Annotated in this window: 46 protein-coding genes, 1 tRNA gene, 1 pseudogene and 1 riboswitch (2 of these 49 cut by a window edge); of the genes and pseudogenes, 16 read left to right on the top strand and 32 right to left on the bottom strand. The window is 39.3% G+C overall.

Translation table 11 applies throughout. The features are described from left to right. A protein-coding gene (locus AC1DVB_RS02895) for a DUF6044 family protein (protein WP_328129778.1) crosses the window boundary here: on the bottom strand, positions 1 to 1,026 show its 5' portion. It extends 639 nt beyond the left edge of the window; the window shows 1,026 of its 1,665 coding nt (coding positions 1–1,026); the start codon lies at positions 1,024 to 1,026; its stop codon lies off the left edge, out of view. Positions 1,027 to 1,194: 168 nt separating this feature from the next. Here AC1DVB_RS02895 and galU point away from each other — a divergent pair, with 168 nt between their 5' ends. The 7 genes from galU (at position 1,195) to AC1DVB_RS02860 (ending at position 8,679) form a co-directional block, all read left to right on the top strand. Beyond that, entirely contained in the window at positions 1,195 to 2,055 is an 861-nt protein-coding gene (galU, locus tag AC1DVB_RS02890; RefSeq protein WP_034315138.1) for a UTP--glucose-1-phosphate uridylyltransferase GalU, read from the top strand. A gap of 210 nt (positions 2,056 to 2,265) precedes the next feature. After that, positions 2,266 to 2,454: a hypothetical protein gene (locus AC1DVB_RS02885; RefSeq protein ID WP_477588104.1), complete on the top strand. Its 189-nt coding sequence runs from the start codon at positions 2,266 to 2,268 to the stop codon at positions 2,452 to 2,454. A gap of 191 nt (positions 2,455 to 2,645) precedes the next feature. Beyond that, on the top strand, positions 2,646 to 4,040 hold the full coding sequence (locus AC1DVB_RS02880; RefSeq protein WP_477588102.1) for a cytochrome P450: 1,395 nt from the start codon (positions 2,646 to 2,648) through the stop codon (positions 4,038 to 4,040). A gap of 72 nt (positions 4,041 to 4,112) precedes the next feature. Further along, the gene (locus AC1DVB_RS02875; protein ID WP_454862052.1) at positions 4,113 to 4,283 is read left to right on the top strand and encodes a hypothetical protein; all 171 of its coding nucleotides are present in this window, start codon (positions 4,113 to 4,115) and stop codon (positions 4,281 to 4,283) included. A 518-nt stretch (positions 4,284 to 4,801) separates the two neighbouring features. Beyond that, on the top strand, positions 4,802 to 6,133 hold the full coding sequence (locus AC1DVB_RS02870; RefSeq protein ID WP_477588100.1) for an amino acid permease: 1,332 nt from the start codon (positions 4,802 to 4,804) through the stop codon (positions 6,131 to 6,133). A gap of 627 nt (positions 6,134 to 6,760) precedes the next feature. After that, on the top strand, positions 6,761 to 7,438 hold the full coding sequence (locus tag AC1DVB_RS02865; RefSeq protein WP_057275629.1) for a FadR/GntR family transcriptional regulator: 678 nt from the start codon (positions 6,761 to 6,763) through the stop codon (positions 7,436 to 7,438). A gap of 14 nt (positions 7,439 to 7,452) precedes the next feature. Further along, a complete protein-coding gene (locus tag AC1DVB_RS02860) occupies positions 7,453 to 8,679 on the top strand; it encodes a CynX/NimT family MFS transporter (protein WP_057275628.1) in 1,227 nt (408 codons plus the stop codon). A gap of 564 nt (positions 8,680 to 9,243) precedes the next feature. On the opposite strand, the gene yhbH is transcribed toward AC1DVB_RS02860, so the two are convergent. Next, complete coding sequence (gene yhbH, locus AC1DVB_RS02855) at positions 9,244 to 10,413, bottom strand: sporulation protein YhbH (RefSeq protein WP_057275627.1); 1,170 nt, start codon at positions 10,411 to 10,413, stop codon at positions 9,244 to 9,246. Between the two features lie 468 nt (positions 10,414 to 10,881). Next, entirely contained in the window at positions 10,882 to 11,061 is a 180-nt protein-coding gene (locus AC1DVB_RS02850; protein WP_034315155.1) for a hypothetical protein, read from the bottom strand. Between the two features lie 118 nt (positions 11,062 to 11,179). On the opposite strand from AC1DVB_RS02850, the gene AC1DVB_RS02845 reads away from it, so the two are divergent. After that, positions 11,180 to 11,389 (top strand): metal ABC transporter ATPase, encoded by a 210-nt coding sequence (locus AC1DVB_RS02845; RefSeq protein ID WP_034315156.1) that lies wholly within the window; start codon positions 11,180 to 11,182, stop codon positions 11,387 to 11,389. Between the two features lie 212 nt (positions 11,390 to 11,601). Here AC1DVB_RS02845 and AC1DVB_RS02840 read toward each other — a convergent pair whose 3' ends face one another. From AC1DVB_RS02840 to AC1DVB_RS02830, 3 genes are all read right to left on the bottom strand, one after another. Continuing rightward, positions 11,602 to 13,497 carry a PrkA family serine protein kinase gene (locus AC1DVB_RS02840; RefSeq protein WP_034315159.1) on the bottom strand — a complete coding sequence of 632 codons (1,896 nt, stop codon included), beginning with the start codon at positions 13,495 to 13,497 and terminating at the stop codon, positions 11,602 to 11,604. Between the two features lie 499 nt (positions 13,498 to 13,996). Further along, positions 13,997 to 15,631, bottom strand: a complete 1,635-nt coding sequence (locus AC1DVB_RS02835) for an APC family permease (RefSeq protein WP_057275626.1) — start codon at positions 15,629 to 15,631, stop codon at positions 13,997 to 13,999. A 204-nt stretch (positions 15,632 to 15,835) separates the two neighbouring features. Then, on the bottom strand, positions 15,836 to 16,825 hold the full coding sequence (locus AC1DVB_RS02830; RefSeq protein WP_223255834.1) for a glutaminase: 990 nt from the start codon (positions 16,823 to 16,825) through the stop codon (positions 15,836 to 15,838). Between the two features lie 422 nt (positions 16,826 to 17,247). On the opposite strand from AC1DVB_RS02830, the gene AC1DVB_RS02825 reads away from it, so the two are divergent. Further along, complete coding sequence (locus tag AC1DVB_RS02825; protein ID WP_230134623.1) at positions 17,248 to 18,510, top strand: sensor histidine kinase; 1,263 nt, start codon at positions 17,248 to 17,250, stop codon at positions 18,508 to 18,510. A 4-nt stretch (positions 18,511 to 18,514) separates the two neighbouring features. Next, a complete protein-coding gene (locus tag AC1DVB_RS02820; RefSeq protein ID WP_034315164.1) occupies positions 18,515 to 19,462 on the top strand; it encodes a response regulator in 948 nt (315 codons plus the stop codon). An 82-nt stretch (positions 19,463 to 19,544) separates the two neighbouring features. On the opposite strand, the gene AC1DVB_RS02815 is transcribed toward AC1DVB_RS02820, so the two are convergent. The 8 genes from AC1DVB_RS02815 to queG form a co-directional block, all read right to left on the bottom strand. Then, positions 19,545 to 20,552, bottom strand: coding sequence for a FecCD family ABC transporter permease (locus tag AC1DVB_RS02815; RefSeq protein WP_477588097.1), 1,008 nt, complete (start codon positions 20,550 to 20,552; stop codon positions 19,545 to 19,547). Then, complete coding sequence (locus AC1DVB_RS02810; protein WP_095678260.1) at positions 20,549 to 21,559, bottom strand: FecCD family ABC transporter permease; 1,011 nt, start codon at positions 21,557 to 21,559, stop codon at positions 20,549 to 20,551. Before AC1DVB_RS02810 ends, AC1DVB_RS02815 begins: the two co-directional genes overlap by 4 nt. Before the next feature lie 67 nt (positions 21,560 to 21,626). Continuing rightward, positions 21,627 to 22,547, bottom strand: a complete 921-nt coding sequence (locus tag AC1DVB_RS02805) for an iron-hydroxamate ABC transporter substrate-binding protein (RefSeq protein ID WP_057275623.1) — start codon at positions 22,545 to 22,547, stop codon at positions 21,627 to 21,629. Next, the gene (locus tag AC1DVB_RS02800) at positions 22,498 to 23,346 is read right to left on the bottom strand and encodes an ABC transporter ATP-binding protein (RefSeq protein WP_057275622.1); all 849 of its coding nucleotides are present in this window, start codon (positions 23,344 to 23,346) and stop codon (positions 22,498 to 22,500) included. The genes AC1DVB_RS02805 and AC1DVB_RS02800 overlap by 50 nt, the downstream gene beginning before the upstream one ends. Before the next feature lie 281 nt (positions 23,347 to 23,627). Then, entirely contained in the window at positions 23,628 to 24,377 is a 750-nt protein-coding gene (nfsA, locus tag AC1DVB_RS02795) for an oxygen-insensitive NADPH nitroreductase (RefSeq protein WP_095678261.1), read from the bottom strand. A gap of 76 nt (positions 24,378 to 24,453) precedes the next feature. Next, positions 24,454 to 24,942, bottom strand: coding sequence for a tRNA (uridine(34)/cytosine(34)/5-carboxymethylaminomethyluridine(34)-2'-O)-methyltransferase TrmL (trmL, locus tag AC1DVB_RS02790; protein WP_034315177.1), 489 nt, complete (start codon positions 24,940 to 24,942; stop codon positions 24,454 to 24,456). Positions 24,943 to 25,009: 67 nt separating this feature from the next. Then, positions 25,010 to 25,867: an amidase domain-containing protein gene (locus tag AC1DVB_RS02785; protein WP_057275620.1), complete on the bottom strand. Its 858-nt coding sequence runs from the start codon at positions 25,865 to 25,867 to the stop codon at positions 25,010 to 25,012. Between the two features lie 192 nt (positions 25,868 to 26,059). Continuing rightward, on the bottom strand, positions 26,060 to 27,199 hold the full coding sequence (gene queG / locus AC1DVB_RS02780; RefSeq protein ID WP_477588093.1) for a tRNA epoxyqueuosine(34) reductase QueG: 1,140 nt from the start codon (positions 27,197 to 27,199) through the stop codon (positions 26,060 to 26,062). 105 nt (positions 27,200 to 27,304) lie between these two features. Between queG and AC1DVB_RS02775 the strand changes: the two genes are divergently transcribed. Next, positions 27,305 to 27,973, top strand: a complete 669-nt coding sequence (locus tag AC1DVB_RS02775) for a B3/B4 domain-containing protein (protein WP_430755592.1) — start codon at positions 27,305 to 27,307, stop codon at positions 27,971 to 27,973. 94 nt (positions 27,974 to 28,067) lie between these two features. On the opposite strand, the gene AC1DVB_RS02770 is transcribed toward AC1DVB_RS02775, so the two are convergent. The 6 genes from AC1DVB_RS02770 to mgtE form a co-directional block, all read right to left on the bottom strand. Next, entirely contained in the window at positions 28,068 to 28,217 is a 150-nt protein-coding gene (locus AC1DVB_RS02770; protein WP_170946861.1) for a hypothetical protein, read from the bottom strand. Positions 28,218 to 28,484: 267 nt separating this feature from the next. Beyond that, positions 28,485 to 28,646: a hypothetical protein gene (locus AC1DVB_RS02765; RefSeq protein ID WP_454862050.1), complete on the bottom strand. Its 162-nt coding sequence runs from the start codon at positions 28,644 to 28,646 to the stop codon at positions 28,485 to 28,487. Between the two features lie 655 nt (positions 28,647 to 29,301). Beyond that, a tRNA-Gly gene (locus AC1DVB_RS02760) sits at positions 29,302 to 29,375 on the bottom strand. A gap of 190 nt (positions 29,376 to 29,565) precedes the next feature. Beyond that, positions 29,566 to 29,979: a YbjN domain-containing protein gene (locus AC1DVB_RS02755; protein ID WP_057275616.1), complete on the bottom strand. Its 414-nt coding sequence runs from the start codon at positions 29,977 to 29,979 to the stop codon at positions 29,566 to 29,568. A 435-nt stretch (positions 29,980 to 30,414) separates the two neighbouring features. Beyond that, entirely contained in the window at positions 30,415 to 31,443 is a 1,029-nt protein-coding gene (locus AC1DVB_RS02750) for an NADP-dependent oxidoreductase (protein WP_477588090.1), read from the bottom strand. A gap of 312 nt (positions 31,444 to 31,755) precedes the next feature. Beyond that, positions 31,756 to 33,087 carry a magnesium transporter gene (mgtE, locus tag AC1DVB_RS02745; RefSeq protein WP_187050510.1) on the bottom strand — a complete coding sequence of 444 codons (1,332 nt, stop codon included), beginning with the start codon at positions 33,085 to 33,087 and terminating at the stop codon, positions 31,756 to 31,758. Between the two features lie 267 nt (positions 33,088 to 33,354). Beyond that, positions 33,355 to 33,520, bottom strand: a riboswitch (M-box (ykoK) riboswitch). Between the two features lie 333 nt (positions 33,521 to 33,853). On the opposite strand from mgtE, the gene AC1DVB_RS02740 reads away from it, so the two are divergent. Both AC1DVB_RS02740 and AC1DVB_RS02735 read left to right on the top strand, forming a co-directional pair. Continuing rightward, positions 33,854 to 35,176, top strand: a complete 1,323-nt coding sequence (locus AC1DVB_RS02740; protein WP_230134621.1) for an alpha/beta hydrolase family protein — start codon at positions 33,854 to 33,856, stop codon at positions 35,174 to 35,176. Between the two features lie 82 nt (positions 35,177 to 35,258). Beyond that, entirely contained in the window at positions 35,259 to 36,005 is a 747-nt protein-coding gene (locus AC1DVB_RS02735) for a 4'-phosphopantetheinyl transferase family protein (protein ID WP_377331914.1), read from the top strand. Positions 36,006 to 36,415: 410 nt separating this feature from the next. Here AC1DVB_RS02735 and AC1DVB_RS02730 read toward each other — a convergent pair whose 3' ends face one another. The 3 genes from AC1DVB_RS02730 to AC1DVB_RS02720 all read right to left on the bottom strand — a co-directional run bounded on the left by AC1DVB_RS02730 (position 36,416) and on the right by AC1DVB_RS02720 (position 42,949). Next, positions 36,416 to 37,666, bottom strand: coding sequence for an MFS transporter (locus tag AC1DVB_RS02730; RefSeq protein ID WP_239860378.1), 1,251 nt, complete (start codon positions 37,664 to 37,666; stop codon positions 36,416 to 36,418). Positions 37,667 to 37,690: 24 nt separating this feature from the next. Next, positions 37,691 to 41,794: a non-ribosomal peptide synthetase family protein gene (locus AC1DVB_RS02725; protein WP_377331912.1), complete on the bottom strand. Its 4,104-nt coding sequence runs from the start codon at positions 41,792 to 41,794 to the stop codon at positions 37,691 to 37,693. Between the two features lie 126 nt (positions 41,795 to 41,920). Continuing rightward, entirely contained in the window at positions 41,921 to 42,949 is a 1,029-nt protein-coding gene (locus AC1DVB_RS02720) for a hypothetical protein (RefSeq protein WP_034315208.1), read from the bottom strand. A 1,378-nt stretch (positions 42,950 to 44,327) separates the two neighbouring features. Here AC1DVB_RS02720 and AC1DVB_RS02715 point away from each other — a divergent pair. Next, positions 44,328 to 44,456 carry a hypothetical protein gene (locus AC1DVB_RS02715; protein WP_255294637.1) on the top strand — a complete coding sequence of 43 codons (129 nt, stop codon included), beginning with the start codon at positions 44,328 to 44,330 and terminating at the stop codon, positions 44,454 to 44,456. 296 nt (positions 44,457 to 44,752) lie between these two features. Here AC1DVB_RS02715 and AC1DVB_RS02710 read toward each other — a convergent pair whose 3' ends face one another. From AC1DVB_RS02710 to AC1DVB_RS02670, 9 genes are all read right to left on the bottom strand, one after another. After that, positions 44,753 to 46,252: a sodium:solute symporter family protein gene (locus AC1DVB_RS02710; RefSeq protein WP_095678267.1), complete on the bottom strand. Its 1,500-nt coding sequence runs from the start codon at positions 46,250 to 46,252 to the stop codon at positions 44,753 to 44,755. Further along, positions 46,249 to 46,449 (bottom strand): DUF3311 domain-containing protein, encoded by a 201-nt coding sequence (locus AC1DVB_RS02705; RefSeq protein ID WP_053533885.1) that lies wholly within the window; start codon positions 46,447 to 46,449, stop codon positions 46,249 to 46,251. The genes AC1DVB_RS02710 and AC1DVB_RS02705 overlap by 4 nt, the downstream gene beginning before the upstream one ends. 12 nt (positions 46,450 to 46,461) lie before the next feature. Further along, positions 46,462 to 47,649, bottom strand: a complete 1,188-nt coding sequence (locus tag AC1DVB_RS02700) for a M20 family metallopeptidase (protein ID WP_095678268.1) — start codon at positions 47,647 to 47,649, stop codon at positions 46,462 to 46,464. 176 nt (positions 47,650 to 47,825) lie between these two features. Next, positions 47,826 to 49,124 (bottom strand): hypothetical protein, encoded by a 1,299-nt coding sequence (locus AC1DVB_RS02695; protein WP_095678269.1) that lies wholly within the window; start codon positions 49,122 to 49,124, stop codon positions 47,826 to 47,828. Between the two features lie 421 nt (positions 49,125 to 49,545). Beyond that, positions 49,546 to 51,165, bottom strand: a complete 1,620-nt coding sequence (locus AC1DVB_RS02690; protein ID WP_057275606.1) for an amidohydrolase — start codon at positions 51,163 to 51,165, stop codon at positions 49,546 to 49,548. Between the two features lie 91 nt (positions 51,166 to 51,256). Beyond that, on the bottom strand, positions 51,257 to 51,538 hold the full coding sequence (locus AC1DVB_RS02685) for a cupin domain-containing protein (protein WP_230134407.1): 282 nt from the start codon (positions 51,536 to 51,538) through the stop codon (positions 51,257 to 51,259). Between the two features lie 32 nt (positions 51,539 to 51,570). Further along, positions 51,571 to 52,989, bottom strand: coding sequence for an MATE family efflux transporter (locus AC1DVB_RS02680; protein WP_230134405.1), 1,419 nt, complete (start codon positions 52,987 to 52,989; stop codon positions 51,571 to 51,573). A 45-nt stretch (positions 52,990 to 53,034) separates the two neighbouring features. Continuing rightward, positions 53,035 to 54,507 carry an aldehyde dehydrogenase family protein gene (locus tag AC1DVB_RS02675; protein WP_477588084.1) on the bottom strand — a complete coding sequence of 491 codons (1,473 nt, stop codon included), beginning with the start codon at positions 54,505 to 54,507 and terminating at the stop codon, positions 53,035 to 53,037. Positions 54,508 to 54,520: 13 nt separating this feature from the next. After that, positions 54,521 to 55,807 (bottom strand): NAD(P)/FAD-dependent oxidoreductase, encoded by a 1,287-nt coding sequence (locus AC1DVB_RS02670; RefSeq protein WP_057275602.1) that lies wholly within the window; start codon positions 55,805 to 55,807, stop codon positions 54,521 to 54,523. Positions 55,808 to 55,993: 186 nt separating this feature from the next. Between AC1DVB_RS02670 and AC1DVB_RS02665 the strand changes: the two genes are divergently transcribed. Both AC1DVB_RS02665 and AC1DVB_RS02660 read left to right on the top strand, forming a co-directional pair. Further along, positions 55,994 to 57,226 (top strand): MerR family transcriptional regulator, encoded by a 1,233-nt coding sequence (locus tag AC1DVB_RS02665; RefSeq protein ID WP_057275601.1) that lies wholly within the window; start codon positions 55,994 to 55,996, stop codon positions 57,224 to 57,226. Between the two features lie 190 nt (positions 57,227 to 57,416). Beyond that, positions 57,417 to 57,671 (top strand): annotated as a pseudogene (locus AC1DVB_RS02660) (DDE-type integrase/transposase/recombinase); its annotated part runs 161 nt beyond the window's last position; the annotation flags it as partial.

Below are 57,671 nucleotides of genomic sequence, written 5' to 3'. Positions count from 1 at the left end.
GTGAAATCTGGCAAAGTTAAAAGTATCCAGGGTGTGAAACCTTTCCGTTAAAGGAAGCCAGCCTTTATAAAACCAAAATGCGTACCACGCTGAGAGCATAAAATTCAAGCCGAATAAAAAAACATATACCTTTTCCTGTCTCCACAATTTTTTGGTCAGAATAATATAAAGGGCAAAGACTGTAATCGGCAGGATGATAAGCGCATGTACAGTCATGACATGCGTATGTCCAAGAACGAAATTTTTGAAAGTAAGCTTAATGACCCAATCGAGCGGCAGCCTTGCGTGAAAATATTCATCTCTACTGTTTGGCTCCGAATCAAAAATGAATGAAGCGACCAAACGATACTCCACCAAACCAAAAATGACGGTCATATAAACGATTGAAAGAAGAAACGTTATATTCCATCCTTTTCCCCTGATTACATCCGTTAGCCAAAGAAAGCCCATTGCAACAAGGAAAAAGAAAAAGCCAAGCACGATGCTTGAATAAAGCGGTAAAAGTGTAAGGACCAAATAATTCTTCCAAGAATGATCCTTGCTGCGGATATTCAAAAAAGCCCAAAGGGCTAAAGGCATCCCAAGTGTACTGAGCATTCCCGATGGCCAAAATGGGGTAAGGGCAAAGGCTAAGGATGTTCCAACCCTAATCCAACCTGATTGTCTTCCTGTAACCAAATGTTCCTTCAATAAGATATACATACCAAAGAATGCAATAAACCTTGTTAATGCCTGGCTTATTGCATATGCGACCATTGTCGGAAAAAGAGCATGAAGCCACACGATAATACTGAACTCACTGCCAAAAGCATTACGGGGCAGCCCATTCATAATCTGAGGAATTCTGGCGTCAATTGCACCGAATAACTCACCGCTTTCTGAAAGGACTTTATACCAGGCAAGGTTGGAATCCAAATTATCATGTACGCGAATATGCGCATTTTCTCCAAGGATGATTAAGGGCGAAAGATATAAAACAATGACGAGTAAGGCAAAAAGGATTTGTTTTCTCTCTTTATTTTCAATTGGCAAAATATCCACCTCTTGATTAAATTCATATATCCATAATATTTGGCTTCGGAGGTAAATCTATTCTTTTTAAGGGATTTATTTTAACCTATTTTGATATAGGTCAACCAATGACCACATAAAATGCAATAAGCATATAAAAGAACCTTAAAAAGGGGCTGGGCTATGATAAGGAAAGCGGTGATTCCAGCAGCCGGTTTAGGAACACGATTTTTGCCTGCTACGAAAGCTCAACCAAAGGAAATGCTGCCGATTGTCGATAAGCCGACCATTCAATATATTATCGAAGAAGCGGTACAATCAGGGATTACGGATATTATCATCGTTACGGGTAAAAACAAACGTGCCATCGAAGATCATTTCGATAAATCGATTGAGCTTGAAATGCTTCTGCAAATGAAAGGTCAAAATGATCTGCTTAAGATTGTGGAGAACATTTCCAACATGGTCGATATCCACTATGTAAGGCAAAAGGAACCTTTAGGTCTGGGTCATGCAGTTTTATGTGCCAAAACTTTTATCGGAGACGAACCTTTTGCCGTCCTGTTAGGGGATGATATCGTGGATAGCCAGGTTCCAGCCTTGAAGCAGTTAATGGAACGGTATAACAAGGTTCGAGCGAGCATTATCGGATGTAAGGAAGTATCACCAGCCGATGTCTCCAAGTATGGGATCGTAAACTTCCAAGAACGATATGAGGATTTATTTCTGGTAAGAAACTTGGTGGAAAAGCCAAAAGTGGAGGATGCACCATCAACACAGGCGATAATTGGCCGATATATTTTATCACCTGCGATTTTTGAAATCCTTGAAAACGTACAGCCTGATCGTAAGGGGGAGATCCAGCTTACTGAAGCTTTAGACCTTTTGTTAGAAAAGGAACCATTATATTCGTATATCATCGAGGGAAATCGTTATGACGTCGGCGATAAATTCGGCTTCCTTCAAGCTTCAATAGATTTCGCCATGAAACGACCTGAACTTCGTGATCAGCTAATAAAATATTTAAGGCAGTTGTTTCCTTAATGAAGTTAATATAGACCATGCCCAATTACCAAAAAGAGGTGATTGGGCCATTTCCACATCGGATTGACCCCTTTGGTTGTAAAATGATCCACTTACCATAATCCTCTAAGTAAAATATAACTGTTTATGCTTCCGTAAAATGTTACAGCAGAAAAAGTTGAACAGAGAAAGAATAGTTTTCTATAAGTGAGGTTATGTTGATAACATATCATGATTGTTCCAAACACACCATATCCAGAAAGGATTGTAGAGAAACACATGCACAATAAAGCAAATAATCCAATAATATCTGATGAATTTTTAGAAAAAGTGGTTAAGGAGATCAATGCACAATTTGGCGGGCCCATCAATGAAAAAAATGATCGTTTCCAACATAGGGGCGATGATGAAAGAAGTTGAATTGAATCCCCCTTCATTAATCTAAAGCTCTCATGAAAAACTCTGGCTATATTCATCCAGGGTTTTTTCGCTGTAACTTTTTTCTTCAATAGAATTATCAGCCCTTTCTTTAACGACTTGTCCAAACCAATTTAGCTTATCCTCATACAATGATTACATGTAAGTATTTTAAAGAAAGGGGAAAAACTTCATTGAGCCACGCTGATGATGTCTTCCGCACTTCTCAAATGGTTCCAAAAGGAAGGCTGGTTTCCGGACATACAAAAGAGTTCCAAACAGATCCCATTGGGTTCCTGACCCGATTGTCCAAGGAATATGGGGAAGTTGCTAAATTCCGTTTAGGACCATTCCAAACTGTTTATCACGTTTTAAACCCTGATTTAATCAAACAAATACTTGTAACAAAACAACAATCTTTCGTCAAATCCAGGGACTTCAATCTTTTAAAACTGCTTATCGGTGAAGGTCTGCTTACAAGCGAAAAAGACTTTCATATGCGACAGAGAAGGCTTATCCAACCCTCTTTCAAAAAGACTCATATTAGCCAATATGCCAAGGATATGATTGATACCACAATGGATTATATATCAACTTGGCAACATGATGATGAACGGAGTATAACGAAGGATATGATGAACATCACTCTCGGGATAATCAGCAAGACCATGTTCAGCATGGAATTCAAGGATGGATATGAAATCGTTGGGAAACCTCTGGAAACTGCATTGAGAATAACAGTCAAAAGGATGAGAAAGATTTTCCGTATGCCATTATGGGTACCGACTAAAATCAACCGTGAATATAAAAAGGCGATACAAAGGCTTGATAAAGTGATTTACGGCATTATTGAAAAACGGAAGAACGATACAGTAAAACATGAAGACATGCTAGGGATCTTGATGGACGCCCGTGATGCCGACGACGGGTTAGGCATGTCAAGCCATCAGGTCCGTGATGAATTAATGACTATTTTTCTTGCCGGTCATGAAACGACAGCAAATGCTCTTTCCTGGGCACTGTATGCAATTTCGAAGCATCCGGAAATTCAAGTCAAGCTTTTCAATGAAGTCAATAGCATAATCGGTCAACGGACACCCAAGCCTGAAGATTTCATGAAATTACAATACACTCAAAATATCATTCATGAAACACTTCGCTTTTACCCGCCACTGTATATCTTATCCCGTGATGTGACGGAGGATGTCACAATAGGAGGATATCGCTTTAAAAAAGGCGATATGATACTAATAAGTTCTTATGTGATGCAGCATAATCCAGAGTATTTTGATCAACCGGAATCATTTATCCCTGAGCGATTTGAAAATAACTTTATGAAAAGCCTGCCTGCGTTCGCTTACTTTCCATTTGGCGGAGGGCCGCGGGTTTGTATTGGCAATCACTTTGCCATGATGGAAGCGGTGTTTGTACTGGCCTGCATTGCAAAGCGATATAGGATAAAGCTTGCACCTGACCATCATGATGTAACTCCCCTTCCCTCCCTTACACTCAGACCCAAGAATGGACTGCGCATGGTGTTAGAAGAAAGAGCTGCAGAAGCCTTTGAACCTGGTGCATCCAATTTTTAGTAATAGGGGTTTTTTCCCTAATAAATATCGTTGTACTAACTGGCCTACCCTTATAAAAGGAGGGATGAAAAAATGTATTTGCTCCATTCACCACGAAAGGGAATCATCCACACTGAATTGCACTATTTAGGAATGGCCTCACAGGTATATACCGGTTATCTGCAATTTTTAAGCGAAATTGAACCGAAACAAGAAACCGAGTACCTACAGGCGCCGCTCCCCTTTTCAAATGAGAACGGATAGTTTCCCGCTTCGTACCTATTATTAAAGAAAAACCGACCTTGAAAGGTCGGTTTTTTGTAATTCTGCAGTATGTTCCATAACCCTGGCCCCCGCAGCCCCCAAATGCTGGCTGCGACAAACCTGATAGGAAAACTAAGCGACTTCGACTATTAAGGACAGAAACTGGTTCCATCAACTTATTTACTACGAAACAAATGACAGTAATATTGCAATTAAACAGGATTATATTTCTCTCTTTTCAATATGTATTTTAAAGAATGAAGAATTGTTAATTCATCCCTAAAAAATCACCTAGCAGTTTTTTGCTTTGATTCATTTCATAAAATCCAATATTTTCAGATAACCTTTTTCGCCGGTTGGAAATCCATTCCCCTTCACCGGCCTAAATTGACTTTTTTCCCATTCATGATATATTAATATAGTACTTTAGTACGTGAAAGCGTTCAATAGTAGAAGAAACTTTTATGTTTTACTGATAGGCTATTTTATTAAAATTGTGAAAGAAAGGCATGAATATAATGGAGAAGACTCATCAAGATCTAAAAAAGGGCCTATTGCCGAGGCATGTCCAGTTCATTGCTTTAGCCGGAATGATAGGAACGGGGATTTTTAAGGGGAGTTCCGATACATTAAATATGGCAGGCCCAAGTGTTGTAATAGCCTATTTAATAGGGGGGCTATTGTTATTCATTGTAATGGCCGCACTAGGGGAGATGGCAACCGCTTTTCCTAATATGAACGTCCAACATCTCATTAATAAAGCTTTTGGGTTTCAACTATCCTTCATTGTCGGATGGCTCTATTGTTTCAATTGGATTATCGTAATCATTGTAGAAATAGTTGCAGCCGGCAGTTTTCTACAATATTGGTTTCCTACAGTACCATTATGGCTGTTAAGCATACTTTGCGCTTCAGTAATAATAGGAATTAATTTGTTTCAAGTAAAATACTATGGAGAACTCGAATTTTGGTTCGCAGGAATTAAAATAATAACCTTAATTGCTTTTATCATTTTAGGAGCTTTGATCATGCTAGGACTCTTTCCTAGTTCGGCTTCATTTTCAAATTACACGGAACATGGCGGTTTTTTTCCCAAAGGAATTGACGGAATGTTAAGTGCACTTTTAGTGGTCATGTTTTCATATGGGGGTGCAGAATTAATTGGTGTAGCCGTCACGGAAACAAAAGATAGTCAGCGAGTCATACCAAAAATCATAAAAGGAACAGTATGGCGGGTGATTCTTTTCTATGTCTTGCCGATACTTATCATTTGCGGAGTAATACCTTGGAATCAAGTAAGCACCGAAGTAAGTCCTTTCGTTCAGGTTTTCGGCTTATCTGGTCTTCCCGGAGCCGCCGATATCATGAATTTCGTTCTGTTAACCGCTGTCTTATCAGCTGCAAATTCAGGTATATACGCTACCTCAAGAACACTGTTCACTCTTTCCCAGAACAGGGAAGCGCCCAAGGCATTTTTAAATACAACGAAAAAGGGTATTCCGCTTAATGGTATATTTTTAACTACATTATGCATATTGGCTGGTGTGTTTTTATCCTATTTGTATCCCGACCTGATTTTAAGCTACCTTATGGCCATTCCTGGATTCACGGTTTTATTATTGTGGATCAGTATTTGTTCCGCGCAATTGAAACTGCGTAAGCAATACACTGGCAAACCAGGATTCCGGGTAAAATGGTATCCATATACAACTATATTAGCCATCACGGCTTTAAGCATTATCTTTTTGGCATTTCTCTTTAATAAGCAAAACTTCATCGGGACTACAGTATGTCTTGTCACGTTAGTGATATTCATCCTTCTCTCATTTATTGTCAAACAAAAAAAATAGAAATATTATCCCCCTGAATTTTATTAGGGATTTCAGACTGAAAGCAAACTCGATGAAAATCGGGTTTGCCTTCAGTCTTTTTAGTGTCAGTACAGATTGGACGTCGATTTCCACTCAAGAAACTCGCTCCGCAGGCGGTCCGCCCTCGGCGCTTTTGCGCCTGTGGGGTCTCCATGGACTCGCTTTTACCGCAGGAGTCTCGAACACCCGCTCCAATCAACTTTGTTTTAAAAGAAATAACACCTTTTGTCTACAAACTAATAATAAAGGAGAATCGGAACACTCTAACACCGACGATGTAAAGGAAACGGATTTCTGAAATCAACTGCAATTTTTTCAAAGAAAAACTGAGAGTTAGTCTCATCCCGAAGCATGTTTAAGATTAATTTATCCTTCATGCTTTTTCCTGTAATCCTTATTGGATTGAAGAAATTTGCGACACTCCTKCCGAACTGGCTGGCCGAGACCCCGCAGGCGCTTGCGCCGAGGAGGCTTGGCAGACTGTCGGCGGAAAGGGAGCGGATTTCTGAAATCAACTGCAATTTTTTCTAGAATATACTCATTTTCAACATACATATGTTAAAATAACCAATGAACCAATCATCCTACAAATTTGAGGTGTGTATCTTGACCATATCTAAAACAAATCGCTTATCACTTGTAGAGCAGGTGGTTTCCCAAATCGAATCGTTAATCGAATCAGGTGAATGGAAAATAGGAAATCAAATTCCCCCTGAAATGGATTTGATCCAACAGTTCGATGTAAGCAGAAATACATTAAGGGAAGCTGTACGATCACTTGTTTATGCAGGGCTTTTAGTAACTAAACAAGGAAAGGGGACATTCGTAAGGTCATCAAGTGCCTTGGGGGCAGCATTTGAAAGAAGGATCCAGCAGTCAAGTATATTAGAAACGTTAGAGGTCCGTCATGCCCTTGAAAGAGAAGGAGCCCAGTTGGCGGCATTAAGACGTAATCAAGAAGATATAGAACAATTGCGGTTTCATATATCAGCCTGCAGTAGAGCTGCCGAAGCAAAGGATATCAAGGCCTACGAAGAAGCGGATATACAGTTACATAAATCGATTATGGTTTCATCACATAATGATTTATTGATTGATTTGTACGAACATATGGAACACTCCCTGCATGAATCCATCCATCAGATAGTGGAGATGAGTTCTGATGTGAACTTTCATTTGAACATTCATTGCAAACTTGTGGATGCCATCATCGAACAAGATGTGAACCGGGCAATCGAAACAGTGAATGAATACATTGCACAATTCAAAAAATCTTTAGAGTAAGTAAGGAGGAGATTATGGGCATTCATCAAGCGGCAAATCAACTAGAACAAAGAAAAGTGGATATTAAACCCAGATTAGGACTGCTCATCATCGGAATCATTCTTCTTGGGGCAAATCTGAGGGCTCCCTTAACATCGGTTGGACCCCTTGTCACTTCGATCCGTGATAACTTGGGGATTTCCAATACATTATCAGGTTCATTAACGACATTGCCTTTGCTTTCCTTCGCTTTATTATCACCGTTTGCACCTAGGATAGCACGGCGTTTTGGAATGGAGCTTACACTTTTCCTTTCCTTGGTATTATTAACGATCGGAATTGGGATACGCTCAGTTGGCGGAGTGCCGACATTGTTCATAGGGACCATTTTAATCGGGTTAGCCATTGCAATAGGCAATGTTTTGTTACCCAGTCTGATTAAACATAACTTTGCCAGGAACATCGGTTTGATGACAGGAACCTATGCTGTTTCCATGAATTTATGCGGCGCAATAGGTTCTGGGATCAGCATTCCCCTTGCTTCTTCATCCGGATTGGGATGGGCTGGTGCCCTTGGATGTTGGGGGATTTTATCACTTATTACAGTTTTCTTATGGATGCCGCAATTAAGACGGCCATTCAACACAGGTAAGGATGTACAAACAGCGCAAAAGGATAAAAAGATTAACTTATGGCGTTCTGGTTTAGCCTGGCAGATTACATTCTTCATGGGTTTGCAATCGTTTATTTTCTATACAGTAATTACCTGGATGCCTGAAATCCTGGAGCAAAAAGGCCTGAATGCTGATGAAGCTGGCTGGATGCTTTCCATCATGCAGCTTGCAGTCATTCCCATAACATTCCTTGTGCCAATTTTAGCTGGGCGCTTACAAAGTCAGCGTCTGTTAGTGGTCCCGCCTGTCATCTTCCTTATATCAGGGATATTCGGAATATTATCCGGAAGCACTCTCTTCATCCCGGTATGCATGATATTGATTGGGATTGGAGTCGGAACCATATTCAGTTTATCGATGATGTTCTTTAGTCTTCGAACGCAAAGCACCCATGAAGCGACGGAATTATCAGGAATGGCACAATCATTCGGGTACCTTTTAGCTGCCATTGGACCGGTATTATTCGGATTGCTTCATGACATTACACACAGCTGGACTCTTCCCTTACTGATGTTGGCCGCTATATCGGCACTTATTTTCATTGTTGGAATGCGTGCAGGAAATAATGAATATGTAACGACTCAATAAAGCCAGTAAAGGTATAAAAGGTTCTAAACGGCAATGGCCCCGGTATTGTACCGGGGCCATTTACATACCAGCCACTGATAGCGGTACGAAAGGTTCCTATTCCGTGATTTTAATTTCGAATAAGTAGAGAGTGGTCTTTGGTTTAAATAGAGAAGGAATATATGGCGTTCTCGCTTCTCGTTTCGGTCATTTCGCGGCTTCCTTATCTTTATAAAAATTATCAACCTCAAACTCTGTCAGATAAGAAAGTTTCACCTTCTCCATTTGGAGAAAAAGAAATGACCTATACTTAGAGGAGGTTGCTGCATATTATGGTTCATTATCATTGGGTTAAAGTACAAAGTGATTCCGATAACCTCATTTACATTCTTTGGATCCTCGCTCAATATCCGAATGATGTGCATGCGAAAAAGCCATTGCTTAGTGTTGAGCAATGGCCTTTGTGTATTTCCTTAATACGAAATAAAACCGAATATTCCGAAAAGGGCGTCCGATGTGAACCGCACGCCTTTTTACCTTCAACTATATTGAATTGAAAAAAAATTACTCTCCACTCTTCCTATTTTAAGCATACTTCTTACTTTCCTCATCTTTAAAAAAGCTCTTCATTGCATGGAAAACATCAGCCTTTTGCTTAAGGATATAGTACCTGAATTTTTCATTATCGATGTTCTTATAAGCTGTCATCAATGTCGAATGGCGATTGTATTGATTGACTTCCCCGTATCCGAACATATTGGAAACCTTCATGAGTTCTTCAACAAGCTTAACGCATCGGACGTTATCGGATGTTAGGTTATCACCATCGGAAAAGTGAAACGGATAGATATTAAACTTCGCAGGGTCATATTTATGATCAATAAGTTCTAATGCTTTTCGGTATACGGACGAACAAATCGTACCGCCGCTTTCCCCTTTTGAAAAGAAATCCTCTTCCGGAACGACTTTCGCTTCTGTATGATGGGCAATGAACTCGATTTCCACGGTTTCATATTTTGTCCGCAAGAAACGGTTCATCCAAAAGAAAAAGCTTCGAGCCATATATTTTTCCCATAACCCCATACTTCCGGAAGTATCCATCATTGCCAGTACAACTGCTTTGGAATCAGGTTTCTGAACCTCATTCCAGGTTTTGAATTTAAAGTCTTCCTTATAAATAGGGTGAAAACCGGGGTGCCCCCTTAAGGCGTTCCGTTTGAAAGCGGATATCATCGTTTTCTTTTTATCGATATTTCCCATTAGGCCTGTCTTGCGGATGTCGTTGAATTCAATATGTTCAAGAGTGTGCTCCGCATGTTCTTTCTTCTGAAGATTAGGGAGTTCCAGTTGACTGAACAGGGCCTCCTCCAATTCCATCATCGACACTTCGGCTTCATAATAATCCTCGCCGGCCTTGTCACCTGCACCTTGACCCTTACCGGCTCCGGCATCGGACGGTGAGCCATCCCTTGCGACTACATCCCCCACTTTACTGTCTCCATCGCCTTGCCCTACATGTTTGTTCTTATCATAGTTATAACGAATTTTGTATTCATCCAAGGAGCGAATGGGGATCTTGATGACATCCCGGCCATTGGACATTACGATGCTTTCTTCTGAAATTAGATCAGGCAAATTATTCTTGATCGCTTCCTGCACCTTTTCCTGATGACGTTGTTGATCATCATAGCCTTTCCGATGGAGGGTCCAATTTTCCTGTGAGATTACATACTGTTGATTATTCTCTTCCGACATTCTCTTCCCCCCTTAAAAATGTTTGCACGCTTTTCATCATTCCTTCATATAATAAGTTAGTGTGGGAATGCCCACATCATTCCGGTTTTCCATTGAAAAATACAGTGCGAAAAAACGGATGAAAAGAAAAGTATTACTCTATCTTATGCAGCGACGCAGGATAATTTACAACAAAATTAATAATGGATGTTTGCCCATGAACTAGACAAGTCCTGACAGGGGCGTTAAAGCCCTTTAAGGTTATTTCTAAATAAGGAATATAACAAAACGAACAGACCTGATGATTTTCAGGTCTGTTCGTTTTTTCATTCATTCGTAATAGGATCGCTTTAAGCCAGAAGTAATGGAGCAGCAAAAGACTTCCAAGGACATTTTAAAAAAGCAATGGAACACAACAAAAAGGGTGTCCCAGCAGTTTTTCTGGACACCCCTTTTACACAGATAGAATGATTCTGGTTGTGGTATTCGTCAATCCTTCTCTTCCTCTATTTCATGTTGAACTGTACCTGGGCGTTTATCCCACTCTTTCAATTCTTCATTCGTCCTTTGATTTTCCATCTGCTTTCCAAGTTCTTTCATCTCTTCATAATCCTTAGCCATGGAGCTATTTTCCGGTACATGTTCTTTTTTCAGTTCCTCTTTGCTCATTTGCCATCACCTCTACTTATTGATACCCAATATTACCAAATCCGAAACGTAACATATCTAATGGAAATATGGGGTATAGATAAAACATTATGAGCAAATGTAAGGAGGTGCAAGATCTATGCAAACAACTACCCTTTATGTAAAGGAAGCAACGTCAGAAGGCCCTATTTTAAATCTGGAGTCCATACTTTTGAAAACGGAAGGTGTGGAACGTGCGATCATCGATGTTGATGATGGGGAAATTAAAATCGACCATAGCGAAGAAAAACTATCACCGAATCAACTTATTACACTTATTGAACAGTATGGCTTGAATGTAACTAAATAGAAATCAATAGCACCGGGTTTCCTTCATTCAGAAGGGCCTGGTGCTTTGTTGAGTTATAATCTCCCATGCCTACTATAATCACCGTTTTCAAAAGATTCATGATTTCAATAGAAATTCTGGATTTCCTCTAATCCACCTTTCATCCATCCAACCTTCCGTAAACGGTAATAAACCCCTGCCCGATGAGGGGGCAGGAGCAAAAAAACTATGGATTACCGATTTAACAAGCTGCCCACATAGCGCAGCAAATCATTGGCTGAAGTCGAATTATATCCGTGCTCGTCTATAAGTCTCGTGATGACCTCGTTCACTTTCTTCAGTTGCCTTTCGTCTGGTGTCTTCGTTGAAGTGGTGATCTTAACGACATCCTTCAAATCAGCGAATAGTTTTTTCTGGATCGCTTCCCGTAAACGATCGTGGGAATTATAATCAAATCGCTTCCCTTTACGGGCATATGCTGAAATTCGAATCAATATTTCTTCGCGGAATGCTTTTTTTGCATTCTCGGAAATTCCAATTTGCTCTTCTATCGAGCGCATCAATTTTTCATCTGGGTTGATTTCTTCTCCAGTCAATGGATCGCGCAGCCTTGATTTATTGCAGTATGCTTCGACATTATCCAGATAATTATCCATGAGGATTTTCGCCGACTCTTCATATGAATATACAAAAGCTTTTTGCACTTCATTTTTTGCAATGGCATCGTATTCTTTACGTGCCAGTGATATGAAATTTAAATACCGCTCCCGGAGTTCGTTCGTAATGGACGGATGCTGGTCAAGACCTGCTTTTAATGACATAAGTACATCCAATGCATTAATGGACGGATTCTCCTTACGTATGATCGTAGAGGAAATCCGGTTAATTACGTAACGCGGGTCGATTCCGCTCATGCCTTCGTCCTGATATTCTTTTTTCAATTCATTGATGTCTGCGGAATTAAATCCTTCAACATTTTCCCCATCATAAAGCCTCATCTTTTTCACTAAATCGATATCGCCCTTTTTGGGATCTTTCAGGCGGGTCATGATGCTGAAGATTGCCGCCACCCTCAATGTATGCGGGGCTATATGAACATCCGAGACATCACTTTCACGAATCATTTTTTCATAAATCTTCTCTTCCTCGGTAACCTTCAAGTTATATGGAATAGGCATGACAATGATACGGGAATGCAATGCTTCATTTTTCTTGTTGGAAATGAACGCTTTATACTCCGTTTCATTCGTATGAGCCACAATGAGTTCATCTGCACTGATCAATGCAAAACGGCCAGCTTTAAAATTCCCCTCTTGTGTTAATGATAGCAAATGCCATAAGAATTTCTCATCACATTTCAGCATCTCCTGGAACTCCATCATCCCGCGGTTCGCCTTGTTCAGCTCGCCATCAAAGCGATAGGCACGCGGATCTGATTCAGAACCGTATTCGGCAATGGTCGAAAAATCGATGCTGCCCGTCAAATCAGCAATATCCTGTGACTTAGGATCAGAAGGACTGAATGTTCCAATTCCAACACGCTTATCCTCCGAAAGGAAAATACGTTCGACCATAACATCTTCAATCCTGCTTCCATACTCCTGTTCTAATCTCATTACATTCAGCGGCGAAAGATTTCCTTCAATCCTGATGCCATATTCCTCAAAGAAATCATCCCGTAAATACTGCGGGATGAGATGCAGTGGATCTTCATGCATCGGGCATCCTTTTATTGCATAAATCGCACCAGAGTCTTTTAACGAATAATTTTCAAGTCCACGCTTCAGTAAAGAAACGAGTGTGGACTTCCCACCTGACACCGGACCCATGAGAAGCAATATCCGCTTACGGACATCCAGCCGTTTTGCTGCCGGATGGAAATATTCCTCGATGAGCCTTTCCAGTGAATCTTCAAGGCCAAATAACTGACCGCTGAAAAAATTGTATTTCTTTGTCCCATTTACTTCTTCTATCCCTGCATCTCTGATCATGTTGTAAACACGTGAATGAGCAGATTGAGCAACTAAAGGCGTTTCTTTCAATATTTCTAAGTACTCTGCGAAGGTGCCTTCCCACTTCAGCTTCTGTTCATCTTCTCTAAATTTTTCGATTTTCTTTAAAATATCCATTAAGGAACCTCCCCCTGTCACTTTCAGAGAATACTTAAATCTATGCTCCAAGTCTGACAAACATGTCAGACTTTAAAAAGTGGACGGGCATTGTTTCGAATCCCCCTTGACTCTCCATGTATCGAAAAGGGCTTAATCATTGAGAATTGATGACAAATATGCTGGCAAGAAAATTTGTGTGCACTCCTGCTAAAAATTAGGGTATACTAAGCCTATACTTAAGTGGGACAATATGGGTAAAGGGAGGTCACAACATGGGCACAGTTATTATCGTTGGAGTTGCTTTAACATTTTTAGCCGCTATCTTCACTGCCGGGTATGACGATAAACCAGGTGTGAAATAAAAAATAACAGCCTTTTCCAAAACTCCAAAAAAAGGGACAGCAAATTAAATTTGCCGTCCCTTTTTTTATTCCTCATCTATATATAAATATAGAAGCACTTTCGAAGTCATTCACGAATGGCTTATTGAGCATGCCAAACGAATAGGCTTCATCATTTATACAGCGTTCTTTTTATCAGTTTGAGCTGAAACGTCGTTCTCCATCGATCTCAAGTCTTCATTTACTTTTTGTCCTTGTTCCAAATATTCCGTTTGGAAACCACTCTTTAATGCCCAACTATAAAACATTAGTGATAAACATGTAATGATGACCATATCCAAACCAAATGGGATTATATTTAGTCCACCAAACTTTTCACTGCCTAAGTATGAAATGGTCATCATACAGAGTAAGTAAACAACCATCCAAAGCCCTGCTGAAAAGTTTTGGCGGAATCCCTTCCATTTTATTTTTGATTGATAATAGAAATAAACGGGAAGACCAGCCATAATGATAAATAATACTTGACCTGTAAGCGGCCATCTTGCCCAATATAGAACCAAAGAAGCAAAAACAAAGCCCAGTGGTGCAATGATGCTTAATCCTTTTAAACGTAATGGTCTGTACAAGTTCTGACCTGTGCGTCTTAATGTCATTACAGTAACTGGACCTGTAATATAAGAGACTAAAGTCGCAACTGAAATAACCTCTGCCAATACGCCCCAGCCTCTAAACATGAATAAAAATAAGAAAGATACGCCTAGATTAAAAAACATGGCTTGACGCGGGATACCATAAAGAGGATGCAGTTTTCCAAACACGCTTGGTAAATATTTATTCTTTTCCATTCCATAAAGCATTCGTGACGTTGTCGCCGTGTATGTTATTCCTGTCCCCGAAGGAGAAATAAAAGCATCTACGTATAGTAAAATAACCAACCAGTTTATGCCTAAAACAATTGCTAAGTCAGCAAACGGTGAATTGAAATTCAAATGTTGCCATCCATTCACAATCATGGACGGGTCAACGGCTCCAATAAATGCAACCTGTAATAGAACGTAGATGACCGTTGCAATTAAAATGGAGCCAATTACTGCAATTGGGATCGAACGTCCAGGATTCTTTGCCTCACCTGCCATGTTAATTGGACTTTGAAAACCGTTAAATGCAAAGATGATACCAGAAGTTGCTACAGCAGTAAGTACACTTGCCCACCCATTAGGAGCGATACTTCCTGCAGATGTAAAATTGGATGCGTGAAACCCGGCAAATAAAAGTGAGCCAATCGTAAGTCCAGGAATAATAACCTTAAAGACTGTAATGAATGAATTAGCTTTCGAAAACAAACTGACTGTCCAGTAATTTAATAAAAAGTAGACGATCAGCAATACAGAGGCAATTGCCAAGCCTCCCCCAGTAAGACTTCCATTTTCTACCAAACCATGTGTCCACCGTGCCCATTCCCATGGCCATGAGCTCATATATTGAACAGAAGCAATCGCTTCAACTGGAATTACGGAAACGATTGCAATCCAGTTTGCCCAGCCTGCAATAAACCCTAAAAAAGAACCATGAGAGTACTGCGTGTATTTTACCATTCCCCCAGCTTCAGGAAACATAGACCCTAATTCACTGTAAGATAGTGCGATAAATAAAATAACAACCATCCCGATAATCCAAGAGATAATGGCAGCGGGTCCTGCAATCTGTGCCGCTCTCCAAGCTCCGAATAACCAACCTGAGCCAATAATTGACCCGAGTCCCACCATCATTAACGAAAATGTTCCCATCTTTCGCTGCATATTATTCATACATTTTTCACCATGCTTTCTAAAATTATTCTTTACGTTTAAAAGTAACTGGATTAATGATTCGTGTAGTGCGCCCAATTACATCTTAAAGTAATTGCTGCATTTACATCACCTCTTGTAAAAGTTTGAAAATTGATGAGGAAACCTTAAGGATCTCCCCTTATTGCTTCTATTAATTACACCGGAACCAAATTTTTCTGCATTTCAGAAAATGCTTAAATCCCATTCTTGTGCCATTTGTTTCAATAACAGACTACCTGCTACGCTATTCCCATATTCATCGATGGCTGGTCCATAAATACCAATGCCACATCCATCTTGAAAAGGCATTCCGCTTCTGGCACTTGGAGGAACTAGTGCCATAATCCCGCCAGATACTCCGCTTTTGGCCGGCACCCCAATAAAAGCCGCAAATTTCCCCGAAGCATTGTACATACCGCAAGTAAGCATTAATGCTTTGGCCAGCTTAGCCAATTTTTTAGGGATTACTTGTTCTTTACGAACGGGATGGTAACCATCTTGAGCAAGAATCAGTCCAAGCAGGGCTATGTCTTCTGTGGTCACTTCTATGGAACATTGCATGAGGTAAACCTCTAAAGCTTCCTCTACTTCCGATTCCAAATAATTCGTCTCTTTCAAATAGTGAGCCAAAGCTCTATTTCTATGAGAGGTTAACCACTCAGATTGATACACTTCCTCATTGATTGTCGGGCGCTTCCCTAACAAATTTTCAAATAGCTCATAGAGAAATTCCAATTTATTTTGTGAAGAATCCCCTGGGAGAAGCGAAGCTACTGTAATCGCCCCTGCATTTATCATAGGATTGAACGGCTTTCCAGGCTTATGCATTTCTAAACGAATAATTGAATTGAAAGCATCCCCAGTCGGTTCCACATCGACCCTCTCTAACACATAAGAAATGCCGCGACCCAAACATGCTGCTATAAAGCTAAGCACTTTTGAAATACTTTGCAGCGTGAAAGGAACTTCCCAATCCCCTGACTTGATCATTGTTCCACCCGGCTCCAGTATGGTAATGCCCAATTGCGATAAATGTGCATTTCTCAATGCCGGTATATAATTAGCGGTTTGTCCTTCAATAGCAAAGGATCTGTAATATGCTACCCATTCATCTAAGTCGGATTTTCTTTGACTATTAACGTGAATGTCATACTCTTTTGACAATTCTTCAATCACATTCTTCCACCTCTTCAGTTGTTGTATCATTATATTTTCAATATGAGCGTTTTACCGAATGCCATTACTAGATTCGATGAAAAAATAATGAATATTCTAAAAATTGTTAAGCGCTTTCAAAAATTTCTTTCTGCTTAATTTTAAATTGGGAACTACATAATCATACAAAAACCTACAAAATCTAAAAAATAAAAATCCACTAAAAAAACGTGATCATCTCACATGTCCCGTTACCATTTTTTGTGGATAGAAAAACAATTTGGTTTTGCCATAATTGATTATAAGCCGTTCTATTCAGGAACAAAGTAAGCGTTGTATTGAAGCCGATGAAACTGTATACTGATTTTTTAAACAAATTAGGAGGTGACGACTTGTATCTCAGTACGTTAATGAAAAAAGAGGTCTATGTCCTTGCTTTGATGTTGTTAACTGTGCCATTAGCAGGCGAATTGAGTTTTTATCCTTTCAATGAAACGTTTCGGGTAAGTTTTGGTGTGCCTGCATTTTTCTTCTTTTTACTATTATTACAAAAAACGCCTGCCATATTTTCGGGCATCTTGACAGGAACAATGGTTGTGATATTTCGCATTCTAATCGACTTTTTCATGCAGGATAATTTCTCCTGGATTTCCGCATTTCACGCTCATTATCCTAGTTTTTTCTTTTATTTTACCTATTCCGTTCTATTCTTTTTTGCGAAAATCAACCGCTTTCAAAGCCGAACTTTGATTATTGGATTTATTGGTCTCATTATCGAAATATTGTCCGACTCCGTAGAATTAATCTTTCAATATATTGTGTTGGAAACAACGATTACGTTTGGTTCACTAAATGAGATGATCGTGATCGCATTCGGCCACAGTTTTATCGTTTTGAGCTTTTTTAATATGATGAAACTTTATGAAGCACAATCAAGGGAGAGGCAAATCAGAAAACAAAATGAACATATGCTGATGCTCATTTCCAATTTATACGAGGAAACGATTCATTTAAAAAAAACATTAAAAAATGCTGAGAATATTACAAAGAAATCATATGATTTGTATCGCGAATTAAAAGCATTGGAAAAAAGGGAAAAGCAACTTCATGATCTTACAGAGCCATATAGTCAAAAAGCATTACGCATCGCGGGTGAAATGCATGAAGTCAAGAAAGATAATCAGCGGATTTTTGCTGGTCTCTCCAAATTGATCTCCAATGAGAGTTTTAAAGATTATATGAATGCTGCTGAACTTTTTTATTTAATTATCCGAATTAATGAAAAATATGCCTTATCATTAGGAAAGGACATTCAATTTGAATACTCATTGGAAGGAAAAAACGATTCACCTTATCATGTATATACCGTGTTATCTCTTTTCAATAATTTAGTCGCCAATGCAGTGGAAGCAATTAAAGAAAAGGGAATCGTCCGTTTAAGTTTGTTTGAAATTAGTGACAATGTAGAATTTAAAGTTGCTGATACCGGACCTGGAATTCCTCAAAAATATCAGACTGTCATATTCAAACCTGGTTTTACATCAAAGTATGATCAGTTCGGGACACCTTCAACAGGGATTGGACTCTCATATGTTAAAGAAGTCGTGAAAGAACTGGGAGGGGATATCCTATTTGAGAATAGTTTTAATGGCGCTGTTTTTTCAATAAAGTTACCAATCCAGAAGTTGATTCAGAAAGGGTGATTCCATGCGTTTTTTTATAACAGATGATGATTGTGCCATACGTTCAAACTTAAGCCAAATTATAGAAAACGAAGATTTAGGTGAAGTGGTGGAGGAAGCGGAAGATGGCAGTCTATTAGAAGGGCATATTTTGAATTTAAAACAAATTGATATATTATTTATTGATTTATTAATGCCCATCCGGGATGGTATTGAGACACTTCGTCATATAAAAAGTACATTTAACGGGAAAATAATAATGATTTCGCAGGTTGAATCCAAGGAGTTGATTGGCGAGGCTTACTCGCTCGGAATTGATTATTATATTACTAAACCAATCAATCGGATTGAGATATTGACAGTCATTCGAAAAGTCATGGAACGCATCCATTTAGAAAGATCGATCACTAATATCCAAGCCTCTTTAAATAGTGTATTGAACTTTGAACAGCCAAAAGTTGATAATTCCAATAGTTTTAATGAAAAAAGTATAAGGGAGGTGGGTGAATTCCTTTTATCGGAATTAGGGGTCGTTGGAGAAAATGGCGCAAAAGATTTAATGGAAATGCTTCAGTATTTATTTATGTATGAACGGACTTTTACTTTTGGAAAGCAATTCCCCACCCTTAAAGAAATCTTTGTAGAAATCACCAAAAAAAAGCTCGGAACAGCAGCTTTGCCGGTTGATATCAATCGTGAAATAAAAGCTGCCGAACAGAGAATACGCAGAACGATTAACCATTCGTTAAATCATTTCGCTTCGCTAGGTTTAACTGATTTTTCGAATCCGAAGTTTGAAAATTACGCTTCCAAATTTTTTGATTTCACAGTCGTTCGCCAAAAGATGAAAGAACTGCAAAATGATTCAAAAATCGTTCTTACACCTACCCGGGTAAATACAAAAAAGTTTATTCAAGTATTTTATTTCGAAGCGAAACGATTGAATCCTGATGAAATAAATAGATATAGATAATACATGATTAAATACGAAAAATTACGGAAGAACCAAAAAACATAAAATCCCCTGAATGATTTCAAGGGATTTTAACTATATCTTATTTTTTCAACAATAAATACATGAAATAAGGTGCACCGATCAATGCAACCATGATACCTGCGGGAATCCCCTCGGGTTCAATTATATTTCGGCCTATCGTATCGGCAAGCAGCAATAGCCATCCACCGATTAAAATGGCAACCGGAATGAATAGTTGATTTCGAGGTCCTACCAAGGATTTTGCTATATGCGGGGACATAAGTCCAATGAATGCAATTCCGCCTGTAACAGAAACGGCAGCCGCTGCCAGTGCCACAGCCGTGATCAGCAGTACGATCCGCTCCTTTTCAATCGATACACCGACCCCAATTGCGACCRGTTCACTTAAACCAAGCAGATTCAAACGATTTGCTTTATATAAGGTGAATGGAATGAGGATGACTAACCATGGAATGATTGCCCAAATGAAAGGCCAATCCGTGCCCCATATATTTCCTGCCAACCATTTTGCGATGAAATCGACCTTCGCTCGTTCCGCTGACGAAATGAGGACAATCATCAGGCCTGAAAGCGCCATTGAAAAACCTACGCCGATCAACACTAACCGGACGGGTTCAAGTCCACTCTTCCTCTTGTATGAGAGGATATATATTAAACAGGCCGTCAGTAACGCTCCGATAAAACCAACAAGCGGAACCATATAAACAAAAGAACCAGCGTCAAGCGGGAAAAACAGAAAGAATGCKGCAATGGCAACACCTGCTCCTGAGTTGATCCCGATGATTCCGGGATCGGCTAAATCATTACGCGTGATCCCTTGTAGAATGGCTCCCGACAGTGCAAGGGCCATGCCTGCTAAAAGGGTGATGATGATACGCGGTAAGCGGACGGAAAATAATATGAATTCCTCTTTAAACGTCCCTTGCCCGAAGAGCGTTGGAAACAGTCGTCCTATAGAAAGATTGGAATAGCCCGAACACGTCCCTATAATGATCGTAATGATGATGAGTGCACTCAATGCACCTATTATCCAACGCTGTTTTTTGACTAAAGCTGACTGGATCATGAAAATGCTTTACCTCCTTTACGCACGATTAGGAGGAAGAAAGGTAAACCTATCATCGCAACAACCGCTACCACAGGTGTTTCATATGGAGAATTGATCGTACGGCCGATCGTATCGGCAAGCAGCATGAAGGTGGCTCCCAAAATCGCAGACATAGGGAGGATGAATCGATAATCCGTACCCACGATAGCCCGAACGATATGTGGGACCATTAACCCGATGAAAACCATATTTCCGACAAGCGCAACGGCAGCCCCTGCCAGGAGAATGATGACCACGAAGAGAACCGCCTTTATTTGTGTTGTCTTTTGCCCTAAGCCTACGGCCACTTCTTCACTTAAGCTAAGTATGGTGAGCTGTCTGGAAAAGATAAGGGAAATCAGGATTCCTATTAGAATGAACGGAACGATTACACGAAGCTGCTCCCATGAAGTTCCGATATTCCCGCCAGCTGTCCACATCGATACATCTTTTGATACCTTGAAATATATGCCGACCCCTTGCGAAACGGCAAATAGGAATGCAGAGACTGCAGCACCAGCCAAAACGATTCGCAAAGGTGAAAATCCTCCCTTTTTCATCGTACCGATTCCGAAAACCATGGTTGCCCCGACAGCGGAACCTATAAAACACGCAATCATGATCCCTAAATTATTAGCATTTGGAATGAATGCCAAAGTGATGGCGAGACCTGCATTGGCTCCTGCCGTCAATCCAAGCAACCCGGGATCGGCAAGTGGATTTCTTGTCATTCCCTGCATGATGGCCCCAGAAACGGCAAGGGCTGCACCCACAAAGATTGCCCCCACTTCACGAGGGAAGCGGATTTCCCGAATGATTGAAATCTTTTCACCGACAGCATTTGATGTCAGTGCTTGCCAGACGTCTTTAACGGTAACATCAGCCGCACCAAATGCCATTGAAATAATGAACATGCCTATAAAGGCGACGATCGCTATGATCAGTTTACTTACAAATGGGATGAAACGTTGATTTTCATTAGTCATCTGTCTCTCTCATTTCTTTTTTTATAGAATAAAAGGAGAGGAATTGGAATCCCTCTCCCTCGCTGTATTATTTTCCAAGAAAACTTTTGGAAAAGAAGTCTAATTGGTAATCTAATGTGATTGGATCATTGAAGTAGAATTTTTTTGCATCAGCTTCATACAGTTTATTGTTTTTAACGGCAGGTATGCTTTTAAACGTGTCAGTTTGTTGGAATGAATTGTCCTGATCTTTGTTATTGCTCAAAATCACATAATCACCTGCATAGTCTTTAAGGACTTCTAATGATAAGGCAAAGTAACCATCTTTCAGCGCCACTTCTTTTACCTTTTCAGGCATACCCAATTTCATTTCTTGATAAAGGATTTCCGTTCCACGTCCCCAATTATCACCGTATACATAGAACTGTTTGTCAAACTTTTCGAAAACGGAAACGGTAGCATCTTCTCCAATCTTGGCTTTAATTTCATCACCAGTTGTTTTTGCCCGTTTTTTGAAATCATCCACCCATGCTTGAGCTTCTTTTTCTTTATTCAAAAGTTTACCGATTTCTACATGTTGTGTTAAATAGTCAACTTTTCCGTATGTATAAGTTACGGTTGGAGCAATTTCCTTTAATTTATCGACATTTTTAATCGTGGATAAACCAATGATTAAATCCGGATTCAACTCGATGATCTTTTCCAGGTTTTCGTCCGTCACTTCTTCCACATCTTTTAACTCTTTAAAATTCGGGTTCATTTTAGACCAGGAATCAACCCCTACAAGGTTAACATCCAAAGCCATTACGTTACCTGCGAAAGATGATAGTACTAAAACACGCTGAGGATCTGCGGGAACTTCAACAGGACCATTTTCAGATTGATAGGTGATGGTACCTGATTTTTCTTTTTTGGAAGCGGAGCTTTTTTCTTTTTCGGCTGATTCGTTACCACAAGCGCTAATAATTAACACTAACAGCAGTATAAACGGAAACATTATCTTTTTCATTTGTTGTCAAATCTCCTTTTAGTAAGTTGTATGTGCTGCACATTGGTTTGTTCGTTCGTTGATCTCGTCCGATTACCGCATCAATATGGAATACTTCCTTAAGAACTTCATGAGTGATGACTTCTTCACAATCTCCTGCTTTGACTATTTCCCCGTCCTTTAAGGCAATGATATAGTCGGCAAAGCGAGCAGCTTGGTTTAAATCATGAAGAACCATGACAATTGTACGTCCCTGTTCTACATTCAGCCTCTGTAATAATTCCAGAACCTCCAGCTGATGGGCCATATCCAAATAGGTGGTCGGCTCATCAAGGAAGATGATTTCCGTTTCCTGGGCAAGGGCCATCGCAATCCAAACACGCTGGCGCTGACCTCCTGAAAGAGCATCCACGGGACGGAACTTGAAGTCTTTCGTGCCGGTCACTTCAAGTGCCCAATCAATCACATCATAGTCTTTCTGGGTCAGGCGCCCAAAACCTTTTTGATAGGGAAAGCGCCCATATGATACGAGCTCCCCAACCGTCAAACCGCTTGCACTCTCGGGTGTCTGCGGAAGTATGGCCATTTTTCTTGCAAGGATCTTAGTGCTTTCTTTTGAGATATTAACCCCATCTAAAACAACCGTACCTGATTGATTTGGAATGATTCTAGTGATCGCTTTCAAAAGTGTCGATTTCCCACATCCATTTGAACCGATGATCGTTGTGATTTTTTTATCTGGTATTTCCACACTGAGATCTTTTACAATTAAACGTTCACCATAACCAATATTCAAATTCTCTGTATATAGGCGAACCATTTTTTAACCTCCATTTACTGAAAAAAATAGGTAAGTAAAAACTCAAATGAAAATGATTATCATTATCCACTACTTAATTACTATAATTCTATCTAAATATATTGTCAATGGTAATTTCATGGTCATATAAGAAGAATTTCTGACAAGATTTTTGGGGCCGGTCCGTATTACCGACTGACAATGAAAACAATAAAGATCCCGGAGACGTTCCCGGGATCTTTACTGTTTGGCTCATACTCAGGACTTTGGCAAGAATATTCCTAATAGGCCGTATTCATTAATCAATGTTTCTTAAATCCTTGCTTCTCAACATAATCCTTCATGTACAGCCTGCTTTTCTTTCCAAGCATTCCTGCCATTTGCCCGGTCCAGGTCTCTTTTCGTTTACCTTTAGTCCGAATCTCATAATAACTGGAAATCGTTTCATTATACCCTTCAAGTTGTCCGATGAACTCTTGCTTATCCCCCTGATATCCATTTTCATGATAAATGTTGGACAACGGCAAACGCGGCTTTTTATCCGAACGGTTTTTCGGATATCCGACCGCTAGAGCGAATAATGGTATAACACGATGCGGTATATTCAAAATCGCTGACACTTCCGGGAGATTATTGCGGATCCCGCCTATATAGCAAATGCCTAGATTCATCGATTCTGCCGCCAATGCTGCATTTTGGGCCGCTAGAGCCGCGTCAATACAGGCAACCATGAATTTCTCGGTACTTTCAATCGATTCGGACAGGTCCGTGTTTTCCATTTCGGAAACCATATCCTGACGATATAAATCGGCGCAAAAGACGAATAGATGTCCATTCTTCTCTACATATGACTGTGGTCCGGCAAGTTCGGCAAGCTTGGCTTTCTTTTCCGGGTCGGTTACCCCTATGATTGAATACGCTTGAATATAACTTGAAGTCGATGCAGCTTGGGCACATTCCACAATCGTATTGATTTGCTCCCCAGACAATAACTTGTCCTCAAAGGAACGAATGGAACGGTGATCTAAAATCTTCTCAATAATGTTATTCAATGCTCCCACCCCTAAAGAATATGTAAAGTATCCATCATCGGGGCTAAAATGCCCCCGATGACAGTATTGATGAAACTCAACCTTTTGTTTTTAAATCCAATTCACGGTAATTTTGCTGTCTAAGTGCTTCATAAACCAAGATGGCTGCCGTATTCGACAGATTAAGGGAACGTACTTTATCCGTCATTGGAATCCGCAGGCACCGATCCATATTTTCTTGGATCAGATCTTTCGGGAGACCCGTCGTTTCACGGCCAAAAATGAAGAATATCTCACTTTCTTGATCACTGTAATCGAAGCTGGAATGCGGCTGCTCCCCAAATTTCGTCAAGTAATAAAATTCGCCGCCGGCGTTTCTTTCAAAAAACTCTTCTAACGAATCATAATAATGGATCTTTACATTCTCCCAGTAATCGAGCCCGGCCCGTTTGAGCTGTTTGTCATCCGTCGAGAAACCGAGCGGGCGAATGAGATGTAAAGACGTATCCGTCCCTGCACATGTTCTTGCGATATTTCCTGTATTTGCTGGAATCTGTGGTTGATATAAAACTACATGTATTGACACTTCATTTTCACCTCTAGTTTGAACTTCACCTTAATTATAGCATTAAACAAAAAAGACTAAAAACCTATCACCCTCCATCCAAAATCACAAAGAATTTATAAACGATGTTCGGTGTATATCTTGTTGAATCCTCATACGTCCAATATCGGTGACGGCTGTTCATCGTATGTGCATTCACAAGCGGCATCCCGTCCTGATCCTTCGCCGTTACAATCAAGTTATGGTCAAACCGTCCGTCCCCTTCGAAATCTATGCAGAGGATATCGCCCAAATTCAATTCCTTGGCCGACTCCACCTGCTTTGTCCTGATGGCATTCCCGGCTTTAAGCAGATGATATAAAGAATGAGCTGTCGTCCATGTATAACTCCAGCTTTTCCCCCTTATCCACCAGCCCTTATTTTTATTTGGCGCCCCCCACATCGGTATTCCCCCTGCATGTAAACATTGTGAAATGTAATTCGTACAATCATCGGTGAATTTATAATAAGCCGGATTGAATTCATTCCACCAACGCTCGGCATATTGAACGGCCTTCATTCGATCATACCTATATGCGAGACGATCTGCGCCTGGATCACATTTTGGCGGTGCCTCTTCGGTTTCAAAGCTGGGAATCAACTCATTTTCATCCACTATATACCCATTTCGAAACCGTGCCTCCCTTTCTTCCATTTCTTCTTCTATATAAAATGAATCTTCCTGTTTCAATAAATATTGCAGATGGACATGATAGGTCAGGACTGTATCCCTGTCTTCCTTTCTCTTCGAATGTACCTTGCCTGCCGCATTCACCCGAACAATTTCGGCGGCGCGGTTCCTCAACATTTTCTTCTTCAAATGTAACTTCCTTTCACCCCGTTCCAGATCATCTGTAGTATAAAACTCCACTCTTTCTTGTAAAAGGCGTTGCAATTGTTCCCTCAAGTTCATGCCCTCCTTCTTACCATCTATGCTAATGTGTATGTACGAGGGCATGGACAAAAACACAACTTCATAAATGTGGGAGTTTCAATCCTCCATAATGAAACTTTTTATAAAGATTTTCCTTGAAGCTCCCGAAATATCTTAAGCAAAAAGCCGCCCCGTTATATTTACGAGGCGGCTGCATTTTAAATATTATTTTGTTTCCAAGGTAAACTGCAGTCCTTTCTCAATTTCCGCCAATACCTCTTCATCTTTTTCCTTCATTCGTGCTTCTTCCAATGCGGAAACAGCCTGCTCCCGACCAATTTTCCCAACTGCCCAGGCCGCCGTCCCCCTGATGACAGGTCGCGGATCATTCTTCATGACCTGTATCAATAGAGGCAATGCCGTTTCATCTTTGAAATGGGCCAATGCTAAAATGGCATTTCGTTGGATTGGTTTTTTACCGCGCCAAGAGCCAGATACATGGCCGTATGTCTCTTTGAAGTCCCGATTTGAAATCGTAAGCAGGGGTTTTAACAGCGGTTTCGCCAGCTCGGGATCGGGTTCCATCTCTTCATGAAAATGAAAATCCATTCCTTTGTTTTTCGGACAAACGGTCTGGCATGTATCACATCCATACAAACGATTGCCTATTTTCGTCCTGAACTCATCCGGAAGGAAACCTTTTGTCTGTGTCAAGAACGCAATGCAACGCTTGGAATTTAGCTGCCCGCCCTGAACGAGCGCTCCAGTCGGGCAAACATCGACACATTTATTGCATGTCCCACATTGATCTTCCATCGGTTGATCCGGTTCAAACGGCAGGTTGGTGATCATATCTCCCAAGTATACATAAGACCCGAACTCCGGTGTGATGATCATACTGTTTTTTGCACTCCAGCCAATACCTGCACGCTCAGCCACTGCCCTATCTGATAACTCACCCGTATCAACCATGGACTTCATCATTGCCCCGGGCACTTTATCTTTAATGAAATTCTCTAGTAACTGCAATTTATTACGAAGAACGGTATGATAATCCGTTCCCCAAGACGCCCGGCAAAAGATCCCGCGGCGTTCACTTTTTGTACTTTGCGGAGCATCCTTCAATTTCGAAGGATAAGCAAGCGCAATCGAAATGATGGATTGCGGTTTATCGAATATCAATTCAGGCCTTACCCTTTTTTCTATATCGGCTTCTTCAAACCCTGACYGGTAATTCAGTTCCTGTTGACGTATCAGCCGACCTTTCAGTTCGGTGAAAGCCGTAGCCGAAGTAAAGCCGATTTTATCGATGCCGATTTCCTTGCTATATAAAATCACTTCTTGCTTGAATGAGTTCATATCCATATTAATCACCTACGTTCATTCAGTATTCCCATTGAAGCTTGAATCCATTTCAAACCATTGCTATCTATGATAAACTAATTGCAATCATTTTTGGAGGTGAAACGGTTGGAAATTAACGTATCAGCTAATCTTAGCAGTAAAATCCCTGAATTCAAAGTCGGGGTCATTACATATGAAAACATCGAAGTCGGTCCCTCCCCGCAAATGGTGAAAGGAAGACTTCAACTATTTCAGGAAGCTCTTTTCTTCGACCTTGAAGAAAAGGAATTGACCGACTTTTCCGGCATTAAAGTGTGGCGGGAAATTTTCAAGGCTACAGGAACAAACCCGTCACGGTATCGTCCCTCCGTGGAAGCCCTATACCGCCGCGTGAAAAAACAGAATTACTTGACGCCAATCCATTCGGCCATCGATTTGAATAACTTCTTCTCACTGTTATATGAAGTTCCGATCGGCATTTATGATGCTGAAAAATTAACGGGAGACATCTCGATCAAGATTGGCGAGGGGGCAGATGGGTATGACGGTTTGAACGGCCGCTTCAATTCCATGGAAAATATGATTACCTCAGCCGATCATGCTGGCGCATTCGGAAGTCCCTACGTTGATTCAGAACGCACGAAAGTCACTGAGGAAACGAAAAAAGCCATCCAAATCATTTATTTACAACCCAATACTTCAACCACGGAAGCAAATCAGCTAACGAAATCCTTGATGGACATGTTCCTTGAAATCCACGGTGGTGAAGGGACTTACTCGATTATGGAAGGATAATTACGGATATAAACCCTTTCCACAATCGGAAGGGGTTTTTTCATTATTGTTCCACTTAATAAAACCAGTGAAAAAGGTTCTTAAAATTTTCTTTTCAGTCGATTCCAGAAATCCGCTCCCTTTCCGCCGACTGTCTGCCAAGCCTCCTCGACGTAAACGTCTCCGGGGTCTCGACTAGCCAGTTACTCGGCAGGAGTGTCGCATATTTCTTCCATCTTTTAAGGATTAATGTAAAAAACCTCAAGGATCACCTCGTCTTAAACTTGGTTCGGGATGTCCAGCCTACGGATTTTTCTTAATATTTCATTCCAGTCGATCCCAGAAATCCGCTCCCTTTCCGCCGACTGTCTGCCAAGTCTCCTCGACGTAAACGTCTCCGGGGTCTCGGCTAGCCAGTTACTCGGCAGGAGTGTCGCAAATTTTTTACATCCTTTATGGGTTACTGTAAAAAAACCTCAAGGATCACCTCGTCTTAAACTTGGTTGGGGATGTCCAGCCTGCGGTTTTTTTCTTAATATTTCATTCCAGTCGATTCCAAACCCCGCTCCCTTTCCGCCGACTGTCTGCCAAGCCTCCTCGACGTAAACGTCTCCGGGGTCTCGGCTAGCCAGTTACTCGGCAGGAGTGTCGCATATTTCTTCCATCTTTTAAGGATTAATGTAAAAAACCTCAAGGATCACCTCGTCTTAAACTTGGTTCGAGATAAGTCTAGCCTTCGGTTTTTATTTATAAGAACGTTCCAGTTGATTGGAACGTAAGGTACGAGACACCCGCGGGGAAAGCGTGGCCAAAGGGAGACACCGAAGGCGAGAGGCAAGGGCGGACCGCCCGCGGAAAGCGAGTGCCTGTAGTGGAAATCAACGATCAGATTTGCTAACCCTCAAAAACACTTTCCGTTTTACCCCAGAAACCCGCTCCCTTCCCTCCGACTGTCTGCGAAGCCTCATCAAAGCAAACGTCTCTGGGGTCCCGGCAGCCGATTTGCAATGGTTACTTTCTGCCTTTCGATTGATAATCATCGATGCTACATAAGCCTGGTACGCCTTTCTCTTCCCCTTTAACAAAAAAAGCACAAACTTATTCAAACTAATTCTACTAACGTAGTTAATCATATTGACTAAGTTTGTGCTGCATCGAAATCCCCGCACTCCCGGATGAAGGATGAATCTAAAATTTTTCGGGTATGACTACTGTATTACCGCTTCGATGAAATGCAGGGAATTTGGACAATAAAAAAATCCCACTGTAAACAGTAGAATTCTTGTAATAATATTTAAACGCAAAGCTTCGTTCTCCAGGTAACGAAACCCTACGTTATGAGTATGTATTGGAGCGGGTGAAGGGAATCGAACCCTCATCATCAGCTTGGAAGGCTGAGGTTTTACCACTAAACTACACCCGCATATTCTTGTAGAAGTTTGTCGAATTACCAATCAACAAAATTAATTATATAGTTTAATGTGAAAAAATGCAATAGGTTTTTTAAAAAAATTAATAATTAGCGTATTGTAACGTTAATATATTCATTCACTCTAGTAAGTATGTTAAAAAGTCCTCTGATTCAGAGAACTTTTTTCATCCTATATGATGATTTAAGACCAAATGACTTCCATTAAACGCGGATAAACCTCCTGTGCCGTTTCAAGCAGCATGATTAACTTCCTGAACGCCAGATCCGGTACGATATCCCCCTCAATGGAGTATGAATAACGAATCGAAATGGTCCCATTTTCTTCATACAGCTTGGAATACCTGAAATTAGCATTAAATTCATTCAACAGTGTATGTACATCCTGTTTCTTTTCGGGGTTCTTCAACTCGGCGACATTAAAGCAAAATAAGTCCGCCACATTTTCATCTTGATTGAAAGCAAATACTAAAAGGACCTTCCACCCGTCCTTTAACTTTTGCTCGGCTCTAAAAAAGGTGGTGCCATCTTCATTCAACTCATTCATATAGATTTTCTCACTAGTTAAAAAATCACGAAATTTAGCAACGTTTGACATGGTTCATCACCTTTCTGTTTATAAGTCCATTTTATAATGAAAACAAGCATTTTTACAGACTTTTCTATTATCCTGCCAATTTCCTCCTATTAACAGGGGCGACCTTAAAAGGAAGGGAGTCATATATGAACTCCCTTCCTGGATTGATTATCCAGTTGCTTCTCCGCAAAACTGAAGCGCTACTTGCAGGCCCAAAATTACCTGGCGGATTTTTGAGTATCCTTCCATGTCAGGAACTTCTTTATTCGTAAGGGGTCGACCTTTATCTGCCGCTATCGATGGCTTATCCTTCAAATGGTTTAAGAGATACCACTAATATATTTTACTTGAAAGGAAAACGGCCTTTTCCCGATTGAATATCGAAAAAGGCCGCTTTTGTTATAGCTGCTTAAAAATCACATCGAAGAACCTTCCTCAGCTTTATTTCCATAAAACTTATAGTTGAGCGAATTCGGGTTCCGCAACTTTTACAAGCTGTTTTCCGAGGTTCGTTCCTTTAAACAGACCTAAAAATGCATCCGGTGTGTTTTCGAACCCTTCAATAATCGTTTCTTCATACTTCAGCTTTCCTTCTTGAAGCCACTTACCTAATTCCGTAGCACCCTCCTGGAATCTAGCAGCATAATTTCCAACTGTGAAACCTTTCATTAGTGCACTGGTTTTGATCATTGCCGATTGCAGACGCGGTCCTAGATCTTTTCCTTCTGCGTTATATGAGGAAATCGCCCCGCATAATGGAATTCGGGCATTCGCATTCAAAAGTGTAAAAACAGCATCGGATACCTCGCCGCCCACATTATCGAAATAAACATCGACTCCATCAGGAACAGCATTGGCTAAATCTGTCGCAAAACTATCACTTTTATAATTTACGGCACCATCAAACCCGAGCTCTTTCGTTAAGTACTCAAGTTTTTCATCCGAACCAGCGATGCCAACAACCTTCGCACCTTTAATCTTAGCAATTTGTCCGACTACTGAACCAACTGCTCCAGCTGCTCCTGAAACAACCACCGTTTCACCTTCTTGAGGTTTACCAATATCAAGCAAACCAAAATAAGCAGTTAAACCGGTCATTCCAAGAATCCCCAAATGAGTTGTGACCGGAGCCACCTTGGGATCAATCACACGGATTTCCTTTTCAGTGACAACTGTGTATTCTGCCCAGTCGATATTCCCAACAACGACATCCCCTTGTTTGAAGGAATTCGATTTCGACTCAACAACTTCAGCAACAACGCCCCCCGTGATGACCTTATTCAATTCAAATGGAGCTATATATGATTTGGTATCTTGCATTCTGCCACGCATGTATGGATCGACAGATAAATATAGTGTACGTACTAAAATCTCATTATCCTTCGGTKTGGGAACTTCACTCTCAACAAAGTTAAAATCCCCTTTCGAAGGCATACCTTTCGGGCGATTTGCCAGGGTGATTATTTGTTGTTTGTTTTGTGTCATCATTGTTCCTCCTTGGTTTGAATACGTAATTTCGAAAAGAAGCGTATCACTGATGAAGTTTATAGGTCAAAGAATATGATTGGCTATTGCTTCCATAACACTATTTATGTATCCTTTCCTGAAAACCTCAAGCTGGCTACAGCCTATTATGTCCCATGTTTTTCATTTTAATAAACGTTTCGCTCACCAGAAAAATTTAACGGCCTTTCCCCGATTGGATACCGGGAAAAGGCCGCAGCTTGAAATACACTTTTTTTATTTTCCGTTACAGGGCTACTGCCCCTTCTGCTTATGAACTAATTCATGGATAGTCTACATCAACTTTGAAATGAACATCGTTGCAATTCCAAAGTAAATTAGTAACGAGAGTATATCATTCAGTGTTGTAATTAGCGGACCAGACGCAACTGCGGGATCGATGTTGAATTTATATAATATCAAAGGAATAATGGTCCCAGCTAAAGTCCCGATAATCAGGGTCATCACCAATGAACTTCCAACCACTAATCCCAAAACGGGATTTCCCTGCCAAACATAAGCTATGATGGAAATTAATATTCCGCAGGTGATGCCTATTATCAAGCCAACTTTCAGTTCCCGTATAATGAGCCTGGTCACGGCTCCTTTATCCGTATCACTAGTGATTAGGCCTCTTACAACAACAGCTAAAGATTGAGTGCCTGTATTTCCAGTCATCCCTGCGATCATCGGCATAAAGAAGGCAAGTGCAACAACTTTGGACAAGGTTTCTTCAAAACTGCTTATAATGGTTCCGGACACTAATCCGATGAATAAAAGTAAAATAAGCCAGGGCAGCCGACGATATGCGGCCACATGCGCCTTCGTGTCAAAGTCTATAGCTTTACCGGATGCCGATAATTTTTCAATATCTTCATTCGCTTCCTTAATGACAACATCAATAATATCATCGACGGTCACAATTCCTAATAACTCATTATTTTTTTCAACTACTGGAATTGCTAAAAAATCATACCGCTCGATAACACGAGCCACCTCTTCTTGGTCTTCATCTGCAGAAACGGAGATAACCCGGCTGTACATAATATCTTGAATTTTTTCAGATTCATCATTTATTATTAAATCCCGATATGAGACAACACCTACTAATTTTTTATCATTATCTATTACATAAAGATAGTTGATCGTTTCCGAAAACTCCGCAAAGATTTTCAGTTTTTCAACTGCTTCACGCACCGAATAATGTTGGGGGATCCATACAAAACGGTTTGTCATGATTCTCCCTGCCGTTTCAGGGGGATAATTCATGATATTTTGAACGATTTTTGATTCTTCTTGTTTCATGCCAGAAAGAAGTTCTTCGATTTTTCCAGGGGATAGGTCCTCTAACAATGAAGCTAGATCATCATTATCCATTAAATCCATTACATGGCCGGATTTTTCTATTCCCAATTTACTAAGGATATTTAATTGATGGACTTTCTCAACTTCTTGAATCAGTTCAGCGATTTGTTCTGAATCGAGTAACAACAAGAAGCGTGTATGATGTTTTTCTGGGAGCCCCTCAAAAATACGCGCAATGTCATATGGTTGGAGTTCATCCAATATCGCTTGAAATTCTTTCTTTTTTCCTTCTTTTAATACCTTTATGATCTGTAAAGTCATTTGATCTTCACTCCTTTTTAGGGGAGCCAAAAAATATTTCCCTTAAATATTAAAAGTAAAAAAAATATTATTATTCCCCTTCCAAAATCTTGTTTCCATTCACGAGTATGTCGTCGTGAATAGTTATCCAAATCCCTCACCTCCAGGAAAAAAATAAAAACACCTCCATTACAAATGAAGGTGTTAAATACGGTATATATGCGTACATTGTCTGGATGACAAATACAAACAGCCGTATATGACTGAATGACAAATACAAGCATAAATCCAGTTCCTCCATTCGTAGAGCTTTAGCACTGTGTGGCATAGGACAAAGCCAGCTACATTAAAAACCACCTTATGTCGATGGTTTCTGTTGACCCATTGGCGTCTTTCGACATTTTTGGGCAGTAGCGTATCTCCTACACAGGAGCCTCACCTAACGAGGATATTTAATTTACACATCCACTCTAAAAGAGTTTCATTTAGATGTCAATGGTTAATTCAAATAATTCTAACTTTGACCTGATATCCATCCCCAAAAAAGTTACCTGAAAAAAACACCGACTTTTGCTCTCCCGGTTATTATGCCTGATTGAATGTCCCTTCGATATTTTTTAAGAATTCCTCTTAACAGCCACAATTGCCACCCTATTTAAAAGGATACAACGGAGAAATACATGCAACTACAAGGGAAAATATTGGAATTACATATTGAAACTTACTTATAATGAAGACGGATATCCAATGACTGAGTCTAATTATTTTAAGAAAGGAACTGGCTCAAATGAAAAAAATTTTGTCGATTATATGTATTATCGTAAGTGCTGCTTTATTAATGGCTGGTTGCAGAACCAAGGACGAGGTACAGGTGGAAGAGAAATCGAAGGAAGTGAGCTCATTGAACGCTATTGAAGGCAGATGGGAAGGAGATATTAAGATCCCAAATCAACCGCTTCCAATCATTGTTCATTTTACGAAGAAAGATGGAACGATAAGTATTCCTGTACAAGGGTTGAATGAATTCCCCTTAACAAGTGTAAGGTTAAGTGAATCAGACTTGTTTTTTGATATGAAAATCCAAAACCAGCAAATTACGTTTGATGGGAAAGTAAATCAGGATAAGATTTCAGGAACATTCGTTCAAAAAGGGCAAGCCTTCCCCTTTGAATTGCTCAAGAAATCCGATCAGGCAGTTGAAGAAAAAGAATCAGGTGAAATCGTGCAGGCCGACTTAAAGAACGGAACCATTAAAGGCCTTTTAGAAACACCAAAACATGAAGGGCCTTTTCCTGTGATGATTATAATTGCGGGTTCCGGGCCGACCGATAAAGATGGTAACACCATTGCAAATCCCGGAAAAAATAATAGTTTGAAAATGTTAGCCGAAAGTCTTGCTGAAAAAGGGATTGCAAGCATCCGGTATGATAAGCGCGGAATTGGTGAAAATATGCAATTGGCAGGAAAAGAAGAGGACCTGAGATTTGAACAGTATATTGATGATGCAGCTGCCTGGGTCCAATTTGCCAAAAAGGATGGCCGTTTTTCCAAAGTCGGCATCATCGGCCATAGCGAAGGCTCGTTAATTGGAATGGCAGCCGCAAAGAAAACAGAAACAGACATATTCATTTCATTGGCGGGTGCAGGTGAACCTATTGACCAAGTTCTCATCAAACAGCTTGAAGAGCAGCTTGCACCGGCGTTATTAACGGAATCCAAAGATATTCTGGCAAAGCTAAAACAAGGAAAACAAGTCGAGACTGTCAGTGCTGATCTGCAAAGTGTATTCCGCCCCTCTGTTCAGCCTTACATGATTTCTTGGATTCAATATAACCCGCTAGAATCAGTAAAGGAACTGAATATCCCTGTTCTAATCGTAAACGGCAATAGAGACATTCAAGTGCCGGCAACTAATGCAAAAGCTTTACATGAGGAAAAAGGCGATTCAGAATTACTTATAATCGAAAAGATGAATCATGTATTGAAAGAAGCCCCTGCAGATCGAGCAGGAAATTTAGCAACCTATACAAATCCTGAACTGCCATTATCCTCTGGATTGGTGAGTGGAATCATTGAATTTTTAAATAAAAATGACATCACCAGAAATTGAGAATTGTGTCTCCCCCGGGTTTGCAAAGATCACTCAAATGATTCTTGTGCCTACAATATTAAGGTAAATAAGGAGATCAAAATTGAAAATTATAGCTTTAAAATTACCAATTGATTTGAATGAAAATACTTATGAAGAAATGCTCAATTTGTGTTCTCGACAAAGACAATTGAGCATACACAAATTACAAAAGATAAAGGATAAATACCGTTCTTTATTTGGGGAGCTATTAGCTAAGTGGTGCATAAGTGACAGTTTAAAAGATCCATTTCAAAATATCCAATTTGTCTTAGGTGAAAATGGGAAACCCCATCTAGCAGGAGGAAGAATTCACTTTAATATTTCCCATTCAGGTGATTGGGTTGTTGTTGGCATTCATAATGATTCCATAGGCGTTGATATAGAAGAGGTCAAAGATTTCAACATCTATGAAATTGCCAAAAGTACTTTTAGCAGTGAAGAACTAATGTATTTAATTAAATCACCCAAAGCTAATCAAATCGAAATTTTCTTTAAAATGTGGACGCTGAAGGAAAGCTGGTTAAAATGTATAGGTTCAGGTTTTTTGGTTCCCCCAAATACTTTTTCAATCTTGAATAGAAGGAATCGTTATAGTTTAGAAATACCACCTGAGGAATTTTCAAAAATAAAATCACTAGGTTTAAAAATTGGAAATACGTATGACTATCGTTTTAAGTTGTATCATCTTGGACCTGGGTATCCCATAAGTGTTTGTATTAATAACGGAAATGAAAATCACTTTGAATTCCCTGATAATATCGATATTATAGAATTGAATAGTTTAATGAATGGGTTGAAAGCACTTTGAATAACTTTATATTACTATATAGAAGTTTTAAAGCGTCGTTCATGATTTTCCCTGAAGCTGAGAAATGAGGCACTTTATCATGGAAACCATTGCCTAAGAACAAACGGTAAGCCCTATTTGTTTTCAACTTCTTTAATTTTTTTACGCATCGCTGAATGGAATCATATTAATAAAGCATCGTCATCACCTCAAGCTTATTCATTCTATTTTTAAAAAATGAAGACTTTAGGCAATTCTATCTAAATGGCAAAACAATGTTGAGTGGAACGTAAGGTGCGAGACTCCTGCGGGGAAAGCGAGTGCCTGGCGTGGAAATCAATGTTCAAAATGTGCAACCGAAAAAAATGTAGACAAACTCAAATTTCATCGAGTTTGTCTACATTCCGAAGGCAGAATGTTTCTGCCTTTTTTTATATTTTCTCCGATATACTCTGTCCAACTTTTGAATTATAAGCTAATAAACTTTTTTGAAAGAGCATGAAAAATAGGAAAGCGCTTATTAAGGAAGAAAAAGCAGCGACCAGAAAAGCTCCCTCATGCCGAATTAATGGTACAAATGCTAGTAACTGTGGAGCAAATATTCGACTTATTGAATAGCGTATATTTGCCGCAGCAAAGTACTGTGCTTTTTGGTTAGCAGGCGCAATGCCAGCAATGTAAGAATCCTGTGTACTAACAACAAGTAATTCAGCTACTGTAAGGATTAAGACTCCTATAAAAAAACCTATATAGTTTTGAGAAAAACCAAAGATAACCATGGAGGAAGCATACAAAATACTGGAACCTACAAACCCAAAACGGGTGCTATACTTTGAAGAAAGCCTAGCCGCCATGCTGCCTAAAATAATGACCAAAATCCCATTCGTCATTAACAAAGAAGCATAGTTTTGAGAAGCATTAATCGTAAAACCGAATATTGATGTACTTTCAGATAAACGATCTAGTAAAGTTGACGGAAGCAATATTTCTAACTGCATGAAAGCTTGAGCTGCAAATACACTGGCAACAACAAAAATTAAAAGACGTTTATCTTTTCCTATAAGCACTACTGCTTTTGTAAACTTACCATTTGCATTCATTCTTTCTTCATTACCTAATTTTCTATCATCCTGAAATTCCGGAGTTTTCCATAGAGATATATATACTAAAGTCAGTACAGATACCAAGGATGTTCCAATAAACCAAATAGGCATGGAATCAAATATAAAACTTCCTATAAGTGGACCAAGCGTCACCGCAACATTAAATATCTGGTAGGTGAATACATAAGCTTTTTTTTGTTCCTTTTCATCCAGCCAATCAGATATATAAGCTCTTCCTGCAGGTATATATGAAGAATAAGCTATACTCATTAAACCGAAGCTGCCAAACACCATTATATTGCTTCCAGCTATTCTTCCAATGATAAATAATATAGTCGCAACCAGAAAACCTATACTTGAAGATATCATCATAGGTTTTCTTCCTATCCTATCTGCAAAGATCCCACCCCAAATACCTGATATTACACCAAATATTGAAATTATGGCTAAAGCAAAAGATGCTAGGTAAGGGTTCCAGGCATCGTTTAAATATAAAACAATAAATGGAAATAGCATATAAAATAATGTGTTTTGAATACCCTCAGCAAAAAATCTCCAACGCATATGATTTTTTTTCATACTAAAAACCCTTTTTCCTTAGATTTATACATACCTTATAGATGCAACTTGCTCCATAATAATCTTAGCAACATTTTCAGCATTTGGAGATTTATAGATCGTAAAATGTTGAGCTGGAACTGAACGCACTGTTAGTTCCCCAGCCAAGTAATTTTCCCAACCCACAGTGGTATCCTGCTCATTTTCTTCAGCTCGTATAAACAGAACTTTTCCATAAAAAGCTCCTGATATATTGTAACGATGAATAGCGACATTATTTGCTTCCCAAATTCCCAAGCCGCTCTTAACATCCTCAACTTCCGCGTCCATATGGAGATGACCGCCATCTTTTCCTAAGTTTAAAAGGAATTCCAATAGTTCCCCTTTGTCCATATGGGTTAACTCATCCGGATTAAACTTATCATTAGCTCCATTTGTAAACTTTAATGCATATGATTTAACAAACTCCATTTTGTCGAAATCACGAGCTTTACTGAAATGACAGTCTAATAATGTTAATAAACCAACGTCTCTTCCTTCAGCCTCAAAGGAACGAGCTATTTCATAAGCCACATTACCACCGAACGAATAACCCGTAATATAATATGGCCCTTCATGTTGAACAGATAGAATATAAGAAGCATATCGTTTAGCCATATTTAATAAATCATCTTCATATTTATCACTTTCAGGAATCTCCGCACTTTCAATTCCCCAGACGTCAAACATTTCATTTAATTCCGCAGCCATTTCTTTATAACACCAAAGTGCTCCGCCAGCTGGGTGAATAAACCATATTTTTTGACGGTTCTCAGCTGGTGAGACGTGTACTACGCCATTAGGTTTAATGGAATTTGTTATAACATGAGCTATTCCTTGTATAGTGGGATAATCAAATACAATAGATACTGGCAAAGTTAGCTCGAATTGTTTATTTAGTAGAGCAATAAATTTCATGGCCAATAACGAATGGCCACCTATTTCAAAAAAGTTACTATTTATATTGTCGTCTGAGTTTCTGAAGATATCTTTCCATATGTTCTGAACTTTCATTAATGTTTCTTTATCCGCATGATAGTTTTTGTCATTTTTCAATGTTGTAGCTTCAATACTATTTTCCTGGATTTCAAATTTAGTGGTTTCATCAGCTATTTTTTGCATTTGAGAGATCCATTCTTGCTTCACTTCCGAGATTACTTGATCCGTAAACAAATCGTTACAGTATTCTATTGTGAATGTTGAATTCTCTCCATCATGTTCTATGATGAAACTAAGATCGCATTTGGAAGTATCACTTAAAACCGATTCCATCTTAAATTGAGTATAGGGTTGTTTTTTCAAAAATCTATTATATACAAACATAACTTGAAATAGGGGCCGATAGTCACTACTTCTACTCTTCAGAACAGCAGGAATAATTTTTTCAATGGGAATATGCTCGTACTTTATTATCTCGGCATAATCCTGTGCAATTTTTTCGGAAATACTTTTTAATGTAGCATCCTCAGTAAAGTTTATTCTAAACGGAACAACATTAACATAATTCCCAATCGCTTCAAAATCCTGTTCGTAGGTTCTATTTGCTACTGGTACCCCCATGCAAATATCCCGTTGACCACTCATTCTGGCAAGGACATAAGCTGCCATTGCTAGATGAATGGAGAATTCTGTAATTGATGTATTCTGACAAAAAGAAAGTATCTTTTGCTCTAGTTCTTTTGGCAGCGAAAACTTTATATGATTACCATTTATTGTTTGGGTACTCCCCTTCATCATACTTGTTGAGAATCTTGATTGATTTGGAATCTGTTCTAGATACTCCTTCCAAAATTTAAGACCCTCACTAAAATCCATTGAGTTTTGATGATGTGCAAATTGGAAGAATGCAGCATTCATTTCCGTATTTTCCACTAGATCGGTTCCAATAAGTTCATGCAACTCATCTACAAATAACTGAGATGACCAACCATCAACTATTAGATGATGGAAAGTTAATAATAAATATTCCGCCTTGTCGGTACTAAATAATGAGGCACGAAATCCTCCCTTATTTAATTCAAACTTCCTTTCTGCTTCAGTTTGAATTTCTTCTCTTAAACCCGTTTCCTCAACTGAACGTTCACTTATTTCGGAATTCAGCGTACTGTCATATTTCTGTATATATTCACCATTGTTAGTTAATATAATTCGTGATGATAAAATCGGATGTCTTCTTCGTAAATAGGAAATTGCTTTTTTTATTTTTGTAGTTTTACCTTTTTCAAAGTTTAACAGAAACGCTATATGATATTGAGATGCTCCTTTTTCTTGTTCAAAGAATAGTATTCCCTGTTGTCCCAACGATAATGGAGCTTCAAGATTAGCATCAAATTTTTGGTTTATCTTTTCCAATTTCTTAGGTTCTACAGTATTCTTGCCATTCTTTGAAATATTCTTTTTCAGATAGTCTGCTTGTTTTCGAATTGTTGGATACAAGAAGACAAATCCATGTGTTAATGAAAGTTGAAACTCAGCGGAAAGAAGGTTTGCGAGTCGAATTGCCAGTAAAGAATGCCCTCCTGCTGAGGCAAATGCAGTTGTAGCAGAATGAACTTTTTCTCCTAAGACATCTTCCCAAATATTCGCAATGACTTGCTCCCATTTATCATGAATTCCGCCAAAATCATTATTACTTCTAAAAGGTACTAAAGATAATTGGCGTCGATTCATTTTCCCATTCTCTAAATAAGGGAAACGATCCATCTGGACAAAAAAATTAGGAATCATATAGGAAGGCAAACGTTTTTCAATATAGCTTCTCAACCCAATCTCATCCCAAGACTCAGTATCACAACGTATATAAGCTACAAGCCATTGTTCTTCGACTTCTTCACGAACCTCTACAACTATGTCTTTAACGAAAGATACTTCTCGTATGGTTTCTTCAATTTCACCAAGTTCAATACGAAGTCCTCTTAACTTTATTTGTAAATCTTTACGACCTCGAAATTCGTAATGACCATCTTCTCTAATATGAACAAGATCTCCAGAGAGGTAAGACAATTGACCTGTAGAAGGACATATAACAAACTTTTCTTTTGTAGCATCGGGAAGACCAAAATAACCCAAGGCTAGACCCTCACCGGAAATCAGTAGTTCCCCTTCGCATCCAGTACCTAATAAATTCAACTCTTCATCCACAACATGTACTGAAGCATTATCGATTGGCTGTCCCAAATCGATTTCTCTAAAAAGGTGATTTTCACCTGGCAAACAAACTCTATAAGTAGTATCAATAGCTGCTTCAGTAGGACCATAAAGATTTATAATCGGTATTGGTAAATTCGTTTGGATTTTATTTACTAATGATGTTTGCAATGACTCACCACCGCAAAACAATAGGCGCAAGGATGTGAAATTGGATAATGACTCCTGTTCTGACAGTAATTTAAGTACAGTTGGTACAAACTGTACAACTGTTACTTTATGCCTTTTGATATCAGTTGCAATATCAAATGGGTTGGATGAACCGATAACCATAGTACCACCAGACGATAGTGGTGCAAATATCTCCCAAACAGAAGCATCGAATCCCGATGCAGTTTTTTGTAAAAATATATCATCTTCAGTCCAAGAAAATTCTTTTTGCATCCATTGCATATGATTGACAATGGCACGATGCGGAATAACTACACCTTTTGGTCGTCCTGTAGAGCCCGATGTGAAAATGATATAGGCAGGTGTTTCATTATTAATCAGAACCATTGGAGGATCTTCCGCCCTAATTTTAGAATGCTCTCTTAAATCTATTGAATTCCGATTAAAGGCTAAATCCTTAACGGAACCGTCAGTCATTAATACATTGACTTCTGCTTTTTCAATACAATACCTTAATCTGTCTAATGGATAAGAAGGGTCAAGTGGTACGTAAGCAGCACCCGCTTTTAGCGTTGCAAGCATGGCAGCTATTAATGAAATGGATCTTTCTGCTGCAATGGCGACCCGGTCTCCTTCGTTAATACCCTTTTTTACAAGCAAATGGGCGAGAGCATTTGCCCAAGTATCCAATTCCTTATATGTTATAACCATATCTTTATCTTTTATTGCAATGTTATTGGGATATATAGTTACCATAAGTTCAAAAGCATTTTGAAGAAACCTATTATTCATAATAATTTAGCGTATTGGCAAATCAATAACGCTGTCCTCCTTTGTGCAACTTAGTATGTATTATTAAATTCAAAACTATTAGAGGAAACAAACCTGTCGGGAGTGAACTCCCGACAGATTTATTATTTATCCGTTTACAATGCAATCTGTACCATCTACATAATGCTCTTTATGTTCTTCTAAACTCCACAAATTAACGGTTTTCATTATCCAACGAGTTCTTTGCTTTTCCACATCCGTGATTTCTTCAACATCCTTACCATGAATAGAATGATTGTTTGACAAGGAAATGAATTCACCCGCCTTTAGTAGGTGCGGAGCCTTTAATTCATGTAGTAAAACTTTTATTTTATCTACAACTCCCTGGGCTTCTTCCGTAAGACCCACTGTCCGATTTTCAAAATATGCAATATCAAATTCTTCTTCATTCAATAGGATGGCGTGATTTTTTGCACGCCCTAATTCAGTACGATTACCATATGTCGATAAATCATCAAAAGGTGTATAGAAGAGTTCTTGACGCATCAAATTTAAATCAGAAGGATCAAGTTTCTGAATTAAATCAATATTTTTGACGAATGTTGTAAAGATTTGATTTCCTTCATAGGCCCTCATTGATAACATATTCACAAAATCAGGCCGAACGAAATGATTTGCTAAATCTTTATGGAATCCTAAAGCCACCAGTGCTTTTTGTGATTGTGTTTCTGATAAAGATTTCATGGGATAGATATCTTGAAAGACATCGCCATCATTTACATTTATATATCCAATAGCTGGCATTTCCATGACTTGAGCATAGAATTGAAGAAAACCTTCCCCAACATATGTTTTTTTAAGCTCCCTTTTTGATTGAACTGGTGATTCATGGTCAAAAATAGGAACATCTTTATCTATAGGGCAGTTTTGAAGGTATAAGTAAGGTTCTTCCTTCCAAATCCTATTACCGGCAGCTTTTATTTTTTCCACAATATCTTTTATTTCAACATCGTTTTCGACAATGTTTTCGATTTCTGAACGAAAGGAAGTGTAATCTTCATAAGGATTACATTTTAACTCCAAAAATTTATTTGTAAGAAGTTGATTCTCTGCATCTGTAAACACATAATCAACTTTTAATTTATTCTTGGTACTTGCATTAGTATCTACACCCATTAACTTAGCTCCAATTCTATTGATTTTATTTTTACGCAGTAAATCACTAAAGTCTAGATGTGAAAAAATCTAGCAATCTTCTGAATAATAGGGCCCTATTAATATGTAAATACGTAATATGATTGCTGGTGCTACCAAATTTTAACACGATAGTTTTCAGAATTCAACGAATGTTAAAAAAATACAACTTCTTGCTCATTACCACTCACATTAGAGCTTTCATTCTTAAAATGGCAATGTCATGATTCGTCATTTTAAGAACACCGGGCATGGCAGTGTTACATGAGATCAAAAGGAGGATTTTGGTGTTTTATAACCTGATTTATGGTGATGGACTGCCTGGTTGATAACAGTTGAGAAATACAAGAAAATGCCTGAGCTTATATATCATTAAGTCAGGGCATCTAAATCAACCGGGCATCGAATTTTTCTTCATTTTTTGAATATATGTAAGTAATGAAGAGTAAGTAGCATTCCTCTATTGACCTGATCGAGTAATGATCCTAAAACCCTGAGATCAGAAAAGCAACGTTGCGACTTTCTACCTAATTTAATCACCGTAAATGGAACAGGAACTTTTGGACTGTAATTTTGCGTGGATAAAAGTAATCACCTATGTCATATTCCGTACTTAGGGTTAAAGAATGATGCCCCTTACCAAAATAGCAAGTGTTTATTGAGCCACGTAAAATAGCCCTCCTTCATATACATGGCATCAGTTGGCCATGGTGAACGATCCTGTTTCAACAAAATCGTACATCCAGAAAAACAATGGCAGGTAATCTAACAAAGAGGAAGATTTTGTATAAATTCATTAGTATAATTGATGAAATTACAATAAGAAAGGAAAGATCACTCATGCATGCTTTAAAAAAGAATGCCACATGTATCCTTGAAATCAGTTATCTGTATATACTGTTCTTTTTTTCAGAGCTACAAACTACTACTGAAAGCTTCTTAAAAATAAAGTAAGAATTATGTAATTAAAACCTCTTGAATGAACTATGCTAAAAGATCCTACGAACATTCCCTTACGAGTATTTTATCTTCATTATTAGCACTTTCAACCGTCATAACAGCCAATTTGTACGCCTTGTCTGTGCAAGATCCCTCAAAGGCGAAATGGCAATTCCCCTTACGGTTCCAGATTGATAAACTGGATGCCCGACAAGCGTTTTAAGACATTAACTCAGTCCTCTGTAACTCCATAGGGCTGAGCTTTTTTCAACAGGTAATGATTATTCTACCTGCCCTCCCTACTGAGCTACCTTACTAGCCGTGAATGAAAAATATTAAAAAGTTGTTCCTTTCAAGTGAGAAACATAAGTTCTCCAAAAAAGGACAAACTGTATTTGAAAAAAGAAAGGAGATGTGAGACATGACAAAAAAATTCAATAAAGGCAGCCGTAACCAAAATTCGCCGGAATTACACGGACAAACCCCTGTTAGTGGGGACAACAGCAAAGGAAATAAAAGAAATAAAGATCAGAGCTCTAAATCAGAGTAACTAATGAAACAAACCGGTCATATTCAGACCGGTTTGTTTCAAATGCAGGCACTATTCATTGTTAAAAAGAACAATTCTCAAAAGATCCCCTTCTAGTGATCATTGAATTATCCTGTATACACTGGACCAACTTTGATTCCAAAAAGCCCAATTCATTAAAAGCGTTCCAAACTGTAAATGGAGTGCTGCAAAACTGACCCTAGGAAAGTTTTAATTGGAAGGAATTCGTTTTACATATTTAAACCGGATGTGAATGTGAAAAATCATGTTGAGTTTGCTATTTGATTCTTTTTGCATTAGATCTTCCGCTCTAGTGTTGATGTCTCCAAATCATCAGTATCTTGATGAGTATAAGTAAAGTTTTTTGTCATCAAACTGACCACCATTAAAACAACAATGTTAACAAATAGGGCGATAATACCCACATTCAGGTCTTTTATTGCTTGAGGAAGATAAGGAAACAGTTGACCAATTTTTATATTCCCCAGTTCCATGATGGAAACTAGCACTCCTCCTGTTATAATCCCGGCAAATGCTCCATGTTTGGTTACAAAATTATTTCTCATCAAACTGGCGAAAAAGGCAGGAGCTAGTTGTGTGATGAAATTATAGGCGATTAACGCGAGACTAAAGAGGGTATTTCCACCCTGAAAGGTCAAGTATATTCCTAAAAGAGAAATAAGCGGAACCATGTATTTTACCAGTTTTGCAATCTGTTTTTCCGTTGCTGATGGAGTGAATACGCTATATACATTTTTCGAAAGCAACGTTGATATAGACATCAACAGCATGGAACATGGAACTAGAGCGGCTAACACGCCTGTACCACCGATTAAGCCCACAAACCATGGATTAAAATCCTGTTTAGAAAGCTGCAGCAAGATCAGATCGGCATCGCTTCCTTTTAATCCTGGTGTCTGTAAGATAGCGGCGAATCCAACAAAAAAGGCAAACAATAAAATCAATTGGTACAATGGCATTAGGATTGCATTTTTTCTTAAGGCTTTCTCGCTAGAGGCAGCATAAATAGGAGAAAACCCGTGCGGCCACATATAAAATCCAATAGAGCTTAATATAACGGTCGATATATACCACGATAAGCTCATTCCTTGATCTGGGAGTATGGTAAAGTTCGGCTTTGCCTGTTCAATGGCCTCATACATAGGCTGAAGTCCGCCATAATAATGCATGGGGAAATAAACCCCTAGAAATACGATAATGCCCAGAATGAGAATATCCTTCAAAATAGCTGTCCTGGCTGAGCCATGAATACCGGAAACCATTACAAAAATGGTAACACCTATTGCTCCAACCCAAATGGCAGCTGTAGAAGAGATTGCCCCATATGATGTTGCAAACACGATATATCCTAATCCCTTCAATTGCAGGACCAAGTAGCAAGTACAAGCTATAACACCTATAACCGCAACAAGTACACCAAGATAGGGACTTTGATATTTTTTTACAAAAAAATCAGATTGGGAAACTAATTGATGCTTCTTTGCATACCTCCAGATTGCCGGAAATGTCCAATAGGAGATGACTGTAGCCAGACAGCCATATGTGACAATACTAAAGATGGAACCACCTTCCCCATAAGCTGAGCCACTTGCACCTAAAAAGGTAAAGGTAGTATACATTTCACCTGCGGATAAAAGGAAAATCAAAAGGGCTCCCATTCCGCGGCCTCCAACCGACCATTGTTCCAAATTCATTTCTTTCCCTTTTTTAGCCTGGATACCGATCAAAACGGAAATGACGAAAAAAAACAGGATGAAAAGAACGGCAATGTTCATCTTGAATCTCCCTTCTGATTAGCAGGATCGAGTAGATAAATAACCCACATTATACCTGTAGTTAGCACAGACCAGAGTACAATCCAAAAATGAAAAAATGGCATACCCAGAACATAGGGAGTCACTTTATTTGTAAACAAGGCGCCTACGATAAAACCAAGAAACGGGATAATTCCGAGCCAATATATTTTTTTCAAACTCTTAACCCCCTAGTAAGTTAGATTTAACATTTTTAAAGTCCCATGAACAAATAACTTCACCCCAATTTGTAGAGCCTGTTCATCGACTGTAAATTGGGGATGATGGTGAGGATATATAATCCCTTTTTCTTCATTACGAGCTCCTATTCCAATATAAGATCCCGGAACTACTTTTTGAAAAGCAGAGAAGTCTTCACTTCCCATAATTGGCTTTGAAATTTCTCGACTTTTTTCACCAAATATTTCACAGACTGTTTCGTCCATCAATCGGGTAACTTCTTCATCATTAATGGTAGGAGCATAACCAAACTGATAATCGAATTCATAAGTAGCTCCATGCGCTTCAGTAATCCCTTTTACTATCCGTTCGATAAAATTCGGGATTTCTTCCCGCAGTTCCGGATTGAAGCTGCGAACTGATCCACCAATGCTTACCTTACTTGGAATAACATTAATCGCACTTCCCGCATGGAACTGAGTCACTGAAATCACCAGGGCTTCCTGGGCATCTCGATACCTCGAAACAATGTGCTGGAGATTTGATACAACCTGAGTTCCAATTGCTATGGGATCGACGGTAAGTTCAGGCTGTGAGGCGTGCCCCCCTTTACCCACCACAGTAATGTTAAAAGTATCAGCTCCAGCCATCACTGGACCGTAACCCAAACTAATTTTCCCTAAAGGAAGAGTCGACAAGAGATGGGATCCAATGATCATATCCACCCCAGCCAGCACACCGGCTCTCACCATTTCTTGAGCTCCACCGGGCGGCAGTTCCTCAGCATGTTGAAATAAAAAGCGTACCTCCCCTTTAATTTGATCCTTTAACTGTGTAAGAATTTTTGCTGTTCCGAGCAGCATCGCCGTATGCCCATCATGTCCGCAAGCATGCATGACTCCTGAATTCTGTGACACAAAGTCAAAATCGTTTTCTTCTTCAATTGGAAGCGCATCCATATCTGCCCGAAGTGCAATGACCTTCCCAGGCTGCTGACCGATCAAACGAGCCATTATACTCGTTTTTGTCGGACGTGAAATTTCCAATTCACCAAAAGTTTGCAGCTTTTCATAAACAAATTGTGCTGTTTTTTCCTCCTGAAAAGACAGCTCCGGATACTTATGTAAATATCTTCTCCAAGCAATCACTTCATCTTTAACAGCCTCGATCAAATCATGAATCATTATGGTTTGAGACATACGCTACAACCCCTTTTCGTTTGATTTTAAACAGCAACCCTTAATTTAGGTTAGTTTAAGGAAAAAATTCCTTAAATAGAGTATAATCTCATACAGTCTTCATTACAATATTTTTTGAAAATTCAAAACCGTTTTTCCCACACTAAAAAAGCACCCAAATTATGGGTGCCTGTAATTCATAATAATTGATAAATCTTACTCGGCCTTCCTCGGGTGGCATTAGCCTCTTCACCAACGCATCGTGCCAAATCAACTTCGCACATATCCGCAACAATTCGCCGCACATTTCGCTCTGTCATCTCTAGATGTGTCGCTAAGTCCTTTGTAGTAAAATCACTCCAGCCCATTCTTTGAACAAGCGCCGATATCTTCTTATACGTTTTAACACTGATATTTCCGTTTTTCAACTTTTCTATAAGGGGTTTATTATGGGTACGAGTATCATATTGCAGTTCTTTCTTTTTGCCTGGTGATTCGATTATTTTGCCATCATCTTGAATAATCACAATTTCTCGCTTTTTCATCTCTTTTGAATGTTGAATAGCACGAAAAGCATTGATTTCCGCCGAATAGGCAGTCTCGCCGAAGCCAATTCCAACTGCAACGGTTGTATCTGCTTCAAAAGCCAATTTTTCAATCGTTTCTTCGAGCGTAATGATTTCTCGTTCAATTGCGCCGCGAGAACTAAAAATCATGTACCTTCCATTCCCTTTCTCTGAAAAGGAACCATTTATTTTTTCACCAAGTTGAATCAACATTTCTTTTAGCCGAAGCTCCAAGTACTGTAAATGATATGGAGTTTTCATTTCCTCTGCCACTTTATTAAAATATTCGACTTCAATGATTTCGACTCCGATTTGTGTATCCTTAAAGTAGGATGCCTTTACTTTTTCAGAAAGAATTCGAAGAGTTTGCCTCACTTCCATCTTACTCATCGACATACGGTAGGCTGGAATGCCCAATTCCCTTAAAGCTTCACACACGGAAGGAAAACAAGAAAAAGCGCCTTCTGTCTTTCCCGTATTCCATAAATCCAAGTGAAAATGTACCAATTCATCCGTATCAACATCTGTCTCAAACACTTTCGTATAAATCTTTTGGGTTTTTATATTCAACTGTGACAAAGCTTCTTCGCTAATATTATTTGAGGACATAGTATCGATACTTAGATTCTCAATGATTTTCCCTTGTTCATAGATCATCTCTAAAAAGGATTTATAAAAACCAGATTCCGTAGCTGGGACATGGACCATTATTTTATCTGTACATAGTGTTTTTTCCGCAATTTCATAGGGAAGTGGACCAGAAAAAAGCCATGCATGTACATGTGAATCATGTTCCTTTACAATATTCTCTACCTCTTCGGTCCTTACATAGGGCAAAGAGATGAATTCCAACTCATGTTTATATTCTTCTGCCGCGGCTAAAATTTGTTCTATAGAAGTTTTTAAACCGACAAGTCCGATTTTATACATCCAGTAATCGACTTCCTTTACCATCTGTAATAGATTCATTGTTATTTGTAGAATATCCTGGTTTAATCCAAGTCATGATATGTAATCCTAATTCTTCTGCTGTCTAACTATTGTTTCAATTTGTATGAGCCCTTGTTTTTATTTTTTTTGTTACCTCTTGATCATATCAGCAGCAAAAAGAAAAATGTGGTAGCCAATGTTTAATATATAGTTGTATTTTATACCCACTCCAAATCATTTCTCTTATGTCTCATTTTATCATGCAACATGAAGGAAAAATACGTTGTATACGTTATTCAAGTGATTCATAACTACTTTTCCATCTCATTCGATTTTCAGCACATATATAATTTGGGGTACCTATTTAGATAAAAAACCACGTAACATTACAAGGATTACGTGGTTTGCAAACTATGATATATTAAATTTTCACTGATAGTTCTTCTTGATAGATAATTTCACCATCAATAATAGTTGTTTCTACTTTTAAATCTTTAATTTGGTTTGGGTTGACACTTAAAATGCTGTCATTTAATATAACTAAATCCGCCAACTTTCCGACCTCTATGCTTCCTTTTATCTCTTCTTCAAAACTCGCATAAGCGCCATTCCAGGTGTATAGTTTAATAGCTTCCATTACGTTTATGGATTGATTAGCACCAAACTCCATTCCAGACTGGCTTTTTCTATTGACAGCAACATGAATTCCTAATAAAGGATTATAGTCAGTAACTGGCGCATCTGATCCACCTGCTGCCATGATGCCACGATCAATATAATCACGAACAGCATACATGTGATTAACACGATCACCATAGTGTTGGACATATATCTCTCCGAATTCATAAGGAAAAGGAGGATTTGGAATAGGAACCATCTCGAGTTTTTTCATTCTCTCTTGTAAATCCGGTGAAGAAATTCCCGCGTGCTCAATCCGATGACGATGGTTTTTTCTTGGTGATTCCTCCAATGCCTTTTCCACACAATTTAAATACATTTCAATGGCTTTATCACCTTGTGCATGTACAGTGATTTGATAGCCTTTTTTATGTGCTTCACCTAAAACCTGATAGATTTCTTCCTCACTATAATAAAGAATGCCATAATTGTTAGAGTCACTGGAGTACGACTCACGAGTTGCAATTGTAGGCCCGGTGCTACTTCCATCTGTAAACAATTTCACCGGGCCAACTTTGAATCTCTCATCTCCGGTACCAGTTACCACACCAGCTTCGACCATTTTATTAACAAATTCATGGGAGTTATTTACCTGGCATATCATTGCATATATTCGGACACGAATATCCTTACTCTTCACAGCTTGTTGCAGTAAACGGTAACTCTCAGGACCATTTCCACCTGCCTCATGTATACTTGTTATGCCCGCTGCAACGAAATGATCTGATGCAATTTTCACAGCCTTCATCAGTTCGCTTTCTGTATAACTTGCAACCTCGTTCATACCCATATTTGCTGCTTCAATTAACTTTCCTGTAAGCCTTCCTGCCTGATTCTTTTCAATGACTCCCCCATTAGGATCCGGTGTGCTCTCGTTAATTTGCGCAATTTCTAAAGCTTTGCTGTTCACCACGCTTATATGGCTGCAAGTACGGGATACAATAATGGGGTGATCAACTGAAATTTCATCCAGCTCAGCGATTGTTGGATAACGCTTTTCCTTCACTGCGGTTTCATTAAAGCCCCAAGCACGTATCCATTCACCTTTAGGAGTTACTAAGGCTTTCTTTTTCATGTCATCTAACAAAGCCTCGATAGAATCGATATGTTCAGCTTTACAACTTACCGCCAACTGATTCGCCCCATAAAAAATGAGGTGAATATGAGAATCAATGAATCCAGGAAGAAGCGTTTTTCCCTTCAAGTCAATTACATCCGTTTTTTCTCCTATAAAACTCTTAACCTCCTGATTTGAACCAACAACTGCGATACGATTATCGTTTATTGCTACAGCTTCGACTACTGTATTCTTTTGGTCTACTGTAATAACCTCTCCATTTATCAATACAACATCAGCTTCCATACACTCATTCCTTTCGAAATTACACTTTTAGAGTGATTAATTCAGTATTTAGCATTCATCTGCTTAAAATTTACCCACTTCCCATTTCACTTTATTTCAGATTGATCTCATGGTTCATTTTATAATTCTTTTTCAAAAATACTGGACAATCCCACTCACAGACAAGGTCCTTAGCCAAGGAAACGACCCAGTCCTTTGTAATATGATACTTTTCTCCATCAACAGAAATAAACACTTCACCGTCTGTCACATAGAAAACTTCCTGTTCTTCTAGATGCCACGTTCCTTTATTCGGTGTGCCCACCCATGGTTCCCACGAGTCAACTCCTAGTCGTTGTGCGTCTTCTGCTGTAATTTTTTTCGCAAAAAACATGATGATCCTCTCTCTTTCTTATAGAATAGGTTTTATAAACTTACTGTCTTAACATTTGTATCTTTTAAACGTTTGAACTCTTTTCTCATAAAGTATATGGCAATGAGAAGGCCTGGAATTTCTGCGGCAGGACCTGCATACCATATACCTTCTACACCCCAGAATTTCGGGAAAATAAATAGAAACGGGAACATGAACAATAGCATTTTGCTAACACTAATAAACGTTGCGGACCAGTTTCTCTCTTGTGCTTCGAAATAACCGGAGATAAGCAAGCTGACAGCATTAAGCGTAAACAAAGAATTGAATACAACTGTCGTCCAAATGCCCAGTTTCTGTAATTCAGGATTACCAACCGAAAAAAATGACACAATTGGATCTGCAAAAATGATTAGGATGGATGTCACAATCACAAAGAAGGCAACCGTAAAAATGAGTCCCATCTTAATTGCTTTTTTAACACGATCAAGGTTGCCCGCACCGTAGTTATAACTAATGATCGGTTGAAGCCCTGTCATCCCACCGAGCGCTGCTAAGGCGAGCATATTTGTAATGTAACCGTTTTGAATCGTGAAAGCGGCGACGTGCAGCCCACCACCGTACCTTTGCAGCATGTTGTTGAAGAAAATAATGGCAATGAACATCATGAACAGACTCGAGAATGATGCAAAGCCCGTCCAAGCCACTTCACCGATCGTCTTGAGATTAATCATCATATCTTTCATTTTTGGCTTAAGTTTTGTTTTACCAAACCAGAAATAAAAGATCAGGAAAACAGGGATCGATTGCGAAATCGTATTGGCCCATGAGGAACCCATCATCCCCATGTCATACTTCGTTACCATAATCCATTCTGTAATCCCACCAACAACTGCTGCGACTAACCAACTGTTCATTGATAATACAGGTTTTTCATCGATATTGGTTAAAACACTTAATACAACGGCCAATATCGTTAATGGCAATGAAATCCATAGCAGCCGGCTATATTGCACCGCATATGGAAGCGCTTCATCACTTGCTCCGAATAAGGTCATGATTTGATTTTCAAAGACCACTCCAATTACAGCTAGCAAAGTGGAGAAGAAAAGAGTAAACCATAAGGTTTGTCCCATAATACCTCTAGCTTCTTCGATTTTCCCTTTTCCAAGGCGAAGTGAAATGACCGCTCCGGCTCCCACACCCAAAAGTACGCCAAGCATACGGGTAATAACCATGACCGTAAATCCAATTCCAATCCCTTCGACTTCCAGCTCCTGAAAGCCACTGACGAAATAGCCATCGACAACCGCTGCAACTCCTAGAATTGCGTTAGCCATAATTCCTGCCAAAGCAAATCGTAAATATAGTAACGGAATACTTTTGGTTCCCAGCACTGAATCATGCGCTGGCTTATTCATTACTTCTATTTGCTCTTTCTTCGATGACGGACGGTTGTCTGCTATTTCCATGAGCATGTCCCCCTATAAATAATTGATGTAGTAAGTTAAGCTCAATTAATTCGCATACCAACCTACAGGCTTGGAATTCTGGTGGATATTGATTTGCTTCGTTTCCATAAAGTGCTCCAGCCCAACAGTACCTAACGCTCTGCCGATTCCACTTTGCTTATATCCTCCCCAAGGACCTTCAACATAAGCGAGATGATAACTATTAATCCAAGTAATTCCCGCACGCAATTTACTAATGACACGTTTTGCTCGATCCATATCTTCAGTAAATACAGCACCAGCTAATCCATAAATGGAATCATTCGCTTTTTGAATGGCATCTTCCTCATCTTTAAATTTCTGTACAACAAGGACCGGACCAAAAATCTCTTCCTTAACAATACGCATATTCGCATTTACATCAGCAAAGATCGTTGGGGCAATAAAAAATCCTCGATCAAGCCCATTTTCTGTTAAGCGCTTACCACCACAAACTAATTTTGCACCTTCTTCGATTCCGCTCTTAATGTAATGTAAAACTTCATTCATATGCGGCTCGTTTGTGAGGGCTCCCATTTCAATGTTTTCGCTTTCCCCGTTGCCAACTACAATTTTGCTTGCGCGCTCGGCTAATCTTTCAACAAACTTATCGTAAATCGTCTCATGTACAAGCAAACGAGATGCAGCTGAACAAACTTGCCCAGCATTGTGGAAAATACCAAACATCGCATTCTCGACTGCAGTTTCAAAATCCACATCGTCGAACACAATAAGTGGAGATTTACCACCGAGTTCAAGTGTGATTTTTTTCATATTGCCCGCAGCTGCGCGCATAATGCTTCGGCCTGTTTTTGTTCCGCCGGTAAAAGCAATCTTATCAACATCATGGCTCTCGGCAAGCTCATTCCCAACTTTTGATCCAGGTCCCAATACCAAGTTTGCCACTCCGGCCGGAAGTCCAATCTCTTCGAAAATTTCAAATAACATGAATGCGCTTACAGGAGTAACCTCAGCAGGCTTAAGAACAATTGTATTCCCTGCGGCGAGTGCAGGAGCAATTTGCCAAACAGCTAACATAAGCGGGAAGTTCCAAGGTACAATAAGTCCACAAACACCAATCGGTTCATGAATGATAAATGTTTCCGAAGAATCGTCACGAGTGTAAGATTTCTTTTTCATGCCTTTGATCAAGTCAGCATAATAACGGAAGCATTGAATCGATACCGGAATATCCACATAGGTGGTCGCACGAATGACCTTACCGTTATTTGCAGTTTCCAAACGTGCAATTTCAGCTGCCTTCTCCTCAAGACGGTCTGCAATCTTATAGAGATAGTCAGCTCTTTCATCAGCTGATAAATTCGACCAGATCCCGCTGTCAAACGCTTTACGAGCCGCCTTGATTGCTATCTTCGCATCGTCTGCTGATCCATCAGCAGACGTTGCGATTACCTCTCCGGTTGCAGGATTGATAATGTTTCGTCTATCACCGGATAACGCTTCTACCCATTTCCCGTCAATGAACATGTTTATTTTCATAAACAACTCTCCTTTAAGCAATAATATCTACCAGTTTGAAACCAATATGTGCTAGATTTACCAGCATGGTTTTCTGATTATAGAATGGGAATGATTTGAGGCGTTCCTTTTCAAATCGATATCCACCTGCACTCCCCGTAACGATCCATTGTGCCAATAACTTGCCAAACAATGTCGAGAGAGAAGCGCCGTGGCCCGTATAACCCGTTGCGAAATATGCGCCTTCTTTGGTTTTGCCGATAACAGGGAACGTATCAATTGTAACCCCGATAAATCCACCCCAATTGAAATCTATCTTGCTTCCTGCTAGTTTTGGCATTATTTTAACCATGGCATCGTAAACACTTTGATAAACGGCATCGCCTAAGTTTGGACGAATATCGCCACCGCCGAATACGATCCGATTATCTGGTGTACGTCGGAAATAGTAAAGGAAATTGCTTGTATCAAACACCATACGATCTTTAGGAATGACGGTATTCACCAGTGATTCAGGAAGCTGTTCAGTAGCAATGATACGTGCCGAAATTGGCAGTACGCCTTTGTTCAGTTCATTCATGATTTTTCCGGAGTAACCATCTGTAGCGACAATAATGTCTTTCGCAGTTACAGCACCTTTTTCTGTTACAACTTTCACCCTGTTTTGACCGTACTCAATAGATAGTGCTTTCGAATGCTCAAAGATTTTTGCACCGATCGATTTAGCTGCCTCTCCCAAACCAATTGCATAATTAAGTGGCTGGAACGAGTAACTCGAGTTGTCGACTAAGCATCCATAATAAAGCGGGGAATCGATCTCTTGATGCAACTGACTTCGATCAAGCACGCTTGAATCGTAACCGAAATTTTCGTTTAAGAATTCGCTTTCATGTTTCAATTCTTCAAAATGCTTGGCTTTGTAAGCCGCCACAATGTGACCTGTCTTTCTAAAGTCACAGTTGATTTGATGCTCGTCAATGATTTTTTTAACCAGTTCAACGCTAAAAAGGGAGAGATCGTTAAGCTGTCTTGCCTCGTCGGCACCATACTTTTTGGCAAGCTCCTTCATCGTTGGCTTATAGCCTGGCAATACCATCCCGCCGTTACGGCCGCTGGCACCATATCCGATCGTTTCTTGCTCAAGGACAATGACACTCTTCCCTAATTTTTGCAAATGATACGCAGAAGAAAGACCTGTGAAACCTGCTCCAATAATGACAACATCCGCCTCTTCATTTCCTTCAAGAAACTTTCGTTTTTCATAGCTGTTTGCAGTCGCTGTCCACAGTGATAGAGTATCCATTCGATCCATCTTATCCATGCTTGTTATTCTCCTTATGTGACATGTATGCTATAATACAGTCAAATTTTATTCACAATATTCACACTTATTGAGTCCATCATATGACTTGGTGTTTCCTCCAAGTCAATAGCTATTTGAGAGTTTTTTGAATTCATTTTCGTAAAAAAGTGGAGTAACTCCACTTTTTTTCATTGGGGGGCATCTATGAAAATTGGTACATTTGCAAAGCTTTTTCATGTTACCACCGATACCGTTCGTTATTACATTGAACTGGGATTATTAATACCAGACAAAAAAAACACCCAGTATCAAATGAACCAATTGTGTCTCGACGACATGGCTTTTATTGCTGAGCTGAAAAAATTTCACTTTCCACTTCTAGAAATCCAACAAATTTTATCGTATCGGCGAGTCACAAACTTCTCTGATCATGATGATATCAACTACTACAACAACTTACTCATTGATAAAAAGAATCATCTGATTAAGAAAAAAGAAGACATATCAAAAACTATCAAATTGATTGAAAAAGCGGTTCAAACCAGCTCACCTTCATCCAAAGAGGAGAATTTTACAGGGGTCCCACTTTCCTTTGTAAATCTGCTCTATTGTCCGATGTGCCACATTCCACTTGAAATGAAAGATGTAACGATTAAAAAAGTTTACATTCAAACGGGGAGTTTAACTTGTACATGTGGATACGAGGCTGCTATCGAGGAAGGTATCATCATTACCGCGAACTTGTACGAGACGTCTCCTTATCCATCTTACTTTTACGATAAAGAAACGATTAAAGAGATCAATCCCAAAATGATTAACTTATTTGAAAAAAGTAATTTTTGGTTTCAAAAAGTTCTGCAAAATGTAGATTTGAAAAACAAATTAATCGTGGAAACAAACGTTGACGCTTTTGTGTCACTACCCAAATATATCGATGTTCTTGAAACGAGCGCATCCTATGTATTCAGTGGCTATTCGCTTGCGATGCTCAAGAAGGTTAGAAAAAGAATGGAGCGTATGGATCCAAAGCCAAATGTCCTTTATATTTTGAATTCCGATTTAAATTTGCCATTGAAGCCGCTTAGCATCGATGTTTTTGTGGATAGTTTTACAGCAAATGATTTTTCACTGCTCAATCCGCAGTTCCCAATTCATGTTCTAAAAAACTATTTCCATAGCAGTTCAACAATTGTCGGCGGGTATTCATATTATGATAGCTCGGGTAAATCCTTGAAAAATATTTCAGCATTATATCCAAATTCCCACGAGCATATTTTATATCCAAAATACTTAGAAGAAAATTTATCAGGCAACGGATTTCAAATCACGCAAAGTGAAAATATCGGTTACTGCACAGACCCAGGACCTTTTTTTGATTATCATGTAATAGACGAAAAATTCCACATGTTAATGTATTTGGCTAGTATGAAAAAATAGCATACAAAGAGGCTGGCCGAAAAGCTGCTAGTCTACGGATGAGACAGCTTCATTGTAGCCAATAAAGTTCTGGTGCGAAAACTTCAAGATAATTGCAATCAATCTCTGAATTTTGGTAATACCGATACTATTACTCTAATAAGGGTTCGTCAGAATGGTAAAGCGAAATTTATTCTAGTGGAAACATTATATTTTTTTGCAAACAGTAAGATGCTTTCGTGATTAGGTAGAAATGATGAAAGAATGGGGTTTATCCGTTGCTCATACAACGATTAGCGTTGGGCTCATCAGTATGGTCTTGAATTAGACAAACGAATCCGTTGTCATCTCAAGCAAACCAACGACTCTTGAGAAAAACATCAATCAAAGTGTACCGGTACAATCCGAATGGAAATACCATCGATTTTCACCTAAGCAAAACAAGAAAACACAAGGCTGCAAAGCA

The sequence above is a fragment of the Peribacillus sp. P4_D6 genome, from assembly GCF_056401795.1.
The sequence above is the reverse complement of the archived record's forward strand: the minus strand, read 5'-3'. Positions and strand labels throughout refer to the sequence as shown.

Excerpts from the sequence above, each read along its gene's own strand:
- AC1DVB_RS02860 (WP_057275628.1), top strand. The coding sequence starts at position 7,453 with ATGGGCATTCATCAAGCGGCAAATCAACTAGAACAAAGAAAAGTGGAT.
- AC1DVB_RS02700 (WP_095678268.1), bottom strand. The coding sequence starts at position 47,649 with ATGTCTCAAACCATAATGATTCATGATTTGATCGAGGCTGTTAAAGAT.
- AC1DVB_RS02670 (WP_057275602.1), bottom strand. The coding sequence starts at position 55,807 with ATGGATAAGATGGATCGAATGGATACTCTATCACTGTGGACAGCGACT.
- galU (WP_034315138.1), top strand. The coding sequence starts at position 1,195 with ATGATAAGGAAAGCGGTGATTCCAGCAGCCGGTTTAGGAACACGATTT.
- AC1DVB_RS02685 (WP_230134407.1), bottom strand. The coding sequence starts at position 51,538 with ATGTTTTTTGCGAAAAAAATTACAGCAGAAGACGCACAACGACTAGGA.
- AC1DVB_RS02695 (WP_095678269.1), bottom strand. The coding sequence starts at position 49,124 with ATGTATAAAATCGGACTTGTCGGTTTAAAAACTTCTATAGAACAAATT.
- AC1DVB_RS02885 (WP_477588104.1), top strand. The coding sequence starts at position 2,266 with ATGATTGTTCCAAACACACCATATCCAGAAAGGATTGTAGAGAAACAC.
- AC1DVB_RS02810 (WP_095678260.1), bottom strand. The coding sequence starts at position 21,559 with ATGACTAATGAAAATCAACGTTTCATCCCATTTGTAAGTAAACTGATC.
- AC1DVB_RS02755 (WP_057275616.1), bottom strand. The coding sequence starts at position 29,979 with ATGTCAAACGTTGCTAAATTTCGTGATTTTTTAACTAGTGAGAAAATC.
- mgtE (WP_187050510.1), bottom strand. The coding sequence starts at position 33,087 with ATGACTTTACAGATCATAAAGGTATTAAAAGAAGGAAAAAAGAAAGAA.
- AC1DVB_RS02690 (WP_057275606.1), bottom strand. The coding sequence starts at position 51,165 with ATGGAAGCTGATGTTGTATTGATAAATGGAGAGGTTATTACAGTAGAC.
- AC1DVB_RS02840 (WP_034315159.1), bottom strand. The coding sequence starts at position 13,497 with ATGGATATTTTAAAGAAAATCGAAAAATTTAGAGAAGATGAACAGAAG.
- AC1DVB_RS02725 (WP_377331912.1), bottom strand. The coding sequence starts at position 41,794 with ATGAATAATAGGTTTCTTCAAAATGCTTTTGAACTTATGGTAACTATA.
- AC1DVB_RS02665 (WP_057275601.1), top strand. The coding sequence starts at position 55,994 with ATGAAAATTGGTACATTTGCAAAGCTTTTTCATGTTACCACCGATACC.
- AC1DVB_RS02710 (WP_095678267.1), bottom strand. The coding sequence starts at position 46,252 with ATGAACATTGCCGTTCTTTTCATCCTGTTTTTTTTCGTCATTTCCGTT.
- AC1DVB_RS02870 (WP_477588100.1), top strand. The coding sequence starts at position 4,802 with ATGGAGAAGACTCATCAAGATCTAAAAAAGGGCCTATTGCCGAGGCAT.
- AC1DVB_RS02805 (WP_057275623.1), bottom strand. The coding sequence starts at position 22,547 with ATGAAAAAGATAATGTTTCCGTTTATACTGCTGTTAGTGTTAATTATT.
- AC1DVB_RS02845 (WP_034315156.1), top strand. The coding sequence starts at position 11,180 with ATGCAAACAACTACCCTTTATGTAAAGGAAGCAACGTCAGAAGGCCCT.
- AC1DVB_RS02820 (WP_034315164.1), top strand. The coding sequence starts at position 18,515 with ATGCGTTTTTTTATAACAGATGATGATTGTGCCATACGTTCAAACTTA.
- AC1DVB_RS02800 (WP_057275622.1), bottom strand. The coding sequence starts at position 23,346 with ATGGTTCGCCTATATACAGAGAATTTGAATATTGGTTATGGTGAACGT.
- yhbH (WP_057275627.1), bottom strand. The coding sequence starts at position 10,413 with ATGTCGGAAGAGAATAATCAACAGTATGTAATCTCACAGGAAAATTGG.
- AC1DVB_RS02850 (WP_034315155.1), bottom strand. The coding sequence starts at position 11,061 with ATGAGCAAAGAGGAACTGAAAAAAGAACATGTACCGGAAAATAGCTCC.
- AC1DVB_RS02720 (WP_034315208.1), bottom strand. The coding sequence starts at position 42,949 with ATGGGTGTAGATACTAATGCAAGTACCAAGAATAAATTAAAAGTTGAT.
- AC1DVB_RS02875 (WP_454862052.1), top strand. The coding sequence starts at position 4,113 with ATGTATTTGCTCCATTCACCACGAAAGGGAATCATCCACACTGAATTG.
- AC1DVB_RS02835 (WP_057275626.1), bottom strand. The coding sequence starts at position 15,631 with ATGAATAATATGCAGCGAAAGATGGGAACATTTTCGTTAATGATGGTG.
- AC1DVB_RS02680 (WP_230134405.1), bottom strand. The coding sequence starts at position 52,989 with ATGGAAATAGCAGACAACCGTCCGTCATCGAAGAAAGAGCAAATAGAA.
- AC1DVB_RS02715 (WP_255294637.1), top strand. The coding sequence starts at position 44,328 with ATGACAAAAAAATTCAATAAAGGCAGCCGTAACCAAAATTCGCCGGAA.
- AC1DVB_RS02730 (WP_239860378.1), bottom strand. The coding sequence starts at position 37,666 with ATGAAAAAAAATCATATGCGTTGGAGATTTTTTGCTGAGGGTATTCAA.
- AC1DVB_RS02675 (WP_477588084.1), bottom strand. The coding sequence starts at position 54,507 with ATGAAAATAAACATGTTCATTGACGGGAAATGGGTAGAAGCGTTATCC.
- AC1DVB_RS02825 (WP_230134623.1), top strand. The coding sequence starts at position 17,248 with ATGTTGTTAACTGTGCCATTAGCAGGCGAATTGAGTTTTTATCCTTTC.
- AC1DVB_RS02740 (WP_230134621.1), top strand. The coding sequence starts at position 33,854 with ATGAAAAAAATTTTGTCGATTATATGTATTATCGTAAGTGCTGCTTTA.